The organism is Coprococcus sp. AF99-45 (assembly GCF_027663865.1).
Taxonomy (GTDB): Bacteria; Bacillota; Clostridia; order Lachnospirales; family Lachnospiraceae; genus Allocoprococcus; species Allocoprococcus comes.
The window spans coordinates 57,672-115,342 of the sequence record NZ_JAQDGZ010000007.1; the positions used below are offsets into that span (position 1 = coordinate 57,672).

At 41.4% G+C, this 57,671-nt stretch carries 33 protein-coding genes (2 of these 33 cut by a window edge); all 33 read right to left on the minus strand.

Features of this window, described 5'->3' with window-relative positions:
* A protein-coding gene (locus tag PGR14_RS07575) for an ABC transporter ATP-binding protein (RefSeq protein ID WP_270213419.1) crosses the window boundary here: on the minus strand, positions 1-1,153 show its 5' portion. 629 nt of this gene lie to the left of the window's left edge; the window shows 1,153 of its 1,782 coding nt (coding positions 1-1,153); its start codon is at positions 1,151-1,153; the stop codon falls past the left edge of the window.
* A 120-nt stretch (positions 1,154-1,273) separates the two neighbouring features.
* A complete protein-coding gene (locus PGR14_RS07580) occupies positions 1,274-2,131 on the minus strand; it encodes an AraC family transcriptional regulator (protein WP_015524564.1) in 858 nt (285 codons plus the stop codon).
* Positions 2,132-2,225: 94 nt separating this feature from the next.
* Entirely contained in the window at positions 2,226-3,761 is a 1,536-nt protein-coding gene (locus PGR14_RS07585) for an ABC transporter ATP-binding protein (protein ID WP_117484506.1), read from the minus strand.
* Between the two features lie 4 nt (positions 3,762-3,765).
* Positions 3,766-4,503 (minus strand): energy-coupling factor transporter transmembrane component T, encoded by a 738-nt coding sequence (locus PGR14_RS07590; protein ID WP_117484505.1) that lies wholly within the window; start codon positions 4,501-4,503, stop codon positions 3,766-3,768.
* Positions 4,503-5,081, minus strand: a complete 579-nt coding sequence (locus PGR14_RS07595) for an MptD family putative ECF transporter S component (RefSeq protein WP_117484504.1) — start codon at positions 5,079-5,081, stop codon at positions 4,503-4,505. The genes PGR14_RS07590 and PGR14_RS07595 overlap by 1 nt, the downstream gene beginning before the upstream one ends.
* A gap of 157 nt (positions 5,082-5,238) precedes the next feature.
* Positions 5,239-5,622, minus strand: coding sequence for a saccharopine dehydrogenase NADP-binding domain-containing protein (locus PGR14_RS07600; RefSeq protein ID WP_270223202.1), 384 nt, complete (start codon positions 5,620-5,622; stop codon positions 5,239-5,241).
* Entirely contained in the window at positions 5,619-9,842 is a 4,224-nt protein-coding gene (locus PGR14_RS07605) for a non-ribosomal peptide synthetase (protein WP_117579901.1), read from the minus strand. The genes PGR14_RS07600 and PGR14_RS07605 overlap by 4 nt, the downstream gene beginning before the upstream one ends.
* Entirely contained in the window at positions 9,829-11,970 is a 2,142-nt protein-coding gene (locus PGR14_RS07610) for a bifunctional Gfo/Idh/MocA family oxidoreductase/class I SAM-dependent methyltransferase (protein ID WP_270223204.1), read from the minus strand. The genes PGR14_RS07605 and PGR14_RS07610 overlap by 14 nt, the downstream gene beginning before the upstream one ends.
* Before the next feature lie 20 nt (positions 11,971-11,990).
* The gene (locus PGR14_RS07615; RefSeq protein WP_270213423.1) at positions 11,991-20,822 is read right to left on the minus strand and encodes a non-ribosomal peptide synthetase; all 8,832 of its coding nucleotides are present in this window, start codon (positions 20,820-20,822) and stop codon (positions 11,991-11,993) included.
* Between the two features lie 14 nt (positions 20,823-20,836).
* Positions 20,837-22,426, minus strand: a complete 1,590-nt coding sequence (locus PGR14_RS07620) for a (2,3-dihydroxybenzoyl)adenylate synthase (protein WP_117484499.1) — start codon at positions 22,424-22,426, stop codon at positions 20,837-20,839.
* Positions 22,416-23,114, minus strand: coding sequence for a 4'-phosphopantetheinyl transferase family protein (locus tag PGR14_RS07625; RefSeq protein ID WP_054335603.1), 699 nt, complete (start codon positions 23,112-23,114; stop codon positions 22,416-22,418). Before PGR14_RS07625 ends, PGR14_RS07620 begins: the two co-directional genes overlap by 11 nt.
* Entirely contained in the window at positions 23,104-23,850 is a 747-nt protein-coding gene (locus tag PGR14_RS07630) for a thioesterase II family protein (RefSeq protein WP_270213424.1), read from the minus strand. Before PGR14_RS07630 ends, PGR14_RS07625 begins: the two co-directional genes overlap by 11 nt.
* A gap of 114 nt (positions 23,851-23,964) precedes the next feature.
* Entirely contained in the window at positions 23,965-24,534 is a 570-nt protein-coding gene (locus tag PGR14_RS07635) for an accessory gene regulator B family protein (RefSeq protein WP_243015707.1), read from the minus strand.
* The gene (locus tag PGR14_RS07640; protein ID WP_015528432.1) at positions 24,534-24,692 is read right to left on the minus strand and encodes a cyclic lactone autoinducer peptide; all 159 of its coding nucleotides are present in this window, start codon (positions 24,690-24,692) and stop codon (positions 24,534-24,536) included. The genes PGR14_RS07635 and PGR14_RS07640 overlap by 1 nt, the downstream gene beginning before the upstream one ends.
* Before the next feature lie 102 nt (positions 24,693-24,794).
* Positions 24,795-26,090 carry a sensor histidine kinase gene (locus tag PGR14_RS07645; protein ID WP_117579908.1) on the minus strand — a complete coding sequence of 432 codons (1,296 nt, stop codon included), beginning with the start codon at positions 26,088-26,090 and terminating at the stop codon, positions 24,795-24,797.
* Positions 26,087-26,824 carry a LytR/AlgR family response regulator transcription factor gene (locus PGR14_RS07650; RefSeq protein ID WP_055059676.1) on the minus strand — a complete coding sequence of 246 codons (738 nt, stop codon included), beginning with the start codon at positions 26,822-26,824 and terminating at the stop codon, positions 26,087-26,089. The genes PGR14_RS07645 and PGR14_RS07650 overlap by 4 nt, the downstream gene beginning before the upstream one ends.
* A gap of 87 nt (positions 26,825-26,911) precedes the next feature.
* Entirely contained in the window at positions 26,912-27,151 is a 240-nt protein-coding gene (locus tag PGR14_RS07655) for a helix-turn-helix domain-containing protein (RefSeq protein ID WP_054337273.1), read from the minus strand.
* Positions 27,152-27,435: 284 nt separating this feature from the next.
* Positions 27,436-27,642, minus strand: a complete 207-nt coding sequence (locus PGR14_RS07660; RefSeq protein ID WP_172733506.1) for a hypothetical protein — start codon at positions 27,640-27,642, stop codon at positions 27,436-27,438.
* A 27-nt stretch (positions 27,643-27,669) separates the two neighbouring features.
* The gene (locus tag PGR14_RS07665) at positions 27,670-30,429 is read right to left on the minus strand and encodes a YodL domain-containing protein (protein ID WP_118037241.1); all 2,760 of its coding nucleotides are present in this window, start codon (positions 30,427-30,429) and stop codon (positions 27,670-27,672) included.
* An 81-nt stretch (positions 30,430-30,510) separates the two neighbouring features.
* The gene (locus tag PGR14_RS07670) at positions 30,511-38,193 is read right to left on the minus strand and encodes a DEAD/DEAH box helicase family protein (protein ID WP_270223205.1); all 7,683 of its coding nucleotides are present in this window, start codon (positions 38,191-38,193) and stop codon (positions 30,511-30,513) included.
* Between the two features lie 68 nt (positions 38,194-38,261).
* Positions 38,262-39,350 carry a DUF5688 family protein gene (locus PGR14_RS07675; RefSeq protein ID WP_270213360.1) on the minus strand — a complete coding sequence of 363 codons (1,089 nt, stop codon included), beginning with the start codon at positions 39,348-39,350 and terminating at the stop codon, positions 38,262-38,264.
* A gap of 6 nt (positions 39,351-39,356) precedes the next feature.
* On the minus strand, positions 39,357-39,497 hold the full coding sequence (locus PGR14_RS07680) for a hypothetical protein (RefSeq protein ID WP_172733505.1): 141 nt from the start codon (positions 39,495-39,497) through the stop codon (positions 39,357-39,359).
* 88 nt (positions 39,498-39,585) lie between these two features.
* Complete coding sequence (locus tag PGR14_RS07685) at positions 39,586-45,867, minus strand: SpaA isopeptide-forming pilin-related protein (RefSeq protein ID WP_118364970.1); 6,282 nt, start codon at positions 45,865-45,867, stop codon at positions 39,586-39,588.
* Between the two features lie 69 nt (positions 45,868-45,936).
* Positions 45,937-48,009: a DNA topoisomerase 3 gene (locus PGR14_RS07690; RefSeq protein WP_270213361.1), complete on the minus strand. Its 2,073-nt coding sequence runs from the start codon at positions 48,007-48,009 to the stop codon at positions 45,937-45,939.
* Positions 48,010-48,015: 6 nt separating this feature from the next.
* Entirely contained in the window at positions 48,016-49,440 is a 1,425-nt protein-coding gene (locus PGR14_RS07695; RefSeq protein WP_118364969.1) for a CD1107 family mobile element protein, read from the minus strand.
* Entirely contained in the window at positions 49,394-49,696 is a 303-nt protein-coding gene (locus PGR14_RS07700; RefSeq protein WP_005344193.1) for a DUF4315 family protein, read from the minus strand. The genes PGR14_RS07695 and PGR14_RS07700 overlap by 47 nt, the downstream gene beginning before the upstream one ends.
* Before the next feature lie 42 nt (positions 49,697-49,738).
* Positions 49,739-52,540 (minus strand): CD1108 family mobile element protein, encoded by a 2,802-nt coding sequence (locus PGR14_RS07705; protein WP_270213372.1) that lies wholly within the window; start codon positions 52,538-52,540, stop codon positions 49,739-49,741.
* 18 nt (positions 52,541-52,558) lie between these two features.
* On the minus strand, positions 52,559-52,669 hold the full coding sequence (locus PGR14_RS07710; RefSeq protein ID WP_008688066.1) for a hypothetical protein: 111 nt from the start codon (positions 52,667-52,669) through the stop codon (positions 52,559-52,561).
* Positions 52,670-52,685: 16 nt separating this feature from the next.
* Positions 52,686-55,142, minus strand: a complete 2,457-nt coding sequence (locus PGR14_RS07715; protein ID WP_182388170.1) for a VirB4-like conjugal transfer ATPase, CD1110 family — start codon at positions 55,140-55,142, stop codon at positions 52,686-52,688.
* A complete protein-coding gene (locus PGR14_RS07720) occupies positions 55,024-55,488 on the minus strand; it encodes a PrgI family protein (RefSeq protein WP_118364968.1) in 465 nt (154 codons plus the stop codon). Before PGR14_RS07720 ends, PGR14_RS07715 begins: the two co-directional genes overlap by 119 nt.
* 23 nt (positions 55,489-55,511) lie before the next feature.
* Positions 55,512-56,381, minus strand: a complete 870-nt coding sequence (locus PGR14_RS07725; protein ID WP_118364967.1) for a VirB6/TrbL-like conjugal transfer protein, CD1112 family — start codon at positions 56,379-56,381, stop codon at positions 55,512-55,514.
* A gap of 12 nt (positions 56,382-56,393) precedes the next feature.
* Positions 56,394-56,609, minus strand: a complete 216-nt coding sequence (locus tag PGR14_RS07730) for a Maff2 family mobile element protein (RefSeq protein WP_017144663.1) — start codon at positions 56,607-56,609, stop codon at positions 56,394-56,396.
* A gap of 121 nt (positions 56,610-56,730) precedes the next feature.
* A protein-coding gene (locus PGR14_RS07735) for a VirD4-like conjugal transfer protein, CD1115 family (protein ID WP_205618761.1) crosses the window boundary here: on the minus strand, positions 56,731-57,671 show its 3' portion. 919 nt of this gene lie beyond the right edge of the window; only the last 941 of its 1,860 coding nucleotides appear in the window; its start codon lies off the right edge, out of view; the stop codon is at positions 56,731-56,733.

A 57,671-nucleotide genomic window follows, 5' to 3' on the forward strand; every position in this document is an offset into this window, starting at 1 on the left:
GACGGGCAACAGTTGATTTACCGCCGCCAGACGGCCCTACAAGTGCTGTAAAACTACCCTCTGGCATTTTCAGGCATACATTACGCAACACTTCATTTTGTTCAGAACCGTCATATGAGAAAGTGACATGATCCAAAACAATATCATTATGAGGAATTGACACTGCTTTTCCCGAATCTGGCAGCACAGGCAGGTTCAAAAGCTCATTTGCTGCTTCCACCGCATATTCCATAGACTTTGCTTCATTAATGAAAGTAGTTGCTTTCATTAATGGTCCAACAATGCTGAGAGAAAGGATAATCCCCATTGCAAGCTCCGCAGGGGAGATATTTCCATTTTGAACCAGCAAAAGACCGACAGGAAGAACCCCTAGGAGCGTTGTCGGCATAATTGCCATCATCAAGTTCATGGTTTTCCATGTACTCTTAAACCATGCCAGAGTAAAGTCCTTGAATGACTGGACAGCACCAACAAATTTTTCATAAGAGCTTGTGCTTTGGTTAAAAGCCTTTACAACCTCGATACCTTCCACATACTCGATAATGATACTGTTGACATGGTTATTTGCCTCCATATAAGCGGCATACTGGCTATTATAATTCCTCATCAGGAAAAACATAGGAATCATAGCCAGTATCGGAGCAATCAATACCGCCAATCCCATGCGCCAGTCGATGACCAGCATCCAGATAAAAATTGCAATAGGGAGCAGAAGGTTAGAGGTCAATTCTGGGATCATGTGCGCCAAAGGCGGCTCTAAATCCTCAACTTTATCCATGATTATGTTTTTCAGATAGCCGATTCGCCGCCCCATCACCTCGCCAAGAGGAGCTTTCATCAGTCGATCCGCAATTTTCAGACGGATTCCTTCCAAAATAGTATAGGCTGAAATATGCGCCAGGATCGTAGAAGTTCCATAGCAGAAAACCCGTATCAAATAGCCTGCCGTCCCAACCATGCACCAAATCAGAATACAATTTAATGTTACAGTTCGGTTGATAAATGCCAGCAGGATTTCATATACAGCCCAAAAAGGAATAAACCCTCCGGCAACACTCAAGATAGCACATAACACTGAGAGGGTCATTTTCCCTTTGCATGGCTCGGCAAAGGAAAACAGAATTTTAACCCAGTTATCTTTTTGTTGTTCCATTACAATCACCTTCCTTCTTTTTAGCCAGCAAAGAAAAAGGATGGGTAGTCCTTGCTAACCATCCTCATTGTAACAGTATTCGATTCTTCTTTCCTCTCCAAAACGGCATTTATGCACCATTTAGAAAAAAGATTTTCGGTACTCCATAGGCGTTTGTCCCATCACCTGACGAAAGGCCGTTGCAAATTTACTGGGACTTTCATATCCGACAGCTCCGGCAATTTCTGCAATCCCCTTTTTGGAATCCTGCCTGAGCATTGTAGCAGCGATATTCATTCGATAACGGCGAAGATAAGAATACATGGAATCTCCGTAAACCTCTTTGAAACAGTTTTTCATGCCCGTCAATGAAATCTGGAACCGTTCAGCCAATTCATCCATTGTATAATGCTCTTGCAAATCCGTTGTAATCAGGTCGTGGATTGCTTTTATTTTCTCTACCTGCCCTTTATAAAAATAAGGACGTTCCTCTTTGGACTCGGAAATTTGCAAAGCGTCCAGATACAAAAGTAGTTCCAGTGCCTTTACTTTATAGTAGTCTCCTTTGATTTGCTGCGGGACAAAGTAAAGTTCTGAAAAAATATGTTCAATTCCCGGCTCATTATGAATAACAAACGGTTTCTTGTCGTTACAATACTTCTTTTGAAGTTCATATAAATCAACCGAAAACCCGCCAAAAAAATCTCTGAGGGCTGGCACAGCAATTTCCAAATCAAACCCGAGCGTCATCCCGTGGTAATGGCAAAGCGGAAAGCAAACTCGTCCCGAATGGAAACGCCTGTTATCAACTCGCATTTCATGCTCCTGTAAATAGCCATAAGCATGATTGCCAATTTCGTTTTCGATTCGTCCCTCCCGGCAATGGTCGATATAGAGAAGCGAACTGCCTGTACTACTCTGAAAATGAGAAACGCATTCTTTTAGGTGCATATCACTATACATCACAAAAGCGCCATCAAAAATTTTGTGAGCTGTCATTGTCCCTTCGCCGCTTTCGTCAAAAATTTGCAGGACAACACAATCCTCAGTTTCAATGACATTTTTTACATTTGATCCGCAATTTATTTTACCATCAAACAGTTTGATTTCCGCCGCCCCCTTCCAGTATAAAGAAGTTTAATAGCCGTTCTCGTCCTTCCATATCCCAGAGGGAATAGCTTTCTTCCAGCATTCCGTTTTCCAGATGAATCACATGATTGCAGCATCTAAGTATAAATTCCGGGTCGTGGGTCACAATCATAACTGTTTTTCCTGAATTAGCAAGCTCTTTGACCGAATCGGCTACCTGTCTCATATGAAAAAGATCAAGCCCGCTGGTAGGTTCATCAAATAAAATCAGAGGACGTTCAGAAGCAATTGCTGATGCAATAGCTACACGTTGTTTTTGTCCTCCTGACAGTCCCATCGGATGACAGTTCTTGTACGGGAGTAAATCCATTTCATTCAGAATGGCTTCTGCCCTTGCTATATTTTCAGGAGAATCGTCCGAATCCTTTTCCGGCATACTCAGTAAAACTTCTTCTAAAACACTCTCAGTAAAAAGCTGGTGGTTCACATCCTGCATAACCATATAGCATATTTTCAGACGCTTTTTACCTGCATAGGATATGCCGTCTTTTTCAAGAATTCCTTTACATCGTTTTTCCAATCCACACAAGCAACGGGATAGTGTTGTTTTTCCCGCTCCATTATGCCCGATGACCGCCGTTACATTTCCAGCAGGAATCTCAACTTCTTCCAAGCGAAGCGTTTCCGGCTGATTTTTGTACGCAAAACGGAAATGGTTAAGTTTCCACATTCCCCGTCCTTGATGCAGACCGACAGGATCAATGTCTGCAAAGTCACACAAACCCAGTGGCCTTAATCCCATTTTAGCCTTTTCTGATGCCGGAATCAACTGAAATTCCGACAAATTATAGTCCCCTTGTATTTCTCCATTGCTTAAATAGATAATCCTGTCAGCTAAATCATAAAGATAATAAAGCCGATGCTCCGCAATGATGATAGTTTTTCCCTGTGCTTTTAGTATTTTCAACAATTCCTGAAAGTCAGCTATGGAATAGGCATCAAGATTGGAAGATGGTTCGTCCAAAACAAAAATATCCGGTTCCACAGCAGCGGCAGAACCACAAGCGATTTTTTGCTTTTCTCCGCCCGACAGGGAAAAAACACTTCTATCCAACAGTTTTATAAGATTTAACTGCTTGGAAACGCGCTCCACCCGTTCCAGTATATCTTCCTCGGCTAGCCCATGATTTTCACATCCAAAAGCAATTTCACTGGTCGTGTCCACATTAAAAAACTGAGAACGTGGATTCTGAAAAACAGAACCCACTTTTTTTGATATATCAAATAACGACAGGCTACTCATATCTTTGCCATCGAGTATGACTCTACCTTCCAGCTTGCCATCGTAATAGTGCGGAATCAGGCCATTAAACAAACGAGTTAATGTAGTTTTGCCGCATCCTGATGTTCCGCAGAGCAACACGAAATCTCCATCATTAATAGACAGGTCTATATTTTTCAGCGTTCCATGTACTTCACGTTCTCCGTCGATACTTTCATTTGAAGGGTAGGAAAAAGAAACTTTTTTACATTCAATCATAATCCTACCTCCCTGCAATCATTGTTGCAATCGGAATAGCAAAAGCCACTGCACACAATAACAAGAAAAGAATATCCTGCACATGAAAACCGATTTCGCAGATATTTGTTCTCTTAACCGGTCCGCCCAATCCTCTCGTCAGGGCTGCAGCACTTAATTCTTCCCCAATCTTAACAGAACACATAATTACAGGAACAAGCCTATATTCCAACATTGCACCTGCTTTGCCTCCGCCGAAGCGAATCCCTCGCATTTTCATAGCATCGCCTATCGCATTATATTCCTCAACAACTGTTGGGAAAAAGCGGAATATAACAGACATTGGAATAATAATTTGCTCCGGCAAATGCAGCTTCTTCATGGCAGCAACAAATTCACTGACGGTGGTTGTTTTGACTGTAATGTATCCCATCATAATTCCCGGAACAAACCTCATTAAAAAGCCACAAACTGCAGCAACAAAAAAACTTGGCAGTCCTGACAAGTACGGGAGTGACAGTATTTGCAGTAGATAGCTGCCACCGTACAAGGCAAAATAGATACATGACCCCTTCCATGCCCCTTCGGTCAGCATCAATATCAGAGGAACTGCCGACAAAACAGGAGCGAACTGTCTGGAATTTACACCAATGCCTCCACTTAAAACAAAGACGGAAATTGTGATAAGCAAAGCGAGTTTCGTCCGGGGGTCTAACAGTATTCCTCTGCCGCTTTTCTGACTTGCTAATAACTCCTGACGCATTATGCAATACCTGCCCTTTTGAAGTGTTTCTTAAAAATCTTCTGTCCGATGATACCGCCAATCACGCCGCAGACAAAACCGGCAATCAAAAGAAGCGGAAGTGTATATGCACTGATATACCCCATAATCGCATCGGCATATTCCTGACTATAGCCAGTAATCAAATCTTGGTAATAGCTGTCCCTTGTTACAACAATAGGAATATAATTACCAATAATCCACATCGAGAAAACCCCATGAGAAATGATCCCTTTCTTTGCGCTCTTATAATCGCCGGACTTCAAGATTAGATCAGCCAGAACACCAAAAACAAAACCGGTAATAATACTCCAATATCCCATACCTGTGAGCAGCATCAAAATACCACAGATCAAACCGGTCAGAGACACCATTCCAAACTTTTGGATTTTAGAATAGTACAGCATCATAACAATGCCGGCAATAAGCGGCGCAATCGCAATCAGCAGTGGCAAAAAAATAGGGATAAAACCCAACATAGCAACGGCCATAAATACCACGAAATAAATTGCAGTAAAGATTCCAACGTTAATAAGGTCTTTTCCTTGTAGTTTCTTCATTATAACATCCTCCTTCTTTTGGTTAGCCAGTTCTAACCTTCTTCAACGTAATATAACAGATATGATAATATTTTTCTACTCCAAAAAGGCATTTTAAATCCAAATAGATTTTTTTCTGATTCATTTGAATATTATTTTTGAAATAGAATTCTTTTGTTTAAAGTTTAACTATATTCTGTTTTATTTCTCCCGGAAGACTCTCTATAAATTTTTGAATACCTTCTATTTCATCTAAATTATATGCCTTTCCTTTTGAAATTTCATCGTTTAGGCACCATTCTGCCACCAACGCACAAACATACCCCGATGTACAATTAATGACTACATCGCATTGCGAACAGAACATTTCAACTTGTTTCGGAATAAATACATCCATCTGTATAATTTCTATATTCTCTGTTGAAAATTCTTCTTTCAAACACTGAAGTTTATATTGATTACGTGCCCCTATAAGTAAAGCATACCCTTTCCCTTGTAACGCAGATAACACAGATGATCCTACCAAACCTGTTGCTCCAAGAATTCCTATATTCTTCTTCATCCTCTTATATTCCTCTCTATAATTATTTGTGCTAGCAATGTGGCATTTTCCTCACTATGAATGCATGTAACATGATTTCCCGGAACATTTATCACTTCAAATTCCCCAAGACATATATCGTTCCACATTTCTAAATTTTGGTTTTTATCTGCAAAAAAATATTTTTGTTCTTCACATGCTGATAAATAACAAATATCCCCACTATAAAAAGGTAATTCTACATTTGCACCTTTAAATCCATGCTGATAAATTTCAAATGTTGCTTCTAGCAGTTCAGCACTCACGTTAATGCAAGTTTTTTTCTCAATGGCTTTTGCGTAGGCTTCAAATCTTTTTTCTTTTGTACTATTAACAAATTCCCAAAGACCACTATTGTTTTTCATTTTGCTATCTTTCTCTATAATGTTAAAGAAAGTATTTTGAGGGATATTACCATTATTTCTTTTCCTCACTTCTGTAATAAATTCCATTACCTTAAAGTCATCGACATCTTCCAGAACCTCCGAAAGCATTAATTGATAGTTAGGCAAAAAGATCACTTCATCTATAAATTCATCCTCTACTTTCCCGGAAACAGGATAACTATCTATAACAAACAGATTATTTACTTCGATTCCTTTCTCCAGCAATTTTACAGCTACATTTAATGCAAGAATACCTCCAAGACAATATCCAATAAGATTAATATTTTTATAGTGAAGTTGCTCTATTTTCCGAACATACTCGTCTGTAATTCTATCAACTAATTCATGATATTGTATTGAATAATACCATTCTACATCTTCTACATTTATAAATAGAAAATCTCCCAAATCCTCTTTTCGTAATTCCTTTTCTACAAAGCGATAACAATTAGTTGTTCCTAATGCCGTATGGAAAAAAATATATACTGTATCCTTCGCAGTTTTCTCTATAATTCTAAAATCATCAGTTCGTACATTCTCAGATGTTAGAATGTTCTGCTTGCTCTTTACAAAGGTTGTTATTGCTTCCCCCGTAGGATTATTCAATATTTGGCGTAGAATCTCATCAAAAGTGACGGATGTTTTAGTTTGCTCTATAATTTCTTTTACTCTGCCCGCAATCTGTGCCATTAATAAAGAATCTGCCCCTAATTCAAATAGATTATCATCTGGATATAATGCATCAACCTTTAAGACACTGATTAAAATCGAATAAATTTCTTTGTCTATTAAATTTTCTAATTCCCATCTTTTATGTTGAATCTTATCATCCCTTTTATCAATAAAGAGTTTCCGAATTGCCTGTCTATCGACTTTACCATTTGAAGTACATGGTATTTCATCAATAAATTGCAAAAAAAACGGTATCATATACTGAGGTAAGTATCGCTTCAATGCTTCCCGTACACTCTTTTCATCTTTTTTTTCATCTTCTTTTGGAACAATTACCGCAACCAACTTTGGTTCATTATTCCAATCTACTGTTGTTACACAACAGTTTTTCCCCGAGCAGCAATCCATAATTGCATTTTCTATTTCCCCGGTATCAATTCTATGCCCCGAAATTTTTATTTGGGAATCTTTGCGTCCTAAAAACTCAATCTCTCCGTTCCTTAAATATCTGCCGAAATCCCCGGTTTTATATATTCGTTTATTATTTAACCAAAAAAAGCTACTTTGTGTTTTAGAAACATCTCCCAAATACTCTTTTGCTAACCCTTTTCCTGTTATATATAGTTCTCCTTGTACCATATCTGGGCATGGTTTCATATTTGCATCCAGCACTTCAAAACCTTGGTTACTTAAAGGAACACCGTACGGTATGCTACTATTATATGATTCACCCATTTTGCACTCGTGATAAATAGACCATATGCTAGCTTCCGTAGCCCCTCCTAGTGAATATATTCGAACGTCTTTTAAGAATCTGCAAATTTTTTCTGGCAACTTTACTGGTATCCAATCACCTGACAACAATATTTTGTTAATTGACAATTTTTCTCCTTTATAGAATCGTTCAAGATAGTCTACAAACATTTCCATAAAGGCGGGCACAGAATTCCAAACTGTGATATTCCACTTCTCTACCAACATAAGCCAATAAGACGGATCTTTATATCTAACTTTTTCTGGTATTACTATTGTTCCACCTGTAGCTAACATTCCAAAAATATCATAAACAGAAAGATCAAAATGTAATTGTGAGAGCGCCAGAATACTGTCTTTATCTTTTACCTGAAATCTTTCATTTATATCTATAATCGTATTTACAACAGCTTGCTGCTCGATAACTACCCCTTTAGGTTCACCTGTGGATCCAGACGTAAAAATCACATATGCCACATCATCAAAGTTGTCATTAACAATCTCATCATAACTCTTTTTTAAAATGACACTGTCTTTGTCAATCCATTTATATTTTTCTCTATATTTATGAGTTTCTTCTTTTTCTCCAATTAAGCATTTGATTTTTGCTATCTCCAGTATTTTATCTGCACGAATTTCTGGTTGGTCATTGTCTATCGGAACAAATGCTGCTCCAATCAACAAAGTTCCCAAAACACTCGCAATCTGAAAAAAACTCTTATTCAATTTGATTCCAACATAGTCACCTGCTTTACAACTGCATTTCTGCAATTCATCTGCTATTCCATATGCAGTCCACAATAGTTCTTCATATGTATGTTCTCCACATTCATCCACGACTGCTGTTTTTTTCGGCATTTCTAAAGCACTCTTCAGAAATAGGTTCTGCAGAGTATCCATCTTTATCTCTTTAAAAGTACTATTTACATTCTTTCTTTGATCCATTTGCTTTTCAGGTAATTCTACATTTGCTTGTTGATTCCAAAATTCAACGGATTCCGAAATTTTTTTCAAATATGTTAAAAAGGTACAAAATATATCTTGAATAACTCCTTCTTCAAAAATACCGTTTCGGATATCCCAATTAATAAATAAACCTTCTTCATTATCCATAACTTGACAATCTAAGAAAGCCTGCGGCGTCTGACTGATTCCATTATTATTAACTTTCCCAACCATCCCATCGTTTTTTATCAATCCAATAGAACTTGTAAAAATAATAGGAAAGAAAAGCATCGGATTCTTTCTTCTCTTTCGCAAATCGCGAATCACTTCGATCCCAGAATATGAACTATGATCCAAATCTTCAAAAATTTGTTTATTTACATTTTTTACAAAATCAGCAAATATTATTTTCTCACTTAAATCAATTTCTAAAACATCTACACTAGTAAAGTCTCCAATAGTATTGTAAATACCCGTATATTTGTTATTTCTTATGAGTGTAGTTAGATTTAATGAAAATTTTTTGTTTACACTCCAGCGTTCAATACACAAAGCAAATATAGAAAGCACAGTCGCTGTAGGCGTCACACTATTTTGACTTGAAAAAAACTTTATTTTTTCCCAGTCTTCAGCCGATAATTTCCTTGCCATACGAATAAATTTATTACTTTTTTCAGCATTCGATCGCATCGGGAGAACTGGCGCTTCAGGAATTATATCCAGTCTATTTTTCCAATACTCTTTATCTCTACGATATCGACTACTGTTTTTCATTCCCATCTCATTAAGTACATAATTTCGAAATGAAATAGCACACTTTTCATCCCCGTTACCCTTATTGTAGTATATTGTCTCAAATTCTATTAATAATGTCCAAATACTTGCCCAGTCTGCAATCAAAAAATCAAACGATAAATGCAATGTAGTTTTTTCTTTGTCTTCGGTTACACCAATATCAAACATAGGCCACGTTTCAGTATTATAGTATTTATCAGACCATTTGCTGCGTATTTCTTCACATTTTGTAGATATATATATGGGATATTCTGCCACATCTCTTAATACTTCTTGAGTCCCATCTTCTAAAACAATAGCTCTCAACATATCATGCTTATCAATTAACTGATTCCAAATCTTTTGTACTTTTACAGAATCCAAGGCCGGATAATCCAGTTCTAAATATAGATGACTTGCCACATCCCCATACTCGAAAGAATTTTTTCGCCCTAACAAATAAGCCATTTGAATATCCGTCAGTGGAAATTTATCGAAACGCTCCCTTTCTTCTTCAAAATAACTTATAATTTCCTTTTTGTTATAAATCAAAATATTTTTTATATCATCATCTAATTTCCCATCCTTTTTTAAATAACGTATTTTCCCACCTTCAGTCCAAATACCAATTCCTTGTTCCCGCATATTTTGAATCAATTTACTTACTTCCACTATATTTATCCTCCAACTGGCAACTTAATACAAATACCTTTTGATTATACACGCACAGTTCAGAATCAATAGTTGGCAAACTTTTTTCGACAGCAAATCCAACTTTCTGAAACAGTTCGTGCCATTGATATAATTTTAAAAAAGTTTCATTTTTTTCGGCTCTTGCATCATCTGGCTCTTGCATCATAAAAGCTTGGGATATTAACATTTGAACAGATTCACCAATTGCTTCTACGATAATTACCTTTCCATCTTTTTTTAAAACTTTTTTGATGTTTTTTAAAGTAACTTCTATATTTATTGCGTTATTCAGCACACCTACTGCAATTACTATATCTACGCTATCCTCCTTTATTTTATCGCTAACAAAATCATTATTAATATCTATTTTTAAATATTCAATAAACCGAATTCCTGAGAATAACTCTTTAGCACGATTTACAAAAAAATCTGAAATATCAGAAAAAAAATATTCTTCTACACTAAGAAATTTTATTTTTTCGATAATAGGCTTGGCTGTTGAAGCCGTTCCTCCTCCTAATTCCAACAGTCTACATCCTTCACGCAGTTCACATTCACTTTTAACATAATCCGAAATCATTTGATTATAATAACTTGAAATTGGTGTCTTTGAATACAAATCATCCGCTACATACATCTGACCTTCCGGAAACAATAGTAATGTAGGATTTAATTCCCCTTTCATGATATAGTTAAGTTTTAAAGCATTATTCTTAAAATATTCATATGTGGATATAGTTCCTAAATTTGCATTTTCCCAAACGTTTTTACCATCCACCCAAATTTTTTCAAGTTCTGAATAATGCATTTTTTTCTCAAAATAATATTCTTTTTCTTCATTTCTTATATAGCTATTAGAGTTAAGCACATGAAGCCAACGATGTATTATGGGAACAAAATCAGCTTTCACTCCTATTCGTTCTATCAGTTCATCACTCGTATATCCTTTATTTACTTCTTTGATATTCTGCTGCAAATAATAATACATTGTTTTTAGACACATATTATTAAATACTGCCATACCACCAAGCAAGGCACTGTTTTTTTCAAACAAAGAGGTACTTTCTCTCAAAAGTTTTTCTGACGGATAGTAACTATAAAAACTCCCCGAAACAATCTCAGGATATCCCAGTCCTTTCATTAAAAGTTGCCAAGCATGACTATTATTCAAAATCCTTTGTATATATTGAATAGTTGGTTCTGTCGGTTCCACTACAGTTTTTTCTATATCCTTTGCAATTGCACAAGGCCATTCATCCTTAAAAATCATTTTTTGTTTCTTCTCGCTACTATATAATATAAATGAATTCTGTTCATCCATATTTAAAGGTGAATGGAATTCTAATCGCCCTGGTATAATATTTTCATCCGGGAAATGAATTCTAGGATTCCAAATAACAGGACCATCAGGATCAAACAATGTCAATTGTCCACCTGCAAATCCAACACTAATCCGAAACAGCATATGTAAAAATCCATCTATATTTTCTTTTTCGATTTCATTATGTGCTCTGAAACTTATTGGAATATCTCCAATCTTTACAGTTTCCGTCTGAAAGGGCACATGACCGCATATACTTCCCACATTCTCCCATGGGCGAAGTGTCTGAAGCACTTCGCCCAAAATACTAATTACTGGATAGGAAACCTGAGTCGCTAAATCAACATTAATATATGCTATTTTTTCTGTCTTACTAACTATATGGACATTACGTATAAAATTTTGAACTGCAGGTAGGTTCAAATACAAGTTACCAACCCCAAAATACACTTTTTGATTTTGCGCAATCTTATAGCATTCCCCCAATTCTTTATAATGAACTGGCTGCTCCAACAGAACATTTATTCCTTTTCTCAATAATTGTTTTGCTATATTAGCGCCTTCGCCTCCTAGTGCCCCTGTTTTCACAGCAACACAAGCAACATCTACCCTTTCTTCTACTTCATCTAATGAAGTATATAGAGGAATATTATAATATCTTGCGCATTCATAACTCCTATCACTTCCTTTGGCTAATAAACCTACTATCTTTATTCCTTCCATTCGCTTTAGCGCTTCAAGATAAAATTGTCCAAACCGACTACCATAAACAATAATATTCTTCATATAGTTTTTACGCCCTCCTATTATATTTCGCCATCATCCTCCATATAATTGTTTGAGTCCATCTCCTGCTGAATTCGTGCTGCAAATTCTGAAATAGTTGGTGCTTCAAAAAGCCAACTAATTTTAGGCTCTATACCTAACTCTTCCTTTAAAGCGTTTACAAGTCTGATAGCTTTTAAAGAGTCTCCTCCGTTTTGGAAAAAATTTGAATCCTTATCCAAAATATCTTTTTCAAGTATAGTTTGCCACACTGAAGCAACACTTTTTTCAAAATTTGTCATATTTATATCTGCTTGTTTCTCATCTTTTTCATCAAAATCCGTTTGCTTTATAGAATTGAGTAATTTATTTCTATTTACTTTTCCATTGGCAGACAACGGAATTTTGACAACTTCATATATTCTCTTAGGAATCATATATTCTGGAACAATATTTTTTAGCCTCTCAATAATCTCTGCTTCACTTATAAAATTCACTTCTTCATGATTCCTTGCTATAAATATCGTTTCTCCAGTTCCACATTTCGCATTTTCGGCGGTTAATCTAAAACTCATAATGTTATCGAATCCAGCATTTTTCAACAACTCCTTCCACTTATCAACTGACAAAAGCGGCATACATGTACCCTTGCGAAGATCTTGTATCATTGAGAATCCTTTTTCTAATAACGCTACTGAATTTAGAATCAATCTATTAGGAATGGTATATTCCTTAAATAAAAGAATGCCACCAGATTTTAGCATTTCTTTGAAATTGGATAATGTCAATTCAATATCATAGCTTCTATGAAGTGTATTGTCTGCTACTATTATGTCCATTTTATGGCGAAGTTCTCCAATATAAAGATAAGGTTCCTTAAAATCATAAGTTATACTTTTCAGTCTGTTCACATCTCCAGCTATCTCTAATGCCTTATCTATATACTCGCTTGATTCATCCAAGTAATAGAATTCTCCACCATTTCCTAGCACATCCATATATCTTTTGGTATTACTTCTCATCCTACTCCCAATTTCCAAAACAGAAGAGTCAGTTCCCGTAATCTGTAAACTCATTTTATATAATGAAAACAACACATCTTTCATCGTTTTATCGAGTGGGCTAATTTCTTCCAAAACTACTGGTAATGCTTTAAATTCCCCCTTGCTTATTATTTCTACGTCAGCATATTTGTTGCGTAAAATGGTAATTGTTGCTGGTATATTCTCTTTCAATTCCTTATAAAGTTTTAATACCCTTTCCTTTTCTTGGCATTCTTGCATTTCCCTGTATAAATCATACTCGAATTCATCTCTTCGACAAATTGTAACGCCTAAATTTGTCTTAACCATCATTCCTTCATCTATTAAAATATCTATCCATTTCTTTACAAGATTTTGGAATTCAAGATTAACGTTGAGAAGTTCTGCAAATTCTCTTGATGTATATTCGCAGTTTTCCTTTACACCCATTTCTATAAATGTTTGAAATATTATCATTGCGGATATTTTTTCTAAGGATTTTCCATAAGAATTTATAAATATCTCTTCCTCATTCTTTACAACTTCTTTTTTTAGTTCATTTATTCCATTTTCCCAAAATATATCCTCATCAATTTTGACATATTTCATTTTATCGAAACAAATAAAGGCTATTAAGTATTTTTTGTTTATTACCTCTACTATTGACTCTTTGATTTGGGGAATACTATTCAACGCATTTTCAAGTTCTCCTAATTCAATACGATGTCCACCTATTTTCACCTGATTATCCAATCTCCCAAGAAATTCAATATTACCATCATTCCAATACCGTCCCATATCTCCGGTACAATACAGCCGTTCTCCAGTTCTATCTAAGACAACAAATTTTTCCTTTGTTTTTTCTTTATCGTTTAAATATCCCTGTGCAATGCCATCTCCGGCAATATAAAGTGTTCCCGGTACCCAGTCAGGGCAATCTTCCATATTCTGATCCAGAACATAATACTTCTGGTTTGCAAGCGGTTTCCCATACGGAATACTCTTCCAATCTTCCGGCACAACCTCTGGAATCTCGAAATGATTAGACCAGATACTGCCTTCTGTTGCTCCTCCAAGAGCAACAATCTCAACATTCTGGAACAGATTACGGATTCTCCCCGGAAGTGAAACAGGAACCCAGTCACCACTCATCATTACTAACCGCAGCGATTGTGAAGTTACCTGCCTTTGATATTCCTCATATTCTGCCAGCATTTCTACAAAAGCTGGCACGCTGTTCCATACGGTAATATTCTCATGATTCAACCAGTGAATCCAATGCACTGGATCTTTTCCATATTCCGGATTCGGAAGAACCAATTTCCCACCTGCGCCTAAAATGCCAAAAACATCATAAACAGACAGGTCAAAATGAAGATTGGAGATTCCAAACGCCGTATCCTGTTCTGTAATCTGATAGCGTGCATTGATATCCAGTATCGTATTCACTGCATTATGGTGAGTAATCATTACTCCTTTCGGCATCCCGGTTGTTCCCGACGTATAGATCACATATGCAAGATCTTCCGGTTTATTTCCCTGTATTTTGATTTCAGTGCTGTTTTTCAGACCGGACACAGAAAGACAATTCCATTCCCGCAGCCATTCCGCATCCCCATCATCCGCCTGATTCTGCACAAGAATGATTCTTGTCCCGCTGTCACGGAGAATCTTTTCAACTCGTTCTCTTGGATTGTGGACATCTATCGGGAGATATGCGGCTCCGGCAAACAGGATTCCATACACAGCAACCACCTGCTGCCATCCTTTTTCCATAAATACAGCTACCGTCTCTTCTTTTTTTATTCCCATGCTCTGTAACTGCTCGGAAATATATAATGCTTCTTCTTTTATTTCCCGATATGTCATTCTCCTGCTGCACGTTACCAGCGCCTCCTTATCCGGAAATTTGTCTGCCGCCTCCAAGAATAATCCATCCAACGTTTTCTCTTCAAATTCAGCCGCCGTTTCATTCGCCTGACGCCGTTTTTCTGAAATTTCCGCTGTTACCAGACTTGCCGTTTTTTCCTGCATGATCTCCGGATGAACTGCTAGCGTATGAAGCAGGCCGGTATATGCCCGGAACATCTCATCCAGCATTCCCGGATAAAATAATTCGTCCACGGAATCCCAAAACAGGCATAAACAGCCATCCATTTCAACCACCTGATGATCCAGCCACACCTGCGGCGTCTGTGAAATGTTATAGTTCAGTTTTCCAAGCCACTTTCCTTCATGCCACTGCTCCACGCCAAGACCACTGGTAAACACTACCGGCATAATAGCGCCCCGCATATTTCCAGTCTTTTTCTTTAATTCGCGCTCCAGTTCAACCGCGCCATAAGCTGTATGCTCCAGATCTTCTGTAAGCTGCTTCTGAATTGCCTTTGTCCTTTCCGCAAAATTATTCCCTGCATTCTTTATCTCCAGCAATGTCAGTGTTGTAAAATCTCCAACCAGATTGTTCACTTCCGGATGCAATTGTTTCCGGTCAAACTGCGTCAGATTAAGTGTAAAATCCTTATTACTGCTCCACAAGCGGAGAGTCTCAGCATAAGCACTCATCAAAAGAACAGAAGGCGTTACCTCCAGTCTTCCCGCCGCGTCTTTTACAGACTGCCATTCTTTCTGTGACAGTTTTGCGCTCCGGCGACAGAAACGCTGCTCTGTAATCTGGCTTTCGTTCTTTGCAAGCGGCAGATCCGGTGCGTCCGCAAAAGTCTCCACCCGGTCTTCCCAATATTTTTTATCTTTCTCATAAGCAGAGGTAGACTTTATCTGCTCCAGTCCCAGCACGTAATCCCGGAAAGACAAAGTAATCGACATTTCCGCTTTCCCATTTCGATATACTTCTGCCCACTCATCTAAGAGATGGAACATACTCCAGCCGTCAAAGATAATATTGTCAAAACTGATATGGATTCTATGCTTCTGGTCCTCTATTTTAGTGATTCGCACATCAAACAGAGGCCATTCATCTGTCTGAATTACCTGATGAGACATCTCTGCCCGTTTTTCATCCAATGCCTTTTCTTTTTCTGTCACTTCCAATTGTCGGATATCCGTCACGTCAATATGATACTGGGGAGTATTCTCCAGTATGCGCTGCATACCATCCGGCTGGATAATAACACGCATCATCCCATGCCTCTGTATCAACAGATTCCATGCCGTCTCTGCGCACTCAGTATCAAGGCCGTCTGCATCCAGTTCAAAATAACAGTGTGTTGCAACATTTCCCAATTCATACAATCCGCTTCTGCCAAGCCAGTAAGCATACTGCACATCGGTTAATGGGAACGAATGATATGCTTCCTCCAGATTCGGTTTGATCTGCAGTGTATCTTCTTCTTTCTGTTCGGACTGTTCAATAGCTTTTGCCAGAGATTTTACGGTCAGATTTTCAAAAATCGTACTGATCGTTATTTTGCAGCCGAAGGTTTTCTGTACTTCCGAGATCAACCTTGTGGCAATCAGCGAGTCTCCCCCAAGGCTAAAATAATTATCTTCAATTCCGATATTTTCATATCCAAATAATTGTTTCCAGATATCTAAAAGCTTTTCTTCTGTTTCTGTCGTTGCCTTTGAAAATCGGATAACCGCAGTTTCTTCTTTAAAATCTTCCCGCAATTGCTTCCTGTTAATCTTCCCATTGGACAATGTTGGGAGCTGCTCCATGAAATGATAGTTCTGTGGAACCATATACTCCGGCAGTTTTTCTGACAGATATTCCCTTAGTGCTCCATTATGATAGGACAGGACAGACGCCTGCTGTCTGCTGCAGCATATACATCTTCCATATCTCTCTGTCACAGCACAGTCTTCGCCCAATCCTGCCTCTGATAAACATTCTCTCCACAGCAGGCAATCCGGGGTAACCAGCCCTGCTTCTTTTCTCTTGTCCCGAATATCCGCAAAACCATTTTCCAAAAAAGCCGCTGTAAGTTCCTGAAGGTATGTCCTTACCACAAGGTCAGTCATCAGCAATATTCCGTTTGGCTTCAGTAATTCCGCTACTTTCTTTACCGCATCCGCAGCATCAATATTTCTATGTAAAGCATTTACCGATATCACAACGTCATAACTATGCAAGGACATCTGCTGCTTATCCATGCCTTCTTCCAGATTCAGCATCTCAAACTCGACTCTCTCATATCCCGCAAGTTCTTTCTCTGCTTCCTGCAGAAAATATTTTGAAGAATCCGCATATGTATAAGCCACGCTTACATCTTCCAGTGCATTCAAAAACTGTCTTGTAATTGCAGTGTCCCTTGTACCAATTTCTATAATCTGGAGTGGCTCTTTCCTGCGTTCTTCTGCCAGAAGCCTTAATCCCCGCACCAGTCTTTCCACTGTTTCCTCGCAGCCCGGAATCCTCCGAAGCAGCATATTCGGAGCCAAAGCCGGCTCTTTCTGGTAGAATACGTCTAGCGGAACTTCATTCCCGGTAACCATATGCTTCAGATACGGCTTCAGTTTCTTAAAATACGTTTCCGCATCTCCAGCTTTTTCCGGTACAGCCACTTCCTTCCCGGTACGCGATAGTCTGCCGTCCTCTTCTTTCAGGATTCCTTCCTTCTTTAAAATTTCCAACCATCTTGCCACAGTATTTTTCTGTATTTCCGTAATATTCCCTTTTTCAAAAATTTCCTTCTGCGAAAGAACTTCCTTCTCTGATACAAAAACGCCTAACTCTATGAGTGTCTCCAACATAAGCTGTACACATCTCTGGTCTGCATAGGCAAGGAAATTTTTGTATTCCGTCTTCCGTTCCTGCTGCATCTGCCAATTGCTGACATCATCCTTCAGTTCTTTCCAGCCTGCGCCAAAGATATCTGTGCCGTACAAATATGTTGTAACTTTAGAATCTTCCTGCAGCGGCGCTCCGATATAAGCAGCCAGTGTTTTATTGTTATGACCGTCACTGACTGTATCAACAACTGCATGAGCCACACCCGGAAACTCCTGAATCGTATGTTCAATTTCTCCCAATTCAATCCTGTGTCCGCGAATCTTTACCTGATGGTCTTTTCTTCCCAAAAATTCAATTGTCCCATCGTTCCAGATTCTTCCGAGATCGCCGGTCCGATACCATCTTCCATACTGATCTTTGACAAATTTCTGCTCCGTAAGCGCAGAATCTCCCCTATATCCTTTTGCCACGCCAAAACCGCCGATCCAGAGTTCGCCTTCTGCCCAGTAAGGGCAATCCCTTCCATACTCATCCACAACACGATATGCCTGATACCTAAGTGGCCTTCCATAAGGAATAGATTTCCAGTTTTCCGGCATTGGCAGGGTAACATTCTGATAATTAGACCAGATGCTTGCTTCCGTGGCTCCTCCCATAGCGACAAACTGGCAATCCTCTGTCCATGCCACAACCCTCTCCGGGAGGTCCATCCCAATCCAGTCTCCGGAAAGCATAACCGCCCTAATCGGCAGTTTCTGTTTCATGGATTCCGCCCGTATCAAAAGCATTTCCAGAAGCACCGGCACTGAATTCCAAACGGTAATCTGGTATTTCAACACCTGTTCCAGCCAGTAATCTGCATTCCTTCTTTCCTGCTCCGGAAGCAATACCAATGTTCCTCCTGCGCCTAAAATTCCAAAAACATCATATACCGACAAGTCAAAATCCATAGCCGAAACAGCCAACGCCCGATCCGCACTTGTCACATGGTATTTTTCATTAATATCCTGAACCGTATTCCATGCGCTTTCATGTGCAATCTCTACGCCCTTTGGAACACCTGTAGAGCCTGACGTCATGATGATATAGGCACTGTCCTTCGGCGACACCTCCGGCAGTTTCACATTTTCCTGTCCCTCTTCCATACCTTCCATCACAAGGATTTCCGTATCTTCCGGCCAATCCAGTTTTTCGGATAATTCCCGATTCGTGACCACATAGCGGACTTCCGTTTTCTCATGAATTAACGCTCTCCGGTCTTTAGGCTGGCTCAAGCTGACCGGAAGGTATGAATTTCCGGAAAGCAAAATTCCTAATGCCGCCTCAATCTGTTCTATCCCTCGCGGCAGGGTAAGTGCAATCGGGACGCCCTTAATATCCTTTTCTGAAATTCCTGCCGCCACTGCTGTTGACCGTGTTTTTAATTCCCCATAGGATACCGACCTTCCGCTTCCCGCATCAATAAGCGCAATATCTTCCGGGCAAACTTCCGCATGGTTCATAACAGCCCAATGCAGGCATTCCGAACGCTCCGGCACTCCTGTATGCGCTGTATCTTCAACTTCTCTTTTTCTTTTTTCCGGAAACACATCAAATCTCTGATTCCAGTCCTTCTTTCCCAATTCATGCAGAAGAATCTCAAAACTCTCCAACATATCCGGGATCATATTCTCCGGGAATAACTCATCCACGCTGTCCCATGTAAGCTGTACGCCATTTTCATCTTCATAACTCTGAAAATCATTCCACACCTGCGGCGTCTGGGAAATCATATAGGAAAACTGCCCCAGTTCTTTCCGGAACGTATCATTTACCAACGGCGTTCCCAGATTGCAGGCAAAAACAACCGGAGCCACTGCCGATGCGTCCCCACACATCTGCGCAATGTCTCTCTGTACTTGCACGCCGGAATATGCCGTATACTTCATATCCTCATGAAGCTGCTTCTGAATCCTGTCCAACAATTCCGCAAAAGTCGGATTTTCTTCGCAGTTAATCTCCAGCAATAACAGAGTAGTAAAATCTGCTATTACTTCCTCTAACCCCTGCTGCTCTGTTTTCCGGTTAAAAAACGGAATGTTAATAAGGAAACAATGATTCCTGCTCCATCGTTCCAGAACCACCGCATATGCAGTAAGAAGAACCATTGCCGGAGTTGTCTGGTATTTTTTTGCCCGCATTTGCAAATGATCCCATTCTTCCTTTTCGATTCTCACAATCCTGCGGTTGAACACCGTTTTTTCCACTTCTTGCGGACGTTTTGCCAATGGAAGGTCAGGGCCTTTTGGCAAATGCTCTAAACGATTCTTCCAGTATTTTTCTGCGTTTTTCCGTTCCTCCCCTTCTTCCTGTTTCTGCCGTTCCAGATAGGAAGCAAAATTCCACCCTTTTGATTCTTTCGGCAGGTTTTCCCCTCGGTAAGCAGATGCCAAATCCCTCAATAATATCTGCAGACTCTGTACATCAGCAACCAGAAGCGCCATGTCCACATGAAGGCGTGCCTTATTTTCAGGAAAAAGCGCAAGCTCTATTCCTGCTACTTCGCCTTCCTCAATCTTTAACTTCCGATGGGATAAACGTTCTCTGACAGATACTGCCATTGCCTCTGCTTCCTCAGATGACATCCGGGAAAAATCATGAACCTTTATTTTTTCACAATACGGCTTATCCAGGATTTTCTGTGTTCCATCATCCAAAAAGCAGGCGCGCAGCATAGGATGATGATACTGCAGTACATTCCATGCTTTTTCCAGACGCTCCGGTTCTATGTTTTCCCCATCAAACTCCAAATATGCGTGACAGTCTATCCCTCCAAGATACTGTTCTTCATCCCTGCCAACCCAATATGCATACTGTACGTCTGTTAAAGGAAACGGCTGTTTCATATCCTTTTCCGGCGTTATCTTAGATTCTTGCGCCCGTTTTTTGCCTGCTTTTTTCTTCATGCTGCCCTGGATTAACGCCCACCAGCCTTCAAAGGTGGGATTTTCCATCAATGAACCGAAAGAAACCTTAACCCCCTGTTTTCTCCACTGGTTTACCAGACGCATGATCGTCAGGGATGAAAGCCCAAGCTCCAACAGATTTTCGGAATCTCCAAAATCTCTGGCTACCGGCAGTTTTTGTTTGATCTGTTCCTTTATCTCTATATATTCCATGCTACTGTCTCCTTCTACTTTTCCTGAGCCATCCGTTCTAATGCTTTCTTATCTATTTTCCCTACGCTGGTCAGCGGCCATGTTTCAACCCGTTCTATCTGATCTGGCATTTTATACGCCGCAACGCCTATTTCCCGCAGAAACCTGTGGATTTCCTGTAAATCGATCCCGGCTTCATCATCGGTTACAAGGAATGCGCATATCCGATTTCCAAGGGTTTCATCCGGAACGCCGACAACGGCTGCCTCTTTGATCTCCAGATGCCTGCAAAGGTAAGCTTCAATCTCCGAAGGCATGATCTTTTCTCCGGCGCGGTTAATCTGCTCTTTGATCCTCCCACCCAAACGCAGTCTTCCGTCTTTCGTCCACATAGCCTTATCGCCCGTCCGATAAAATCCGTCCGGCGTAAAGCTCTTTTTATTCGCTTCCTCCGCCATATAATAACCATCAATCGTATACGGGCCTCTGGATAATAATTCCCCAAAGACTCCTTCCGGTACGGTCTTATCCTCTTCATCCACAATCTTCACTTCATCCGCAGGAGACACCGGAGTTCCCTGGCATCTTGCGATCAGGGAATCTTCATCTTCCGGACTGGTAAAGGACAGCAGCCCCTCCGCCGTACCAAATACCTGCATCAGTTTGCAAGGCCATTCTTCAATGATCTTATCTGCAAGGGAATCTTCCAGCATTGCGCCGCCCACCTGCAAAATTCGCAGGCTGGATATATCATAATCTTCATCCCATTCCAACATTTCCATGCACACAGTAACCATAGCAGGAACCAATGCGGTAATCGTAACGCCTTCCTCTGTAATTGCGTCAAGAATATCGTCCGGGCTGGTCGCAGACGCAAGCACAACTTTTCCTCCCACATCCAGCGTACCTAAAAGCCCCGGGCAGCATAACGGAAAATTATGGGCTACCGGAAGAGACGTCAGATAAACGTCGCTGCTATCCAGGCGGCATCTTTTCGCGGACATACGGGCATTATACATATAATCCGTATGGGTGCGCGGAATCAGTTTCGGAACCCCTGTCGTCCCGCCGGACAGCAAAAGAACCGCCGTTTCATACCCATCCACAGCCGGAAATGCTCTATTTTCTCCACACGTTTCCGCAATCATTCCACTGATATCCCCGGATTCGCTATCTACAAATATATGCCGGATATATGAATATTTCTTTTTCATCGCATTTGCCATCGGCACATATGAAAATCCCAGATATTTCTCCGCCACAATATAAGCGGCCGGCTTTGCCAGTTCAATAATTCCTTCCAGTTCCGCCTCCCTGTGGGCCGGCAGCATCATGATCGGCACCGCCCCGATCTTGGAAAGTGCAAAAAACACGACCACAAAAGAAATCCTGTTCGGAAGCTGTACAAGCACTTTGTCTCCCTTTAAAATCCCTTTACGCAGAAAAGCTGCCGCAAGACAATCTGCTTTTTGCTTTAATTCCATATAACTGATCTCCTCTTCGCTGTCCGTGACCGCAGTTCTTTCTCCATATTTTTCCGCCCACTTATCAAGCTGTTCTCCAAAACTACATCTCTCCCAACCTTCCAGATACTCATATTTGCTCATATCTTTCTTATAACCCATTTGATTTATCTCCTTTCTTATGCACCGCCACATACGCAGCATATCCTTTGATCCTGACCGGATACAGGAACCAGCCCTGATCATTCCTGCCTTTTTCTATAATTTCCCCGTTTCTGACAGAGAAGAAATCCATTCCTCTTCCTAATCCAATACCGAGCGCTTTTACATACGCTTCTTTGGCCGCCCAGTACTGGAAAAACAAAGCCGATCCTTCCTTTATTACATCTTCCGCTTCTTCTTCCGTATAAAAATTCCCGGCTATCTCCCAGTAATCCGGACATCCCGCCATTTCCTGCACATCCACTCCGATGTCCATTCCAACAGCGAATCCCGCCAGTATGAATTCTCCCGAATGCGAAATATTAAAATCTACGGTCTGCTTTCCTGCAATCTTTTTATGATAAGGCTTGCCCCGTTCACTGACAGAAAAATCAATCGTTTCCACATCTAAATATCTTTTCAAGAGAAGCCGCACGACAACCTTCCCGGCTATATAACGCATCCTGTCTTCCGAAAAGCGGAATCTTCCGACCTGCTCCGATTCCTGCCCACTCAGGATATACTCATGGTTCACCCAGAAATCTGTCATTTCCGGCCAGCAGATGCACCATATATGTATCTCATTTTCACGGATACAAAGTTTGCCTGCCGCCAGAAATTCCTTCGCTCCATACCGTTTAATCTCCATCTTTTATTCCCGGCAGGCGCCTTATAACTTCACTTATTACTTCGTCTTCGTAATCCCGCAAATAAAAATGTCCTCCCGGAAATATCCGGTAGCTAAAATCATTATCCGTATACTTTCCCCATTCGCAGATTGCGCTCTCATCCGCTTCGCCATCCTTTTCTCCGCCAAATGCAGCGATAGGCGCATGCAGTACTATTCCCGTCTTGTCATAATATGTTTCATCCATGGTAAAATCTGCCCGTAGCATAGGCAGAAAGAAATCCAATAATTCCTGATTCTCCAGTATCTCTTTTGGCGTCCCCTCAAATCTTCCCAGTTCCCTCTTAAACTCTTCATCCGGAAGATGATAGATCGGCTTCGGCTCCGGAATACTGGGAATCCGGCTACCGGAAATAAACAGACAGCTCGCTGTATATCCGACCGCTTCCAATCTCTTTTCCAGCTCATAGGCAATCTTACCGCCCATACTGTGCCCCCATAAGGCATACGGTCCATCCACAACCTCTCTTACTGCCTCTTCCAGATCATCTAACATAACCGGCATATCTACATACGGCTTCTCCATGATCCGTTCTTCCCTTCCCGGAAGCTGAACCAGACATACCGTTACTTTTCCCTGCATCTTTTTCGCCCACTGGTTATAAGCAGAAGCGCCGCCCCCCGCAAACGGCAGACAAAACAAAGTTATTTTCTCTTTGTTAATATTTTCTGTATTTTTTATCAACTTCAAATTCACTTTTATGTTCCTCTTGCATCATGTTCTTTTTTATTCTGTTTATTATCATTTTGTGATATGCTTTTCCCAAGCATTTCTTATTCCTATCCAAGATTAGTTAGCTCTAACTCTTTGTCAAAAAAAATTTTTGATCCATCCCAATATTAAACCGGACGCCAAAACAATATGTGCTACCATAATCCCGTTTACGACCAGGAAATATCCGGTTACAGAAAAAACACCTGCTATCGCGCATTCAATAATTAAAATTGCCCTCGCGCGCATACCATAAACTTTCTTTTCTTTCTCATCCAGTTTCTTACTGCTGGCATCCACCGGTGCCATAACAAATATGACTCCAACTGCAGCAAGCCATATGATCCGTATTTGCCACATCACAGCCGAACCACACGCCAGATACTGACCGCACAGAAGGACAAGGATACTAGAAACAACCATGCAGCTCCCTGCTTTTTCTAAATGAATCCCTCCGGCATACTGCCTTAGAACAGTAAAGGGCAATAAAAAGACTAGCATCTCCAGCCAATTCCCCGTTACAATGCCAAGTATGACAATGATAAGGTATATCGCCACCCTGCCCAGCAGTACGCCGTAAGCATATTCATACAGCCTGCGGTCTTTCTCTTCAAGAATCCCGTTCCTGTTTTGCACTTCAAAAAGCCAGCCGGTAGTTTTTTTCCACACTAGAATTTCCTCATTTTCTTAACTTCTTCCGGCTCTTCTTCCTGATAGTACAGCCAGTTGCACGCCAGATTTGCCGTATATGCCGTCAGGCAGAGTGCAAGACAGTTTACAACTCCAAGTACTTTGATACCCAAGCTTTTTCTGATTGTTTTTTTCATAGTTACATGCCTCCATTTTTTTCCGATAGTTTACACAAAAATCGCCCTTTTTTCAATTACCGTGGCAAAAACGGTAACTTTTTGGGCGATTTTTGCACATCTTTATTTTATTGTAAAGATCAGCTTAACAGAGAACTCCTGTTCTCCGACCTCCACTCTCATAATTCCAGCATACTTTTTAACCAGTTTTCCAACCGTATGCAGTCCGATCCCGTGACTGTCTGCATCTCTTTTGGTGCTTATGTACCGGTCCTTGTCCTTTAACAGTGGAACAACATACCCGTTGCAAAATTCCATAACAAGGAAATGTTCCTCATTTCCCATATACATCCTGCATTCCACATATCGGCCATCTTTTGTCTTTTCTGCCGCTTCCAGTGCGTTATCCAAAAGATTACCTACGATTGAGATCATATCCAGTTCTTCCAGAAAGTCCAGCCTGAGATCATTACCCAGGGTAATCTTATAGGAAATATTCTTAGATTCCGCAAGGAATTTCCTTTCGCACAGGATGCTGTTCAAGATCGGGTGTTCGCAATACACACCTTTTTGAAGGCTCTGAATCCGGACACCTAAATGTTCCATAATCTCCTTAACCTCTTGATTTTCTCCTTCTTCCATCAAACCGGCTACTGTACAAATAAATTTATTTATATCGTGTAAGAATGCCCTGTTATCCTCATTGACCTTATTCATATACTGTAAATTAGCAATCTCCGCCCTGCTTTTCTGGTAAAGCCGGTCCATCTTCTTCACTTCTTCTGATTTCTCTACAAACCGGTCAAACACTGAGAAAATGAAGATATTCGTCAATAGCAGCAGCGAAGCTCCTACCGGAACCATAACCCTGTTCATTCCTTCAAAAGAAATATTTGAATAAAACACACATCCTAATATAATGATCGTAGCGGTTGGCAGCATGAGCAGCACAGTAAAAGTTTTATTCTCAATCGTCAGATAATTCCTTTTTCTCGTTACCTGATTAATGCATTTAATAAACAGAAATGTCATGGTACTCATCAGTAGTAGCGCTAATGTTTTTTCTATTTCCGTCCCAAAACCCTCAGATGCACCAGTCACGCCATACGCATTCGTAAGCGTTGCAAAGAGAAATTCAGGAATAATTGCCAGCACATAATAGCAGCATACTATAACCAGCTTCTTCCATATATTTCCCCGGAACACAACCATTGACACAATCATATACGTTACCGGAATCATTACCATATTAAATATTGAGGATTCCAAGTGGTTGATTCCGAGCATTATCAGCGCTACGACAAAATATATGAGAAATTTTCCCCAAAAGTTTTCTCTTCTGTATGGAAGCATGTTCTTTTCCAGATCTTCCAACAGATACATTTGAAGAAGGCAGATCAAAAAATCTCTTACTATCATACCATGCCGTTCCTTTCCCCAAGAAACATGATCAGAGCGTCAGCAAACTGACCTTTTCTCGACCTTGAAACATTCAATTGGATTCCCATCTGTAGCAGCGCCACATTCTTTTCCAATCCTTCCACTTTCGCCAGATTTACAATATAACTGTTATGTGCATACTCAAATCCCCTTCCGGCCAGACGTTCATATAAATCGCCTAAAGATTCCTTACAATGCATCTCATCTATCTCCCCCTGCCTAGCAACGTATATAGAGCAACCCCTTTTCGCCAGACAGATATATAAAATGTCTTCCGTATAGATACGAATTACTCTTCCCGCTGATGTAACCGTCACGGAAGAATCTCCACAGTGCAATTTTACTTTTGATAAAATTGCAGGGATTTCCCTTTTTAGACTTCTGTCATGCAAGTCTTTCATAATATACCGGAACGGCTGCCCAATATTGATGCTGTCTGAAGTCGGTTCAAAGTATCCGGAGCAGAACACCAATATCGCTGCCCTATTGTATTCCCTCAGCTTCAGTACCGATTTATTCCCATCCAATCCGGGCATACGCATATCCATAAAGACCAAATCATGCAAAATATCAGCATTTTTCAGTAGTTCCTTTCCTGACTCGTATTCATAAAACCGTATCTCGCTCTTAGGAAGAATCCCTTCCGTTTCTATAACCTTCTCTATTTTCTCCCTGTAATTTTTATCATCATCGCAAATTGCTATTTTATACATCTATGTCCTCCTAAGTTAGTTTCCCCTAACCCTTTTTCATAAAAAATCCATCCTGCAGAATCTGAATCCTATGAGCATTTACTCTTCCTATAGTTCGGGTTCCAAATCTGCAAAGATGGGATCAGCAAAAAATTCCTGTATTGTGACATCCAATCCATCGCATATCTTTTTTATTGTAACTACGCCAGCATTCTTACTCTGACCATACAAAATATTCTTTAATGTTGAAGGAGGAACGCCAGAACATACCGCCGCCTCATTCACTGTGATATCTTTCTGATTAATCAGATCGTTTAAACGATATATGACCGCTGTTTTTATATCCACGGTATCGACCACCTTTTTTTCTTCTATTTTATATAAATCGGCTTTAAAAGGTCGCCCATATATAGTCTTTTTGATCTATGTACGATATTTTTTTAACAGTTTTTCTTATTCTAGCAGAAATCCGCTAAATTTCTATATTTTATTAGATACATGAAACCCTGTGAGAACATTTCTGATCCTACGCAGGGTTTTCCACTTTGTTATAAAATTTTTATATTTTGCAGTATGCTGGATCGGAGTTATCATTCAACTTTCCTTCTGCTGCCGATTGTAAAAACATATTTTTACGAATAAATATTCAGCAGTTCTTCCGGAGAAAGCAGTGTAATCCAAAAGGAAAGAAAATCCTTTTTATTCCTTGTCACACTCGCATCACACTGATTCGCCTTCGTACAAGTTGCAAGCAGGCAGTCTTCAAAATCAGATACTCTCTGCAAATAAGCAGGCAGCACATCTTCGTTCGTCACTGTCAGCACTTTTGCTATGTCCAAAACGGAGCCAAGTGCCTTTCTATAAATTTATACCGTTCTTACATCCCGATCAGCTCCTCTCTCCAGCTCATCTTTTCCCTGCTTTTCTTGGATTTTTCTCTTATTGATTTCCAGTCGTTCATGAATAGATGGCTTCTTTGCCTTCGTAGTTGCTTTATTCTTTTCTGTTTGCATACTCGAAACTACCTTTTTCACAGCTTTGTCATTATCCCCTTTTGTCACATTCGCTGCTCTTGACGCTTCTACTCTGCTGTCCTGCTTTTCTGCAACCTGCCGTTCCTGCTTTTCCTGCACACTTTTTTCTTCCAGACTGCAAAAGCTCTGCAAATATGGCAGCACATGGTTCTGCATATCGGTCAGATCTTCCATACACTTCTGAAACTCTTCATTTCCCTTGTTTTTCAGATAACCAATCCAGCTTTCATCCGTAAGTTTCAGTTCATTTTGGAGTTTCAGCTGACTTAAAATACCGCCATTTCCTGTTCCAATATCTATTTTCCCTTTGAAATGTTGCAGCATTTTATCGCCTTTTTCCGCATAATATATAGTAAAAAACATCTGGGCTGTTACCATCGGCTCATCCGTCCTCGGATTACGGTCTGCGTACCATTCCTTATCCTTCTGTGCAGTACGGGAATCCAGATCTGAGAGCTTCTGACAGCGTGGTTCCATCAGCTCTCGCTTTTCACAGTAATTCACATACACCATCGGCTCTGTTTCTTTGGATATATCTGGTTCGTAGGATTTCAGCCGTTCCAGCAAAACACCTGCCCACACGGACTGCTCACAGTCTTCTTCAATCACATCCTTCAGAAAGGAAATATAAGAACCAACATTTCCACTTTGCAGATCCAGCATGACTTCCTGTATGGTATCCTGCCCTGGCTCTACATGGTCCCGATAGTCATACGGATCGAAGTCTTCCGCAATCTCATCCAATGCTGCTGCCAGTTCTTCTGTTGTCATTTTTTTCGGATACATTGCCTCACGCACATCCTGAATCGGGATATATTTATAATCAGGCAATGCTTTATGAATCTTCTCCAAACCTTCACGCACCACCGGCTGATCTTTTAAAAACCGCACATTATCCAAGAAGTCGCCGTGTATCGTTGTTCCCATTACAATCAACAGTTCTGTTTCATCAAACAAGCTATCCTCCGGATCACGATAAATAATCCCCATTCCACTGCCTTTATAAGCGTTTTCCGGATCTTCTCTGTACTTCTCATAGATTGCTGCGATTTCTTTCACATCTGTGCTTTTCTCATAAGCTCCCATATCATGAATTTCATCACATTCTGCAGCATAATATTCAAGATAAGCTTCTTTCTTAGGCGGCATATTATTGAGTACATTATCAATCATGTTATAATTGGCCTCTTCCAGTTCCTCCACCTTTGCCAATGGCTTATATTCGCCCTGGCTTTTCTGAATCTCTGCCATTACAGCTTCATCCATTTCTTCTACTTTTTCCATCAACTGATCATAATCCCCACGGATACGTTCTCCCGTCCAGCCTTCGTCTTCCAAAAGTTCCTCCGCCGCTTCTTCAATAGAAATTTCATCATTCTCATAAATGCCACCATCCATCAAGCGGAAATCTTCATCGTAAAAGGAATAATCATATCCTTCTTCTGTTCTCTGAATAGCAAAATATCGTTCTCCTACCTCATATGCCAGTTCACTAAGAACCTGTTCTTCCAGATTCAGGAAAGAATCCAGCTGTTCAAAACTGATACTGTCTACAAAATGAGCAGTTACCTTTTTCCCGTCATTCAGAACTATGATATCACTGACAGACAGGGAATGCCCACGGAAGTCTTCCGGTCTGTCAATGTTGAACTTTTCAAAAATATCATCCAGTGACATATTTCCTGATAATTCACCAACATAGACCAGCTTATAATCTTCTTTTTTTATCTGCATACCATGACTTTCAATAAAACTCATATTCATAAATGCATAGTTTTCTCCCGGTAAATCATCCCGAATCTGATAAATTCCAAATGTCCTTCTTGTTCCTAACAACAGATTTGCTTCTTTCAAAGATTGAATCTGTGGATATTTCTGCATTTCCCATTCCAGGTTACGGAAACGCTCCAGTTCTGTCATAGACATCTGATAATGCTCCGGTCCTCGTTCAATTTCCATGCGTTCTGTGACATACATAGGTGATGAAAAATTAGTGATCAGATAGATATCTGCTCCTGCATCGTATAATTTCAGTGCTTCTTCCTGCTCAATGACACTCATAGGCTCCTGAAATGCTCCTAAATTTTCTTCTGCATAATCTAGGTTGTTATCTTTTATCCGTTCCCACATCTGCGATTCCATTCCAAACAAACCGTCATGTGCCTGTATCATTTCTTTACTCGCATATTCACCTTTACTGCCAGCACTGCCAAGACAATAAATCTTAGAACCCATTCTGTGATAATCCAAAGCTGCTTCTTTTCTAAGTGGCACCATATCTTCTTCCATATATCCATAGTCACGTAATTCCAGCTTACCTATGGTTGGATCTGGCAGTTCCTGAATATCCATTCTTGCGTCATCCAGCAAATCCTCTACACCTTCTGAATCTGCCTGGCTCACTGCATCTGCCAGATTTCTTACCAAAGCCCTAACTTTCTCTTTCTCGCCGATCAGATTCGCATATTCAAAAAGCTGTTCTTTTACATCTGTTGATATTTCTATACCTCTACTCTCTGCCTGATTGATCTGTTCCTGCGTATATTCCTGCATTTTCTGCGTTTCTCTACCTATTATCCTGTTTCTTGCCATATAAGTTCCTCCTGTATTCTGAAAAATGGCATAACCCACAGAACATACTTTCTGTCAGATTATGCCATCTTCCTTGTTTTCTTATTCCAGACCAAAGTCCCGTTTTCTGTTATCCTTGCCAGTTTCACTTTCCCGCTGACTCTTTTCTTTATAAATCTGCAGTTTTTCATGGATAGAACCACGTGCCGGTCTTTCTTCTTTCTCATCTGATTCAGATACCTCTGCTTCTGCATCTTCCCGTTCATCCATATTGAGCAATGCATTTAACTCTGACAGTCGCTCCAGTTTCTGGTTCAACTCCTCTTCTTTTGGAAATGGCTTTCCAACCTCTTCTTTTGCATTTGCAAGCTGTTCATATACTGTTTCCAGTCTTTGTTGTGCTTCTGAAAGCTTCTCCGGATAACTGTCCAACAGATTGTTGATACGGGTAATATTTCCAAGTGCATCTGCTCCAAGATGAACTTTCGAGACAGCCTCATGTTTGACAGATAGTATAAATTCTTTACTCCATCCATCAAACTGAATCCTCATATTGAATCCCTGATAGTTTCCGATATCCATCGCAGCATCTACAGTTTTAATATCTTTACATACCGCCAGAAGTGCTGCTCCTGCCTCTTTCTTTTCTGTGAACACTTTGCCACCAATCTCCATAGTAAACTGCTCTGGATCTGTGCTTTTATGCTCAGAATAATGAGCGATGTCTGCCTTGTAGCTGTCAATGATTTCCGTCAGTTTTGCAATCTGTTGTGGAAGATTCCTTACAATATCATCTTCCAGGCGGTACTGGTTATTCATGTGGTTGGCTTTTAAAAGCTTTAATTTTGCCACATCAACATCCAATGCCATCTTCTCTTTTACTGCTGGATTTCCGGTTGCAAGAGCTTTGACCTCTGCATAGGAAAGTGCCGCTTCGTCCACATCTTCACAGCTTCGCACAGGTGCTTTACTGGTCATAATCTGAGAAATGAATTTCTGCTTGTTCTCAATCAACTGCCACATGTAGCTGTCAAATGTGGATTCTGTTACATATCGGAAGATATGAACCTTTTTATGATGATTTCCCTGGCGGATAATACGCCCTGCTCTCTGTTCCAAGTCAGATGGTTTCCAACCAATATCCAGATGATGCAACGCAATCAGACGATCCTGCACATTGGTCCCGGCACCCATCTTTGCTGTTGAGCCAATCAAAAAACGAACCTGCCCGGATTTCACTTTTCCAAACAGCTCCGTCTTCTTTGCTTCTGTATTTGCATCATGAATAAAAGCAATCTCTTTTTCCGGTACACCTTTTTCCATCAATTTCTGCTTCAAGTCATCATAAACATTGAAGCTGCCATCGCCTTTCGGGGTACTCAAGTCACAGAAAATCAATTGTGCAGATTTCTGTGCTGCCGTGCCTTTCCAGATCTCATAACTTTTCTCTGCACAGACTGATATTTTGCTTTCTGGATTATCTGGCAATAATTCGTTCACCAAACGCTGATCCAATGCCAATTTTCTTCCATCATTGGTGATTTTCAGCATATTATCAACCGAGGCATCTACCCCTCCGTTTCTGACAACTTCTGCACGTTCTCCCAGATTTTCTACGATTTCTTTCTGCTGTTCCGTTGGTTTCAGCACCACTGTTTCATATTCCGCTTCCGGCACAGGAAGCTCTAACTGATCGGAAGTCTTGATATCTGCAATCTCCTTAAACATATTCATCAGTTCCGGAATATTATAAAATCTTGCAAATCTTGACTTTGCACGGTAGCCTGTTCCTTCCGGTGCAAGCTCAATGCTGGTGACTACCTCGCCAAAGGTGGAGGCCCAGGAATCAAACAATCCAAGTCCCATATTTTGCAATTTACTGTTCTGCAGATACCTCTGCATAACATATAATTCCGTCATACTATTGCTAATCGGTGTTCCTGTAGCAAAGGTAATGCCTTTTCCTCCGGTAATCTCATCCAGATACTGACATTTATTGAACATATCTGCGGATTTCTGTGCTTCGTTCTGTGCAATTCCGGCTACATTTCTCATTTTTGTATAAAGAAATGCGTTTTTATAACTGTGTGCTTCATCTACATATAAATGATCCACTCCCAGTTCTTCAAACGTAACTACCTGATCTTTTTTCTCTTTCTGATTCAGTTTCTCCAGCCTTGTCTGCAATGTTTTTCTTGTCTTTTCAATCTGTTTGACGGTATAACGTCCACCATCCTGTTCATACCTTGCACTCTGGATTGCCATTTCCAGATCATCAATCTGCCTCTGAAGCATGGCTTCCTGTTTCTCATCAGAGATTGGAATACGCTCAAACTGGGAATGGCCAATAATAACAGCATCGTAATTTCCCATAGCGATTCTAGCACAAAACTTCTTTCGGTTTGCCGGTTCAAAGTCTTTCTTGGTTGCTACCAAAATATTTGCTCCTGGATATAACTGCAGGAACTCCGCTCCCCACTGCTCTGTCAAATGGTTTGGCACAACAAAGAGATTCTTTTGTGATAATCCCAGACGTTTGCTCTCCATTGCCGCCGCTACCATTTCGTAAGTCTTCCCAGCTCCTACTACATGTGCCAGAAGCACATTATCACCGTATAACTGATGTGCGACTGCATTTTTCTGATGCGGACGAAGCTCTATTTCCGGATTCATTCCTGGAAAACTCAAGTGACTACCATCATATTCACGGGGTCGGATACTATTGAAACGCTCATTGTACACGCTTACCAGCCTTTCTCTCCTCTGCTGATCCTTAAAAATCCAATCTTGGAATGCAGCCTTCAAGGCATCCTGCTTTTGTGATGCCAACATAGTTTCTTTTTTATTCAAAACTCGCACTTCATCCCCATTGTCATTTACGACTTTATCATAGATTCTAACATCTTTTAGATTCAAGGTATCTTCCAGAATCCGGTAGGCATTTGCTCTCTCCGTTCCATACGTTGCATAGGCAAACGCATTTCTTGGACTGTCGGCGTTTTTTCCTGTAATCCTCCACTCACCATTTACCTCAGAGAATTTTATCTGTATTTCCTTCTGTGCAAGATACCTCGGCGTATGAAGCAGTTCCACCATAAAATCCTGATAATCCGAAGGTTCAATCCAGGTGGCTCCAATACGCACTTCAATCTCCGACGCTTCCAGATCTCTTGGCTGAACTGCCTCCAATGCACGCACATTCGGTGTGAATTCCGGATGATTCTCTGCAAAAGTTCTCGCTGTATTTAATTTATCTCTGACGTTTCCAGACAGATATTCATCTCCGCTTTCCCACTGGTCTGTCAGTGGATTTTTGAAGATAACTCCAACCAGCTCTTCTGTGATTTTCTCTTCGGTCTTTCCGGTCAACTGTGCCATATATGGAAGATCTACTTTAGCCTTTTCATTTAGGGACAGAGCAAGTGCTTCTGTGGCTGTCTCCACACTTGTCACAGCGACCGCCTTTTTAATGGTTCGTTTGGTGAACATGTCCGCTTTCCGCTTCAATGTTCCATCTTCATTCAAGTCTTCCAGGGAACACAGCAGACAATAAGAAGAGTCATCAGAAAATGCACGTTTGTTAGCATTACTTCCAATAACTCCATACTTTGCTGTGTAGGTATCATACACCTGATTCAGTTTTTTCTGCTGTTTCTGGATTTCTTCGTCTGTGACAAATTCTTCCATCTGCATGGCGATCAGTTCACGAACGGTATCACGGATTGCAACCATGCCTTTTACACGTTCTGCAGTGGCTGCAGGCATTTTCACCTGATTCATCAAAGAATTGACACGGTAATATACCTGATCATCTACCACCGTATAGCTGTAATTTCGGACATTCGGATCTGCCGGAATACTCTCTGGCATCTCATCCAGTTCTGCCTCTATATCTACTGCCGCTACCATGCTTCCCCTGATGTGTTTTACAGCTTCTTGTAACTGTAATTCCAGATCAGCTCCTTCCATTGGAGCACAGGTTGTTTCCATACCATACGGACCGGACACTTCTTTCATCTCACCCAGAATCATTTCCGGATGCTGAACAAAATACTGATTGACTGTAATGCCATTGACATCACTATCCAGATTTATCCATTCCGGCATTTCTTTCGTAAGGCTTTCCCTCTTCTGGAAAAACAGGATATCAGCACTGACTTCTGTTCCTGCATTTGCCTTAAAAGCTGTGTTCGGCAGTCGGATTGCGCCCAGCAGGTCTGCACGCTCTGCCAGATATTTCCGAACTTCCGGTGATGCTTTATCCATGGTTCCCTTTGTTGTGATCAGCGCAGCCACGCCGCCTGGACGTAACTGATCTATAGTCTTGGCAAGAAAGTAATCATGAATCATGAAATTGTAGCGATCATACTGACGGTCATTGACCTTGTATGCACCAAATGGCACATTTCCAATCGCCACATCAAAAAAATCATTAGGATAATCTGTCTTCTCAAAACCTTTAATCTGAATATTGGCATCTGGATAGAGCAACTTTGCAATTCTACCACTGATGCTGTCCAGTTCCACACCATAGAGTTTGGACTGGTTTAGATTCTCCGGAAGCATTCCAAAGAAGTTACCAACTCCCATAGACGGCTCCAGAATATTTCCTTTTGTAAATCCCAGATTCTCCAACACCTGATACATACTTTCAATCACAATCGGCTGTGTATAATGAGCATTTAAGGTGGAAGCTCTGGCTGCAGCATATTCCTCTGGTGTAAGAACCGTCTTTAATTCCAAATATTCTGTCTCCCATGCAGCTTTTGTCTCATCAAATGCATCTGCAAGACCTCCCCAGCCAACGTACCTGGATAAGATTTCCTGTTCTTCCGGTGTTGCATTGCGATTCTCATCCTCACATTTCTTTAACAACTGGATAGCCATGATATTGGCACGGAACTTTTCTTTTGCTGTACCCTGTCCAAGCTCATCATCTGTGATGCGGAAGTTCGTTGCTGGAATCGTTTCTGATATTCCGTTAATCTCTTCCAAAGATTCTTTTTCTTCCGATACCTCAACTTCTCCAGATAATTCTTTTTCTTTTTTATCATAATCTGTCCACACACGTTGAGAAATAGCAGTAAAATACGAGGACTCTTCCTCCATAATTTCTTCCCTGATTTCCCGTAATTCATCTAAAGTATCCGCATTTACAGTTTTGTTGTGATAATGACAATAAAGTACTTCTTGTCCGAGTTTTACATCCAGACGTTCCAATTCTTGTGTTGACATTCGATTCCAAATATCATCTTTTTCCGTATGAATCGTGAAACCTTCTCCATCATCATGATATTCTAATGTGTATTGAAGTCGATTCGCTTCTCCCTTAACTTTGCAATCAAAATCGTGGATTTTTGTTCTGGTACCAGACATATATTCTGAATCAACTAATCGCAAATCAGTTATATCTTCCGCTGTCAAAGTATCCTGCTCCAGCTGTTCTCCTAACATCTGCTGTGCTTCTTCCAAATCTGCCAGTCTTTGTGCTTCCTGTCGTTCTTCGTACTTTTCCATTTCTTCCGGTGACAAATAATCATCTGTGCGGATTAACTGGCGAACACGTTCTGCAACCTTGTTCCACTTTAATAAAACTTCTACCTCTGGACTGCCAATTTTCCCTTTTGCAAGTTTTAATCCTTTTGCATCATGGGATGCGTCGGAAGCATCTGCTCCTGGTATTCCGGGTGAGGAACCACCTGTTCCATACTCATTTTTCAGGAACTCAGCTGCATCTTTCATATCATGATGTTCCATGAAATACTCATAGATTCGGTTACGTCCTCCTGCAGTAATGCCGCCTCTTCTTAACACTGCGTCAATTTCATCCTGTGTGATAAAGGATAGTGCCGGACGTTCGACCGTAAATTTCTGGTCTACCCAGGAACGCTCTCTCTGAAGATCCTGAAAGCGTTGGAAATATTCCGGATTATGCTGAATCTCCCAGCGGTGATAATCTCCCGGATTCTCATCCATATATTTCTGCAGCCATTCAAAACGATAGACAATCGCATCTGCTTCCTCTTGATCTGTCCATGCTCCACTCACTACATCCTGCCAGTCTGAATATGATTGTTTCTTTTCCCAGTTTCTGCAAGTATCCCGAAAATGAAGTGCAAGAAGATTGGTCATTTCTTCCTGCTCCTGTTCAATGGCATTATTGGAAATCAAATTATCCACGTAATTTCCATCCTCATACATATCCCGAATTCTGTTCGCTGCTTCTTCCCACGTAACCATGCGGTCAAAGTTTCTTCTGGCAGAGTCCCCTCGCCGGATACGGATACCATCATTGTCATACCAGATACTGATTTTCTGACCATCTATGGTAAATCCTTTGCCACCAGTTCCATATTCATCTTTCAGAAAACTCCGCATTTCTTCATTATCCAGACCTTCAATCAGTCTTGCTGTAATATGAAACAGTGTATTTTTCTGTCCGCTTCCCGTGCGGAGAATATCATTTACCACTTCATCGGAAATAAGAAAAGCGGCTGGCTGTTCCAATGCAGCTGCCGCTTTCCTTATTTCTCCTAACTGTTCCTCTTCTGTCGGGAACAGACTTAACTGTAAATAATCTCCTGAATCACCAGCTCCTCTGCCTGTGTCTTGATCTGGTTCATGTGTCTGGTCCATGCCATCCCGTCTGCCATTTTGTCCGGTGCCGGATCTTTCTCCAGAAGTTCGTTCATCAGGTTGTCTACTCTCTGTCTTGCCTGGCTGTCGATCTCCATCAGATGACTGTCCAGACGGTTCTGCAGTGTCAGAATGTTGAACCTGGCTACCTTGTGGTTTCTCAGATACTCTTTCCGCATCATTCCGTACTTGCCGATGGTTCCTCTCGTCTCTTCCAGGCTGATATCTGGAATCTGATACTCTCCGTTCTGGCTGTAACTGATCTCTCTCATAGTCTGTTTCCTCCTTTTTTTCTTCTCTATCTTCTGTGTTATCTGTATTACTTTCACGAATTAACGTGTTAAATTCATTATAAGCTACTTCTTTTTCTTTTGCAACCGTTTTCAGGTCATTTTCCAGATCATTCAGAACATATCGTCCAATCTGCATCAGAACTGGTCTGCTGATCTCATTGACTGCACTTCCCAGATGTCCTAATACTTTCAGCTGATTGAAGTCCGTAATATGCCGAAAATCCTCTGCATCCAAATATTCCTGTACATCCAGTCCACACCGCTTTAGTAATACATACCAGACACTATTGGTCATCAGTTCCCGAAATTCGACTTCCTGATTCTGTTCGTCCAGTTCTTCCAGAAATGTCCCTGTTACATCCAGTCTCAGTTCTTCCAATGCATCTGGAATCCATTCTTGCATACTCTCCTTCGCTGCCTGATGCAGACTTTCAGCAAGTCCTCCTTGTGTATCTTCCAGTGATAGTTGCTCCTGCAGATAATCTGCCACCAGCTGTTCTCCTTCCACCGGAAGATTCCATAACTGTGGATCTTTTCCCAGATTCCGCACCTTATAAGTGTCCTGCACATCAAATACATACCGAAGTTTTGTTTTCGGTCCGGAAGTGTTGTCAATCAAGGCAATCCCCTTGGATCCCTTTTTGATCCAGCGGTACATCTTCTGATTCCATATTTCCATGGATGCTACGGCAGTTGCTTCCGGTCGCTGTGCATAAATTAAAAGCTGTTCTGGAAAAGTGTATTTGTACAATCTGGAGGCAGTATTTAGGAACCGCATCCATTCCTGCGGACTGGCAGCCACATCTTTTGCCACCTCTTCCGTCAGCTGTTCCATTGCATATAATTTATTTGCCATGTGCTACTCCTTTTCATAAAATCAGGGACTGCTTAGTACAGTCCCCTTAAAATCATCGTTGTTTCTCTTTATAATGCTGCGGCAAGATCTTTTGACTTATTCTTTGGCACTTTGTCTGCCTCTTTTGCCTTGATCTCTGCCTTGGCTTTTTCCAGTCTTCCATGGATTCCACCTTTTACTTCCGCTTTTTCGGCTGCTTTTTCTTTCTCCAGACGAGCTTCCCTACGCTCAGCATTTTCCATTACTGCGGTCTTTTTATCACAGAACTGAACCTTATCCGAAAGCTGTTCCTGTCTTTCCACCTGTGTCTCATTGACTTCCTGTACCATCGCATTTAATTCCGGAACCTGAAAAATGCCGTTATCAGGGAGAATCAGCACTTCATGAATGGAAGATGGGATGACAAAGTAATCACTTCCCAGGCATTCCCCAATCTGTTTACGAATATCTTCCTGCAGTAACAGGGAAGCTCCATTCATCTTAGCTTTGTTTGTCAGACAGAACATTGGGTTTTCCATGGCTTCCATATCCATTTTTTCATTCAGCAGGTTTTCTGGTTCTTCACCAAAAATCATAGATTTGATAATCTGCGTCATATCCACCAGTTGCACGCCTCTGTTCCTATCTGCCATCATCGCATCTGCCTGAATCTGTTCGACAGATACTCCCCATTCATTCATCAGAGAGATTGTTACCGGAATACTGCTGATTCCTTCTCCACTTTCCTCCAGATTTACTGCATAATAAGCTCCAAAATCTCCGTGTTCTGTGACTACTTTATCTGCCAGACGATCGGTATTCCATTCTTTGTCACAAATTCTCACCTGTAATTTGTCCTTCATCTTTTCATAATCCAGAATATCTGGAACTCCCATATCAAAAAATTCTGCCTTGCCCTGTGCCTCAATACGCATATCAGCTACATCCCCAACACAAGAATCTACATCTTTTCCATTGATATATTCCTGATAAAGGGAATCCAGATAGACTGTCGGTACGATTCTCTGATCTCCATTCGGAATCGTAATACCTGTCAGCTTCAAACCATTGTTTTTTTCTACTTCCTGAAGTTTAATTTCTGCGTCCTTATAAGACTCTGGCAGATACTCCTTTACATTGTCTTTGACATATTCATAAAATTCTTTTCTGTTCATCATACGCTTTTACCCCTTTCTGATCATGTGATGGTTCATTCTTTTTCTGCTGACCATCTGCTCGGATTTCTTCTGATAAGCCATCATTCTCTTTAAAGTTTTCTCCTGGTTTTTTCGTGCTTCCTGTCTTTTTTCCATTGCTTTCATCATAGTTTTCTGTTCCTTTCTGTGATATTTTTGTATGAAAAAGGGAGCCTCACATAGAAGCTCCCAATCATAACCGTTGGTTTTAGTTTCCTTATTTCCTTTTCCTGCTGATATAAAGTCCTGCCATACCTCCTGTGGAGATTACAAGAAGCAGGATCGGCAGCCAGATATTCGTGCTGTCACCTGTTTTCGGTGCGTTTGATACCTTTGTCTCTTCATGGGATTGTGGTGTGTTCGGTGTTTCTGGAACTTCCGGTTTCTCATTTGTCAGATTAAAGGTAACTTCTACAACCGGTGTACTGTCATCTGCATAGGCAAATGTCACTTCATGCTTGTTCTGATCCAGTGTGTATCCGTCCAGTGTCTTTGTTTCCACCAGATAATACTTAATAGCGGTATCATATTTGCCGTTCTTAAATGTGGCAATCTCATACAGCTTACTTTCTGCATGACCGGCAGCATCTGTCTTTAAGGTTTCCAGAACTTTTCCTTTGCTGTCACGAAGTTCAAATTCTACCCCTTTCAGCGGTTCTCCTGATGATTTATCTGTCTTATTGAGAATCACTTTTCCCTTGGCAGTGTCATCTTTCATAGCTACTTTCTGGATTTCTCCAGTATCCTTTACTTCAAAACTAACATCCGATGTCAGAAGATATCCTTTCGGTGCCTGCTCTTCACGTAAGGTATATTTACCGATTGGAAGTTTTTCGATATAGTGTGCTTCCTCTGTGGAAGTCCAGCTCTCTACTACCTGATCATTCTTATCGAGAATCGTCAGTTTCGCACCTGGAATCTCAGTTTCTCCTGTGATATCCGTCTTACTGATCTGCACTTTTGTCACATCATCTTTCATCTCTACTTTCTGAATCTCGGCTGTATTTTCTACTGTAAAGGTAATACTTTCTGCAGTGACATATCCATCTGCCGGTTTTGTCTCTGTCATGGTGTATTCCTTACTAACAACCAGTTCTTTGATCACATGGGATTCTTCCGTAGAAGTCCATTCATCCACTGTATTGCCATCTGAATCCGTCACTTTCAGGTGTGCACCTGGAAGTTCTTTACCTGTTGTCAGGTCTGTTTTGGTCAGCTCCACTGTGGTTGGCTGATTCTCAAAAGTAAAGTCGTAGCTTACTTCTGCCTGGTCTTCTCCGGCATATTCAAAGGTAAATTCCTGTATTTCTTCTGTTGTAACAAATCCGTCCGGCGCAAAGATCTCTTTCACATAGTATTTTCCGTCTACCGGAAGATTTGCCGTAAAAGTAATCTGTCCTTTTTCATCCGTTACCCGCTGCTCGATCAGACTATCTTTCTCAAGGAGTACCTCGCCCTTTGCATTTTTGATATCTTCACTGGTATAAAGACCAAAGACACCACCTGCAAGAACACGTTCTGTATCTTTTTCTTTCTTCAGAACCGTAACCTTTACTTTCTGACGGGCATTCTGCCATTTCTCATCATAAGTGATGACTGGTGTGTCCTGATCACGGTAGGAAAGGTCAACATATCTCGGCTCTTTGTCCAGCACATAACCGTGAGCTGTTTTTACTTCCTTCACATAGTATTTTCCAGCCGGGAGATCTCCCATCTGTGCAATACCATTGGAATCTGTGGTAATGGTTCCTACTTTTTCATCTGCTTTGAAATAATCTTCACTGACACCATCTGCCGCTTTGATATCTTCCGCAGCAAATACATCGAACGTCACATCTGTAAGGCTTCCGGTTACATACTCAAAAAGATGCTCCACGGTACCTTTTACATGATCCAAAAGTGTCACCTTATCCAGAAACTCTCCATTTTTGTTGATGATCAGAAGTCCTGTTGGAACTTCATCTTTCATCTCTACTTTCTGAATCTCGGCAGTATCTTCCAGTGTGAACTTCACATCCGTCGTTTTCAGATATCCATACGGTGCCATTTCCTCTCGAAGGGTGTATTCTTCACCCACAGTCAGTCGTTTGATCACATGTGGCTGATCTTTTACAGAAGTCCACTGATCCACAACATTTCCTTCTTTATCAAGAACGGTGAGTTTTGCCCCATCCAGTTCCACACCTGTTGTTACATCAGATTTTGTGATTTCAACTGTTGTCGGCTGGTTCTTTTTCACTGTTTTCAGTTTTACTGTCTTCACATCCTGCCCCTGGTAAGAAGCATCCAGATTCAGAACTTCATCAGAGGATACAAATCCCGCCGGTGCTTTTAACTCTTTCACATAATACTGTCCAAGCGGCAGATCCAGCGTACATGCTGCAAGACCATCGTTATCAGAAGTCATTTTCTGCAGAAGTGTATCTGCCTTTACAATGATCTCACCTTTCTCATTCTTCAGATCTTCTGTGTTATAGATGCCAAAGACAGCTCCTGCTACGGTTGCACCATTTTCTGCATCCTGTTTTTCTACCTGGATTGCAACTTTCTGGCGGTCATCGCCAACCATCACTTCCTGTTCGATCACAGGTGTATCCTGATCCGCATAGACAAATGAGACATCCGATCTGTCATGGTTCAGGACGAATCCTTCCGGTGCAGTCTTTTCTACCACATAGTAAGAACCAAGCGGCAGGTTATCAGCAACTGCTTTTCCGTCTTCCCCGGTCGTTACCGTTGTTACCAGTGCATCTTTTGCATAGATCAGCTGTCTGTTCCCGTTTTCATCTTTCTGATAATCCGGTGTATAGATATTTTCAGCTGCATAGACATGAAATGATGCACCCTTCAGGTATCTTTCTTCATAAACAAAATCCTTTTTAAATCCGGTCAGCATCTCACCTTTTTTATAGATCGTCAACTTTCCTTTTACCGGATGGTTCTCATAGTCTACCGTAATAATGGCATCTCCGCTCTCAGAATCCATCTGGTATGCTGTATTTGCATCCACCGCAATCTCTACATAGTTCTTATTGATTGTGTACCCTTCCGGTGCGTTGACTTCCTCAATCCGGTAATGTCCGATCTTCAGATTCTTCGGCATGATCAGATATCCCTGGCTGTCCGTAAAATAGGACTTATGAGTGGTTGTCACTGGGTAAGTTGTTACCTGCTCCACATACTTCTTGTTGTCCAGGTCATATACCTTAAATTCTGTTCCGGCAATCAATACGGATTTCTTTGTTTCATCATCTTTTTTCACGATTTTCAGTTTTGCCTTAAACTCTTCATCCAGAAGCACTCGCCAGATCTGCGGCTCGTTTGGATGATGTTCTGTGATATTCACTTCAAAATCATCGACTGGCTTGTAATTGTGCGGTGTTGTAGTTTCACGCACGATATAGCTTCCAAATGGTAATGGAATACTGCAGGCATACCCTTTTTCATCTGTAAAAATCTCAGTTGCTCCATTTTCTCCACTCACTACTGGTTTGGCAGAATCAAAATCATAGCTTCCATCTGCTTTCTTTGTAAGGGGAGATTTCAGATAAACTGTAAATCCGGCTCCGGATAACAGATCTGCATCCGTCTTTCCATTGTTGGCTGCTTTGATGATCTGGAATGGCTGCTTGATGACCTGCTCACTGGAAGTGCACTCTCTTTTTACTTCTGCTGTCATATCTCCTTCATAACTGCACGTAAGATCATGCTCTTCTGCATCTGCCAGGTATCCGGTCGGCGGAGTAATCTCTTTGACATAATATTTGCCAAGATATAGGCCATTTACAGAAGCCTGTCCTTTGTCATCTGTTGTAAGAGAAGCTACCTGCTCTCCTGCTTTATAAATAGTTCCAGTTGCTCCATCCGGGTGCACAATATCTTCACGAGCATACAGTCCATAAACTGCACCTTTCAGTGTGGCATCTCCCTGCGGTACTGCTTTTCCTGTCTCTTTATCCACTTTATAAAGATTGATCTTTGCTGTCACACGGTCATTGCTGAAGGTATGGGCAAAAGATACGGTTGCTTCTTTATCATTGGTGTAAGAAAACTTGAACGTATACACATCTTCTGTATTTCTTACATAACCTTCCGGTGCCTGATCTTCCTTTACAGAATAGGAATATCCAATCGGAAGATCTACTGTGAATTTTGCAGTTCCATCTGCTCCAGTAGTTGCTTTCTCAATCAGTGTTCCTTTTTTCACAACAACGGTTCCGTCTGCATTTCTAATATCATCGGATGCATACAGTGCAAAAATACCGCCATTCAGTGGTTTCTTTGTATCTTTATCCTGTTTTACTACGGAAACGTCTGCTTTCTGTCTTTCGTTGTTAAAAGTCACATCTGCAAATACAACTTCTTTATTCTGTCCGGCATAAGTCAGAGTCACTGGCTTTTCTTCGCTGCCGTTATAGAAATTGTCCGGTGCTTTTGCTTCTTTCACCACATAGCTTCCAAGATGCAGGTTCTTCAGTGTAACAGAACCATTCTCTCCCGTAGTCAGATTATCTTTTACCAGGTCACCTTTGCTGTACACTTTTGTGCCATAAGCAGTTACGATATCTGCCCCGGCATACACGTTATACACTGCATTTTTCTGTCTGCGGTTTTCATACTGGAATACCGTTCCATTTTCACTGACATCTGCTCCGGTAAGAACCTGTCCTTCTTTGTAAATGGTAAGCTCTGCAAGCTGTTCTTTATTTTCTACAGTCACAGAGGAAGTCTTACTTGCTACCAGTTTTACATTTGTTGCCGTTGCATTTACTACATATCCCTGTGGTGCTGTGATCTCTTTCAGATAAACGGTATCCTGTGTCTTGATGATCGTAACAGAAGATTTTCCATTCTTATCTGTTGCCGGCATCTGAGTGATCAGCTTTGTACAAGCCTCATCGCTGTATACACCGAATACTGCACCTGCAAGATTGACATCCGCTGTATCGTCTTTCTTTACGATTTCGATCGTAGCCTGTTCAATCCAGGACACCTTTAAGCTTACATATTTTTCATCAGCGACACCTTCTCCAAACACAAATGCCAGATCCTGAACACTTGCATTCGTAGTCAGTTTATATGCTGAATAATCTTTTGTAATACTACCTTTCATTTTTGCAGAAAAAGTAGCACTTACATCTTTTGTCTGTGTCAGAGGTGCTGAAAGATAAAACGTAGTTCCTCCTCCAATTGTTACGCTTGAACCTGCCGCACTTACATTTCCAGTAGATACATTATGGAGCTTTACACCCTTTGGTAAGTCCATTGTAATTTTCTGCTGGGAAGATGCATTGAACTTAATGTTCTCCGTTCTCTGAACATTTCCATCTACATAAGCTTTTACATTCGGTTTTGAAAATGACATCGCTACATCTGGTATTTCCGGCTTATTCACACAATAATTATAGAGTTCTTTTGCCAAAGCCTCGCCTGTAGCATTTGTTCCATAGAATGCATCACTGCTTCCATTGGCATACGATGCAGCCATGTGAATAATGATGAATCTTTTTCCTTCTGAGAAATCCGTGTGTTTATTCGCAAAAAAATTTTCGCTCCCTGCGGCATCTGTACCGTAATAACACACTTTTGCTAACGCCTGATTGTCCCCGATCTTTGTGATTGTATAATTTCCAGATCCTGGTCCTGGTTTTGCTGGCTGTACACAATACGCAGTTGCTCTGACGCTTCCGTAGCTGATATAGTACGGCTCTGTCAGATAGGTTCCAAGATTATAATCTGCATATCTATACAGAGGTCCTTTTTCAATCGTTACCTGCTGTGTAGTTCTTGCTGAATAAGCCGAAACTGCTTCAAATGTTGCAATCTCTCCCTCTTCCATAGAATCAAGATCCACCCCTTCGTCTCCTGCCTGTTCCAAAACATCGTGAAGCTCTAACCCTGATTCTTCATCATAGGTATCCTGATTCTGTGCCTGCTCTACTAAATCATCAAATTCATCAGCATCCATATCGGTAATCTCCGAGTCTGCTTCGGAATCCTCCGCTTCTTCTGTCTGCTGTTCACTGCCAGCTGTTTCGGATTCGGTTACCGCTTCACTCCCTGCAGTTTCTGTCTGCACTTCTGTTTCTTTCTCACGCACAATCAGCTTTCGGCTGATCTGATACTTCGGATGCTCCTGATTTACCGGTTCCACATAATAGACCGCTTTGTAAGTGTCCGCATGATCTGTCGTAAAATCCTCATCCTTGTCGTTCTTTGCTTCCTCGAATGTGACTTTGACCTTGTTATCATCCTTGATTTCCAGTCCTGTGTAGTCTGATTTCACATCAAATACACTGCCTGTTTCGATTTCATAATCTTTGGCAGTCACCACCTCATCTTCATCCAGAAGGTCTTTCACTTCCTCATAAAGTGGCGGTTTTTCCTCTGGCTGGATCTCCGCTGCATATGCAGTCATCGGAGATAACACTGTACTAAGCATTGTCATGCCTGCCAGCAATCCAGATACTACTTTTCTAAAATTACCTTTTTTCTTCATGCTAAGGTCCTCTCTTTCATAATATTTGTATGAAAACAGACAGTCCTTAGACTGCCTGCAATACACCACTTATCGTTGTGGAAAAATCAGATTGAACTGCACATTCCCCTCGCCGGGATCAACCATTTCCACAGTTGCTTCATACTGTCTCCCTGTTTTTCTTGATACCAGATCTTTATAATGGATTTTTCCTTTAGACAGGAACTTCTTTGCTACCGCCTTATCCATCTTTTTTCCCTGGCTTGCAAGGAATTTATCATTCTTCCACAAGGTAAAAGCACAGTTCCGATCAGAACAGTAAAAGTTTACTTTTCCTTCCCTGACATCAGCTCCACAACGGGGACATTTGCCAATGACTTCTCCTTTTGCTTTTCCCTGAAACTGCTCTTTCTTTTCTTCTGAAATACCCTGATATCTGGCAACCAGTTCCTGCATCAGCTCTGTAATCCCATTTAGGAATTCATCTGCTGTCTCTGTATTCTGGGCAATGTGATTCAATGCCATTTCCCACTCTGCCGTCATCTTCGGAGATTTAATCTCATCCGGCAGAACCGTAATCAGCACATTGCCATCATCTGTCGGCACCAGATTTTTCTTTTCCCTTTTCACAAAACCAGACTGAATCAGTTTTTCAATGATTGCTGCCCTTGTTGCTGGAGTACCTAGTCCTTTCTTTTCTGTATCTTCGGTCAGTTCTTCATTCCCTGCACGTTCCATCGCAGAAAGCAGGGTATCTTCTGTGTACTGTTTCGGTGGCTGTGTAAAATGCTCCGATACAAAAGAATCACAGGGACCATAATGCTTGCCTGCCCAGATATCCAGCTCCGGCTCTTCTTTCTCACTCTTTACGCCAAAGAACTGTTTCATTTTATTTTCGATTGCCTTGAATCCTTCCTGCTTTGTTTTCTTTGCCGTGAGATAAAACGTATGATAATTACAGGTAATCTGGCTTTTATGACTCTCATAAATATAAGGATCTGCGGTTGCTGTCAGTACCCTGGCACTGATCAGGTACAAAATCTTGCAGTTTCGTTCTTTCAGTTTACCTATATCTGCCTTTGCTACTTCCATGGTCGGGATAATCGCATGGTGATCAGATACTTTCTTTGAATTTAATACCTTACTCACGTCCGGCTGATATTCCAGGCTTTCAGCATAAGGCATTTCCCCAAGTAACATCTGAATCAGAGTTTCTGTGCTTTCTCCCATCTCATCTGTCAGATACTGGCTGTCTGTTCTCGGATAAGTGACAAGCTTCTGCTCATACATCTCCTGCACGGCATCCAATGTCTGCTGTGCGGTATAGCCAAACATTCTGTTAGCTTCCCTCTGCAGGGTGGTCAGATCATAAAGCTTCGGAGGGCGGACTGTTTTCTCTTTCACATCATCCTTTTCCACTTCGCACATCCGCTCCATGCAGTCCGCAGCCACTTTATCTGCATCCTCTTTTTTCTGAAAATGCTCTGTAACTGCATCCATATCATCAAACTTGATATGAGCCATATAATATTTTTCTTTGGTAAATTCCTTGATCTTCTGATTTCGATCCACGATCATGGCAAGTGTTGGTGTCTGCACTCTTCCGACTTTCAGATTCTGGTTATACAGAACGGAAAAAAGACGGCTCGCATTGATTCCCACCAACCAGTCTGCCTTTGCCCTGCAAAGTGCTGACTGATAGAGACTGTCATAACACGAACCGTCTTTTAATGACGCAAATCCATCTTTAATTGCCTGTTCTTCCATGGAAGAAATCCAGAGCCGCTTCATCGGCTTTTTACATCCTGCCTGCTCATACACCAGACGAAAGATTAACTCTCCTTCACGTCCTGCATCAGTAGCACAGATCACTTCATCTACTTTAGAATCTCTCATCAGTTTCTTTAAGATTCCAAATTGCTTTTTCGTGCCTTCCAATACCTTGTGTTTCCAACACTCCGGCACAATCGGCAGATCTTCATATCTCCATTTTTTATATTTTTCATCGTATTCCGATGCATCGCATAATCCAACCAGATGTCCTACGCACCAGGAAACGATATAACCGTTTCCCTCCACGTAGCCATCTTTTCTTGTTCTGGCTCCAAGCACGGAAGCCAGTGCCATCGCAACCGATGGCTTTTCTGCAATCACTAATTTCATTTACTCCTACTCCTCTTCTTCATCTTCCAGTACATCATCATTGAAATCTTCATCTCTCAGGATTTCCGGTTCTGCACTTTCTTCCTGCTCATCTGCATCGTCTACTTCCCGTTTTTCTGACTCTGAATCTTCGGATTCATCTTCATCCTCTTCCATCTCATCCTCGTCATCATATTCATGCTTTGGTTTATAGACTTTGAAGTAATATCCTCCTGCCGCAGCTCCGACTGCTACCAGCGCAATCAGAAGATACGTTCCAAATGGGCTTTTATCTTCTGGCATCTGGATTTCATCCTCCACCTTATCTTTCTCATCTGTCTCTGTCGTTTCCGGTTTTTCTTCCTCTGCTTTTTTCTCTGGTTCTGCATAAACCGTATCCACTTCCGGAAGTGTCACTGAATCAGAAAGTGTGAAGTTCATCAGATCTTTCTCACTGACTTCTGTAAGGAAATACACATTATCCTGAGATTTTGAATTGTCAATAATCAAATAGAAAATCTTACCACTCTTCGTTGAAATGGTATAAAACTCTTTTGTGCCTTCCGTAGCTGTTTTGGTAACGGCTTCTGCCGTCTCGCCTTCTTTATTAAGCTGTTCCTCAATACCTGTTACTGTCCGATCATCCACGGTCCCTTTTGCATCTGTCGGCTCAGAAGCCTGTGCATCCTGCGGAAGCGGAGAAGTCGTTGTTTTCTCAGTCCCCGTTGCATCTGCACTGGTCGTAGTTGCCATTGCACCATTGCTGTCCCTGGAAGATTTCTGTTTTTCTGCCTGCTTCTTTGCCCATTCATAGTAAGGATTCTGCAACACATACTTTTCAGAAGTATTTCCAGCACCATCTGTTACCGTAATCTCAATCTGTTTTGTAGTAAAATCTTTCTGTGTCAGTTGCACTCTCAGCATTCCATCCTTCAAGTCTGTATAAGTGGTGCCATTGACGGTTACCGCAGTAATCCCGGATACTGTATCATTCCCCTGAATCGTCAGCACACCATCTGTCAGGGAAGCAGAGAGTGTCGGCTTTTCCGTGTCATAACACTTAATAGAGCGATTCTGCTCATAGACCTTCCCCTCACCATCTGTCACACGCACATACACTGTCTGGTTTCCAGTGATCGTGATACTTCCGCTTCCGGTTACATCCTGCCAGCTTCCATCTTTTCCTGCTTTTGCTTCAATCTTTGCTATTGAGAAACCTTCCGGCATATGGCTGGCATCTACCGTAACAGCAATGGTTGTTTCACCCTGTTTCCAGCCATCCGGTTTCTCAATCGTAATCGCAGGTGTGGTATTCTCAGCTGCATAAGCAGTCTGTGTCTGGAGCAAAGGTGTTGTCAGGCAAAGAAATGTCGTTGCTGCAAGCAAGCTCTTTTTTACCCTGCTTTTAGTAATTGTTCTCTTCTTCTGTTTCATTTTTTCCAGATTCATCATCGGCTTTTGTTTCCTCCTTCTGTATTTCTACCCTGCCGGGCAATTCATTTTTCATTCTCTTTTTGAAAGCTTCCAATTCCGGAATACTCATATCCATTGCACGGATAATTTTTACAATTTCCAGATTTTCTGCTTCTGTTTTTGCAATCTCCGCAGCCTTGAAACGCTTTAAGTCTGCTTCATATCTGGCTTTGGATGCTTCCATTTTTTCCTTGGCTTTCTCATAATCTGCCGTTGCTTTTTCAAGACTTTTCATCGCTTCTCCTTTCCGGACGGCTGATGCAGCCGCCCTTTTTTCTTACCATCGTCCAAATCCATAGAAATGGCTCTGCCAGTATGGAGAATTGATGGACGTATACTGCACCGGATGTCCACAATGGATCATCTGACCATTGCCTACATAGATTCCGATATGCGTTACCGGCTCCCCTGCGTCGTAAGTTCCAGTAAAGAAAATCAAATCTCCCGGCTGTGCCTCCGACTGGGATACTGGTGTACAAATGTTGTACAGTCCCTGTGCAGTCAATCTTCCTGTATTCCTTACACCAGAGTTTGTCAGGCAGTAACTTACAAATCCAGAACAATCAAATCCACTTGGAGAATATCCACCCCACACATACGGTGTTCCCAGATATCTCGCTGCTTCGTTCAACAAACGCTGTGCCGCTTCACTGGTGTATTCATTGCCGCCAAAGCCTGTCCCTTCTCCAGTTTCCAGATAAAAGATCGGGTTTAAGCGCTCTCCATTTTTCAGAAGTTCAATATGAAGATGGCTTCCTGTAGAATTTCCAGTATTTCCTACAAGACCAATCTCATCACCTTTCGTGACGGATGCACCTGCAGATACACTCCGGCTGCTTAAATGTGCATACCGCAGTTCATAGCCTTTACTGTCCTTAATCACAACATAATTGCCATAGCTATCGTTATAAGCAGAAGTTGTAACCGTTCCGGTCAGCCCTGCCATTACTTTCGTTCCCTCCGGTGCTCCGATATCCATACCATTATGAAGCTGATTGGCTCCTGAAATTGGATGAATCCTGTATCCATAATAGCTGGTCACACTGGAATACCAGTTAAAATCAACCGGTGTTGCAAACATCTGCAAGTTGCCTTTTGTATCGTTGTAGGCACTGAACAGTTCTTTCTGGAAAAATCCCAGCCTGTCCTGACAGATTGACATCAGGTTTCCACTATTTAAGGTGACATTCAGCACATCTACATCTCTTGTCCTGGTCACTTCCACTTCCTGGCTTCCATTATCATCTGCCAGATAACATTCCCAGGTCTTATGCCCATGTGCGGATGCCGCCGCATGATTATCATAGTAAACGTCAAACTGTACACCGTATCTTGCGAAAGCTCCGGTATCTTCTACCGTATATTCGACACCATTCATGACCACCTTTGTTCCCATTGGAACAAACGGATTGGAAGCATCTACCGCTAAGGTATGATTAGCAGTTGGGTATACTCCACTGGCAGTCGGGCCTCCGCTCCAAATACCACAACAGATTGGACAGTTACAATATCCGCTTGTTACAACCTGTCCCAACGATTCTCCAACTCTTACTGTTGCTGTCTCTGTCACAGTCTCATTGACTGCTTCAGTAGTCAGATGATATTGCTCTGCAAACAATGCATCCAGTTCAGGCTTGACCTGTTCAAAAGTAAACTCCTCATACTTTGCTGACAGATAACTGATCAGGATAAACGGATCATGCTCAATAGGCCCGATGTTATATCGGTATTCCTCATGTCCCGGTTCTTCAGACTCCATGTTGTTAATCCGCTCCTGCAGATTAGCTTCCAACTGTGTATAATACAGTTCCGCTTCCCGGATTGCCTGATCCGATGACAGATAACTGGTTCCCGTGTAAGTGATCACATTTTGTAAAAACACTGCAGAGCATGACGTGACATTCGTTATAATCAGAAACATCAATCCGATCAGAACTGCCACACTGATATACACCTTCCGGTTTTCTTTAAAGAAGTTGGTGACTTTGCCGCCAATCTTCTTGATATAATCAATCGTACCTTTTGTAGCTGTTCCTACTGTCTGTTCACTTCGTTTTGCTTTGGCATAATCCCGTTTGATCTGTTGCTTCTGAATCTGTTTTTTTAGCTTCTTCTGCTCCTGACGGGCTGCCGCCTGTGTCTGTTTCTCTGCCTGTCTCTCCAGTCTGCTTCTCTTTCTGGAAGCCCTCTGTTTCCTTTGTCTGGCACTTCTCTGTTCCAGCCGGTAAATACCTTCACAGCCTTCTTCCAACTTATGGGCACCTTCTACTGCCGCATTATCGTCTTCATTTTTACTGATCTCACGGTGCAATGCTGCGGAAGTTGCACTTCCTGCTTTCTTAACAACAAAAGCTTTTTCTGTTTTCACAGATTCCCCTTCGCCAAACTTCAGGCGGGATTTCTTCTTTCCAGAACCCTCTCCTTCATTTGCCTGATAAACCTGTGCCTTCTTGGAATGCTGCTTTGCTTCCTTTTTCTTTCTTGGTTCCTCATAAGAAAACTTTTTGGCTTTTTCCTTCTGTTTCTGATGACGGAAATTGACTCCATCCGTATCCATCTGGTTCAATTTCTCCATATCTTTGTCATTTTTCACAGAAGCACCAGTCTCTTCATAAGCAAATTTCAGACGCTGTTTCTGCTTTGGTTTCTTACTTCCACCATTCTTCTTACTCCGGCTGTCTCCTCTGTTTTCTGAAAGATCCGCACGTTTTTCTTTCAGTCTCCCTGACTGGCTGGCTTCGGATTTTTCCGCAAATCTTGATTCTTTTCTGTTCACAGCACGGATTCTTTTCCGGTTTTGTTGCTTTCTATTTTGTCCAAAATCCTCACTTTGGTTCTCCGTTCGCATCAGTTCCGGTGCATCCCTGGATTTTTGCACAGAGGGACGGATATTTTTCCCACTTCGCTTAGACTGGCGGGGAGACTTATCCACAAGGTTTTCTGCTTTTTCCCCCTGTTTTATTCCCATCTGCACATCACTGACACGGTTACTGACACGAACAGAAGATTTATCCGTCAGGTTTTCTTCCACCAGACCATCTTTGGTCATCTTCTGGACTTTCTTATCCCTGACTTTCATTCTCTGTTCTGCCACTACTTACTCCTCCTTTTTCGGATACCCTTTCCCTGCCTGTAATAAACAGAGAAAAGCGATGCCAAATACAGCACCGCCACTAAAAGTTAATACATATGAAATTGCACGTAACATTGTCTTCTCCTTTGATTTAACCTGCTTCGGAAGTTTCCTCTAAGCGGGTTGTCATGATTTTATAGAGGGAATTCTTCGGGAATCTGTCTACGAACGGGATAATGACATTTCCATAGAACAGAAGTCCTTCCCCCTCATTACTGTTGGTTACATAGGACAGCTGGGTTGGTGAGATATTCAGCTGTTTTGCAAGAATCTGCCTGTCTCCGGAAGCCTGGTTCAGCATATAAATAAAATCTGAATTTTCAAATATATTCTCTATTTCCCTGGAAGACAATAAATCCTTAATATTCTGGGTGATGCCCGTTGGGATACCACCCCATTTACGGAATCGCTTCCAAATCTCCACGCTGTAGGCTGCAGTCTGCTCTTCCTTCAAAAGAAGATGGAACTCATCCACATAGTATCTGGTGGACTTATGGGCAGAACGGTTCATCGTTACCCTGTTCCAGACCTGATCCTGGATTACGAGCATCCCAATCTTTTTCAGCTGTTTTCCCAATTCTTTGATGTCAAAGCAGACAATGCGGTTATTGATATCCACGTTTGTCTGATGGTTAAATACATTCAAAGAGCCTGTAACATAGATCTCTAATGAAGTAGCCAGCCGCTGTGCTTCCGGCTCTTCCTGTTTTCTCAGAAGGTTGTATAAGTCCTCCAGGATTGGCATCTTCTCCGGTATTGGATTGGCAAGGTATTCCTGATATACTAACCGCACACAACGGTCAATAATCGTTTTTTCTACCGGTTCCAGTCCGTTCTTTCCACCAACGATCAGTTCACACAAAGACAGAATAAAATCTGCTTTTAATGACAGCGGATTGTCTTCCTCGGAATAATTCAAGTTCAGATCCATCGGATTGATATACTGGTCAGATACCGGCGAAACCCGAACCACCTGCCCATGCAGTGCCTGCACAAGTGCCGAATACTCGGCTTCTGGATCACAGACGATGATATCATCTTCTGTAATCAGGAAACAGTTCGTGATTTCTCTCTTTGCTGAGAACGACTTCCCGGAACCTGGTGTACCAAGAATCAGTCCATTTGGGTTCTTCAGACGTTTCCGGTCAACCATGATCATGTTGTTGGATAACGCATTCAGTCCATAATAAAGAGCTTCCCCTTCCTGAAACAGTTCCTGTGTCGTAAATGGCACAAAAATTGCGGTTGATGATGTGGTAAGCCCTCTCTGAATTTCAATTCGATTGACTCCAAGCGGAATACAGGACATAAGTGCTGATTCCTGCTGATAATCCAGCTGTTTTAAGGAACAATTATATTTCTGTGCAATCCCCTGCACCTGGAAAATATTATTATCCAGTTTCTGACGCTTCTTTGCGGTATTCATAACCAGAACCGTTACAAGGAACATTCTCTCATTTCTGGACTGCAGATCTTCCAGCAGGTTCTTCGCTTCTTCGCCATAAGTCACAAGGTCCGATGGAAGAACGTCCATATCATAACCGGAACGTACCGCTCGTTTCTGCTCTTCGATCTTCATCTTATCCAAATCTGAAATCTTGCTCTTGATCATCTTGATCGCTGAACTCTGGTCAATAGACTGGATATGGATGTTGACATTAATACTGTCATCTACATCCAGAAAATCTGCAAGCATCCGATCTGTCAGCTCTGGTGCAAGAATCTGCAGATAACTTACACTTCCCATCGTTCTTCCCATCAAAAATGTCTGATTCTTGGAAAAGTTAAAGGAAGTCGGTGCAATAAAATCTTTGGTCTTTAATCCGGTTTCCGGAAGCATCTTATACTGGAACTTAAATGGTTCGATCCGATCCTGGTTGAACACATGATACAGAATCTCCAGCCTTTCCAGACCATTTAGTGAATGTGCCTGTGCACCCAGAATCTTAAAATTATTTAAGATATCTGTTTCAATTCTTTCAAGCCTCGGTCTTGCCACCTTCAGGCTTTCTGCTTCGATTCCAAAAGTGATATACTTCGTCTTTACCAGACCATTATTTCCCTTGGAAAGCTGATTTTTCAGCATAGTACGGTACTCTTCACGAATGGCATTAAAGTCATCCGTCTGATCCGGAATGTCAATGCTTTTCTCAAATTCTGCCACATCCACCTGCTGATTGATAAAGGACAGCTGCACACTGATGGAAGAATCAAAGTAATTTAAGAAATCACAGTAATTCTCAAATATCGTGGTCTTATCCTCATTTAAAGCAAGCTGATAATTGATGTCATAAAACTGAATTGTCTTGGAGAAAAAGGTCTTTGTCACCTGGCAGATACCATCCTGCAGCATACGAATATACGGAATACTCTGCTGTGCAGTTGTAGGAATGTTTTTCTGTTTCCTGCGGTCCCGTTCCTGTTTCTTCCTACGCTTTTCCTGTTCTCTTTCTTTTCTGCTTTTTTTGTTTTTTCTTTCCTGACGGTTTCTTTTTTCCGCCAGGGACAGACGCTCCTGCTGAGCCTCCTGCTTTGTCTTTTTTGCCATCCGGCACACCCTCCTTTTTTGCAAGGGTGGAAATCTCCTGATAAAAATTTTCTGTCTTATATGGTCTTACTGCCGGACAGATAAACTTCTGTCGAATGATATTTGCCACCACTTTTTCAAAGGGAAGCCCGTCTTTTTCATACATTGCCATGAAGAAAAACGGAAGCATGACCGTTACCATCAAAATGGCAGCGATACTGGAACCGATTGGTTTTCTCATGAACAGATAAAACGGAATTCCCACAACTGCGGCAAGTGAAAAGAAAATCAGCTGCCGCTTTGTCAGATTTAACGCTACTTTTGTTTTGACCTTGGTAAGGTCTTTTGGTACTGGTACATACGCCATGGTATGTGCTCCTTTCCTGCCCGTTAGTGGGCATTGAATATCGATTTGCTAAGGCTTCCGGTCTTGAATAATGAAAATGCAAGAATCACGGTATAAGCCGCTACTGAAAACATTGCTGCATGAAGGTCACTGGATATGGTCATTGCATTTACTAAAACTGCATAAATTCCCACACAGACCATCATGAAGAATCCCTGAAATGCCAGTGCGAACAAGCCTTTTAAATAGTTGTTTCCGATATTGCCCCATTCCTTATTGGTCATGGTGGCAAACGGAATTGGTGCTATGGAAGTATAAAGGTAAATTTCTATCATTCTTCCGTACAAAATAACGGTTATGATGATTGACAGAATCCGCATGGTAATACTGATCAGCAGCGTTTCCATGGATAGCAGGAACAAATCCCCTAACTCCATATCCTCCAGGGCATCCACAATCCGTGTAATTGCTTCTGTTGCATCCACCGCAGTGTTTCCTGATATCACCCCGGCGGCATTGTTGACCACATGTTGGCCAACGTCAAAGACCGCCATCGTGATATTGAACGTATTTGTCACCAGATAAATGGCTACATACGCTTTAAAGATCCAGAGGAAAATGTTATAAGTCTCAAATTCATGGAAATTGTTTTTCTGTGTTACCATCGTGATCAATTCATAGCACAGGACAAAGGTGATGATCAGTCCCGCAATGGGGACGATCACCGTTTGAGATAAATTCTGAATCAGATTAAAAATCCCTGCATTCCATCCCTGCGGTGTCTGTCCCACCTGCCCGGCTATGGTTCCCACCTGCTCATTGACAGACGTGAACATGTTATCCAAACTTGACTTGATAAGCCCGATCAGGATATCCTTTATCGCTTCCGTAATTCTCTCAATGATGGTGTTCATCTACTACTCCTCTTAAGAGAACAATGTTGCCAGCTGTGGAATCAGGGTAGTTCCCAGCAGCATGATTCCGGCACCAGCCATCAGCTGTTTGATGCCCTGGCTCTTAGCGCCGGGATTGTCATTCCCATATCCTTCCAGAAGGTTTACGACACCCCACACGCCAAGACCTGCACCGATTGCGACTACAAGAGTTTTTAAAGTTGTAATTGCACTGCTAAAAAACGCCATATACATTCACCAAAACTGACTTTTTTCAGGTGTTTACGGGAATGAAAAAACACCGACTAAAAAGCCGGCGCACCTAATGTCAGTTATTCCTTTCCTCATTATTTTTCGTTCATTCCCAAGGTTACTCCGACAGTTCTACATGAATTACTTCCACCTCTTCTTCAGATTTCGGTGTGTACTGCGGATTTAACTCTTTCTCAACTTTGTATCGGTTCTTCTCGTTTTCATCTGCAAGAAGCCGATAGTTTTTGTGTTTCGTGATATCATATTTGTCCGAGAAAAATGGTCTGGCACCACGGATCTGCAGGATACATTTTCCTCCATCCATGACTGCAATCTCATCTTCTGTCATCAGCTGTTTGCCTGTTTTCTGGTAATTCAATCCAAAAGACTTCTGATTACTCCTCGTCTCCGAAGTGTTATACAGGTCAATGGTTTCCTTACCCAGAAGCTCACTCATTTCCTTTAATGTGGTCTTCTCTTTCCCACCAAGGAATAAAGTCGTATCACAGTTGCCCAGAATGGTATCTGCACTATCCTTATACATTGCCTTTAACTGACTCTGTGACTGCAAAATAATAGAAGCAGAGATTTCCCTGCTTCGGATAGTTGCGATCAGCTTGTCAAACTGAGGAATTTGTCCGATGTTGGCAAACTCATCAGCGATGACACGCACATGCACCGGAAGTCTTCCACCATATTCATCATCTGCCTTATCGCAAAGCAGATTGAAAAGCTGTGACTGCAACATCGCAATCACAAAGTTGAATGTGGTATCCGTATCGGACATAATCAGAAACAAGGCTGTTTTCCTGTCTCCGATCTTATCCAGCTCCATTTCATCGTAAGACATGATCTCACGAAGCTCTGCGATATCAAATGGGGCAAGTCTGGCACCACAGGAAATCAAAATCGACTTCGCCGTTTTGCCGGCGGCCATTTTGTATTTTTTATACTGTCTGACCGCAAAGTGCTGCGGATCTCTTTCTTCCAGTTCCTGGAACATCATATCCACTGGATTCTGGTAAGTTTCATCCTCTTCACGGGTTTCGCTTTCATTCA

Excerpts from the sequence above, each read along its gene's own strand:
- PGR14_RS07725 (WP_118364967.1), bottom strand. The coding sequence starts at position 56,381 with ATGAACACCATCATTGAGAGAATTACGGAAGCGATAAAGGATATCCTG.
- PGR14_RS07685 (WP_118364970.1), bottom strand. The coding sequence starts at position 45,867 with ATGAAGAAAAAAGGTAATTTTAGAAAAGTAGTATCTGGATTGCTGGCA.
- PGR14_RS07730 (WP_017144663.1), bottom strand. The coding sequence starts at position 56,609 with ATGGCGTTTTTTAGCAGTGCAATTACAACTTTAAAAACTCTTGTAGTC.
- PGR14_RS07720 (WP_118364968.1), bottom strand. The coding sequence starts at position 55,488 with ATGGCGTATGTACCAGTACCAAAAGACCTTACCAAGGTCAAAACAAAA.
- PGR14_RS07650 (WP_055059676.1), bottom strand. The coding sequence starts at position 26,824 with ATGTATAAAATAGCAATTTGCGATGATGATAAAAATTACAGGGAGAAA.
- PGR14_RS07675 (WP_270213360.1), bottom strand. The coding sequence starts at position 39,350 with ATGATGAACAGAAAAGAATTTTATGAATATGTCAAAGACAATGTAAAG.
- PGR14_RS07715 (WP_182388170.1), bottom strand. The coding sequence starts at position 55,142 with ATGGCAAAAAAGACAAAGCAGGAGGCTCAGCAGGAGCGTCTGTCCCTG.
- PGR14_RS07705 (WP_270213372.1), bottom strand. The coding sequence starts at position 52,540 with ATGAAAGTCAGGGATAAGAAAGTCCAGAAGATGACCAAAGATGGTCTG.
- PGR14_RS07645 (WP_117579908.1), bottom strand. The coding sequence starts at position 26,090 with ATGATAGTAAGAGATTTTTTGATCTGCCTTCTTCAAATGTATCTGTTG.
- PGR14_RS07590 (WP_117484505.1), bottom strand. The coding sequence starts at position 4,503 with ATGCGTCAGGAGTTATTAGCAAGTCAGAAAAGCGGCAGAGGAATACTG.
- PGR14_RS07600 (WP_270223202.1), bottom strand. The coding sequence starts at position 5,622 with ATGAAGAAGAATATAGGAATTCTTGGAGCAACAGGTTTGGTAGGATCA.
- PGR14_RS07710 (WP_008688066.1), bottom strand. The coding sequence starts at position 52,669 with ATGTTACGTGCAATTTCATATGTATTAACTTTTAGTGGCGGTGCTGTA.
- PGR14_RS07700 (WP_005344193.1), bottom strand. The coding sequence starts at position 49,696 with ATGAAAAGTCTTGAAAAAGCAACGGCAGATTATGAGAAAGCCAAGGAA.
- PGR14_RS07665 (WP_118037241.1), bottom strand. The coding sequence starts at position 30,429 with ATGGCAAGAAACAGGATAATAGGTAGAGAAACGCAGAAAATGCAGGAA.
- PGR14_RS07690 (WP_270213361.1), bottom strand. The coding sequence starts at position 48,009 with ATGAAATTAGTGATTGCAGAAAAGCCATCGGTTGCGATGGCACTGGCT.
- PGR14_RS07640 (WP_015528432.1), bottom strand. The coding sequence starts at position 24,692 with ATGAAAAAAACAATCAGAAAAAGCTTGGGTATCAAAGTACTTGGAGTT.
- PGR14_RS07670 (WP_270223205.1), bottom strand. The coding sequence starts at position 38,193 with ATGGCAAATAAATTATATGCAATGGAACAGCTGACGGAAGAGGTGGCA.
- PGR14_RS07620 (WP_117484499.1), bottom strand. The coding sequence starts at position 22,426 with ATGGGTTATAAGAAAGATATGAGCAAATATGAGTATCTGGAAGGTTGG.
- PGR14_RS07680 (WP_172733505.1), bottom strand. The coding sequence starts at position 39,497 with ATGATGAAAGCAATGGAAAAAAGACAGGAAGCACGAAAAAACCAGGAG.
- PGR14_RS07585 (WP_117484506.1), bottom strand. The coding sequence starts at position 3,761 with ATGATTGAATGTAAAAAAGTTTCTTTTTCCTACCCTTCAAATGAAAGT.
- PGR14_RS07580 (WP_015524564.1), bottom strand. The coding sequence starts at position 2,131 with ATGACAGCTCACAAAATTTTTGATGGCGCTTTTGTGATGTATAGTGAT.
- PGR14_RS07625 (WP_054335603.1), bottom strand. The coding sequence starts at position 23,114 with ATGGAGATTAAACGGTATGGAGCGAAGGAATTTCTGGCGGCAGGCAAA.
- PGR14_RS07615 (WP_270213423.1), bottom strand. The coding sequence starts at position 20,822 with ATGGAATATATAGAGATAAAGGAACAGATCAAACAAAAACTGCCGGTA.
- PGR14_RS07610 (WP_270223204.1), bottom strand. The coding sequence starts at position 11,970 with ATGAAGAATATTATTGTTTATGGTAGTCGGTTTGGACAATTTTATCTT.
- PGR14_RS07695 (WP_118364969.1), bottom strand. The coding sequence starts at position 49,440 with ATGATGAATCTGGAAAAAATGAAACAGAAGAAGAGAACAATTACTAAA.
- PGR14_RS07595 (WP_117484504.1), bottom strand. The coding sequence starts at position 5,081 with ATGAAGAAACTACAAGGAAAAGACCTTATTAACGTTGGAATCTTTACT.